General features: G+C 63.1%; 48 protein-coding genes (2 of these 48 running past the window's edge). 33 read left to right on the top strand and 15 right to left on the bottom strand.

What is annotated here, in order from left to right; all coding sequences use genetic code 11:
- Together BCAL_RS03930 and BCAL_RS03925 are read left to right on the top strand one after the other, a co-directional pair.
- Positions 1 to 347, top strand: partial view of an acid phosphatase gene (locus BCAL_RS03930; RefSeq protein WP_052119085.1) — the final stretch only. Its footprint begins 1213 nt before the window's first position; 347 of the gene's 1560 nt are visible here — the last part of the coding sequence; the start codon falls outside the window, past its left edge; it ends in the stop codon at positions 345 to 347.
- A 140-nt stretch (positions 348 to 487) separates the two neighbouring features.
- A complete protein-coding gene (locus BCAL_RS03925) occupies positions 488 to 1042 on the top strand; it encodes a hypothetical protein (protein ID WP_043165349.1) in 555 nt (184 codons plus the stop codon).
- 28 nt (positions 1043 to 1070) lie between these two features.
- Here BCAL_RS03925 and BCAL_RS13100 read toward each other — a convergent pair whose 3' ends face one another.
- Together BCAL_RS13100 and BCAL_RS03920 are read right to left on the bottom strand one after the other, a co-directional pair.
- Positions 1071 to 2180 carry a sensor histidine kinase gene (locus BCAL_RS13100; protein WP_152600329.1) on the bottom strand — a complete coding sequence of 370 codons (1110 nt, stop codon included), beginning with the start codon at positions 2178 to 2180 and terminating at the stop codon, positions 1071 to 1073.
- On the bottom strand, positions 2174 to 2818 hold the full coding sequence (locus BCAL_RS03920; protein ID WP_043165347.1) for a response regulator transcription factor: 645 nt from the start codon (positions 2816 to 2818) through the stop codon (positions 2174 to 2176). Before BCAL_RS03920 ends, BCAL_RS13100 begins: the two co-directional genes overlap by 7 nt.
- Before the next feature lie 182 nt (positions 2819 to 3000).
- On the opposite strand from BCAL_RS03920, the gene BCAL_RS03915 reads away from it, so the two are divergent.
- Positions 3001 to 4017, top strand: a complete 1017-nt coding sequence (locus BCAL_RS03915; protein WP_043165345.1) for a PPK2 family polyphosphate kinase — start codon at positions 3001 to 3003, stop codon at positions 4015 to 4017.
- Positions 4018 to 4116: 99 nt separating this feature from the next.
- Here BCAL_RS03915 and BCAL_RS12160 read toward each other — a convergent pair whose 3' ends face one another.
- Entirely contained in the window at positions 4117 to 4584 is a 468-nt protein-coding gene (locus BCAL_RS12160) for a hypothetical protein (protein ID WP_150394379.1), read from the bottom strand.
- Positions 4585 to 5871: 1287 nt separating this feature from the next.
- Here BCAL_RS12160 and BCAL_RS03900 point away from each other — a divergent pair.
- The 8 genes from BCAL_RS03900 (at position 5872) to BCAL_RS13375 (ending at position 17207) form a co-directional block, all read left to right on the top strand.
- On the top strand, positions 5872 to 6669 hold the full coding sequence (locus BCAL_RS03900; protein ID WP_043165340.1) for an ABC transporter ATP-binding protein: 798 nt from the start codon (positions 5872 to 5874) through the stop codon (positions 6667 to 6669).
- Positions 6670 to 6758: 89 nt separating this feature from the next.
- Complete coding sequence (locus tag BCAL_RS03895; RefSeq protein ID WP_152600328.1) at positions 6759 to 8036, top strand: hypothetical protein; 1278 nt, start codon at positions 6759 to 6761, stop codon at positions 8034 to 8036.
- Positions 8026 to 8664: a hypothetical protein gene (locus BCAL_RS03890; protein WP_043165337.1), complete on the top strand. Its 639-nt coding sequence runs from the start codon at positions 8026 to 8028 to the stop codon at positions 8662 to 8664. The genes BCAL_RS03895 and BCAL_RS03890 overlap by 11 nt, the downstream gene beginning before the upstream one ends.
- 48 nt (positions 8665 to 8712) lie before the next feature.
- A complete protein-coding gene (locus BCAL_RS03885; protein ID WP_043165335.1) occupies positions 8713 to 11298 on the top strand; it encodes a DEAD/DEAH box helicase in 2586 nt (861 codons plus the stop codon).
- A 49-nt stretch (positions 11299 to 11347) separates the two neighbouring features.
- Positions 11348 to 12715 (top strand): replication-associated recombination protein A, encoded by a 1368-nt coding sequence (locus BCAL_RS03880; RefSeq protein WP_043165333.1) that lies wholly within the window; start codon positions 11348 to 11350, stop codon positions 12713 to 12715.
- A 58-nt stretch (positions 12716 to 12773) separates the two neighbouring features.
- Positions 12774 to 13580 carry an MtrAB system response regulator MtrA gene (gene mtrA, locus BCAL_RS03875; RefSeq protein WP_043165331.1) on the top strand — a complete coding sequence of 269 codons (807 nt, stop codon included), beginning with the start codon at positions 12774 to 12776 and terminating at the stop codon, positions 13578 to 13580.
- On the top strand, positions 13577 to 15331 hold the full coding sequence (gene mtrB, locus BCAL_RS03870; RefSeq protein ID WP_052119083.1) for an MtrAB system histidine kinase MtrB: 1755 nt from the start codon (positions 13577 to 13579) through the stop codon (positions 15329 to 15331). The genes mtrA and mtrB overlap by 4 nt, the downstream gene beginning before the upstream one ends.
- Entirely contained in the window at positions 15315 to 17207 is a 1893-nt protein-coding gene (locus BCAL_RS13375; protein WP_238549611.1) for an LpqB family beta-propeller domain-containing protein, read from the top strand. Before mtrB ends, BCAL_RS13375 begins: the two co-directional genes overlap by 17 nt.
- On the opposite strand, the gene BCAL_RS03860 is transcribed toward BCAL_RS13375, so the two are convergent.
- Positions 17182 to 17451 (bottom strand): hypothetical protein, encoded by a 270-nt coding sequence (locus BCAL_RS03860; RefSeq protein ID WP_043165330.1) that lies wholly within the window; start codon positions 17449 to 17451, stop codon positions 17182 to 17184. The two genes, BCAL_RS13375 and BCAL_RS03860, sit on opposite strands and share 26 nt — an antisense overlap.
- A gap of 358 nt (positions 17452 to 17809) precedes the next feature.
- Here BCAL_RS03860 and fruE point away from each other — a divergent pair, with 358 nt between their 5' ends.
- From fruE to BCAL_RS13700, 5 genes are all read left to right on the top strand, one after another.
- On the top strand, positions 17810 to 18793 hold the full coding sequence (gene fruE / locus BCAL_RS03855) for a fructose ABC transporter ATP-binding protein FruE (protein ID WP_043165328.1): 984 nt from the start codon (positions 17810 to 17812) through the stop codon (positions 18791 to 18793).
- Between the two features lie 162 nt (positions 18794 to 18955).
- Complete coding sequence (gene fruK / locus BCAL_RS03850; protein WP_043165326.1) at positions 18956 to 20485, top strand: fructose ABC transporter ATP-binding protein FruK; 1530 nt, start codon at positions 18956 to 18958, stop codon at positions 20483 to 20485.
- A gap of 11 nt (positions 20486 to 20496) precedes the next feature.
- A complete protein-coding gene (fruF, locus tag BCAL_RS03845; RefSeq protein WP_043165323.1) occupies positions 20497 to 21567 on the top strand; it encodes a fructose ABC transporter permease FruF in 1071 nt (356 codons plus the stop codon).
- Positions 21564 to 22586, top strand: coding sequence for a fructose ABC transporter permease FruG (gene fruG, locus BCAL_RS03840; protein WP_043165321.1), 1023 nt, complete (start codon positions 21564 to 21566; stop codon positions 22584 to 22586). The genes fruF and fruG overlap by 4 nt, the downstream gene beginning before the upstream one ends.
- Positions 22587 to 23270: 684 nt before the next feature.
- Entirely contained in the window at positions 23271 to 23852 is a 582-nt protein-coding gene (locus BCAL_RS13700) for a TM2 domain-containing protein (protein ID WP_081887227.1), read from the top strand.
- A 99-nt stretch (positions 23853 to 23951) separates the two neighbouring features.
- Here the strand turns inward: BCAL_RS13700 and BCAL_RS03830 are convergent, their stop codons facing one another.
- The 4 genes from BCAL_RS03830 to BCAL_RS03815 form a co-directional block, all read right to left on the bottom strand.
- On the bottom strand, positions 23952 to 25415 hold the full coding sequence (locus tag BCAL_RS03830; RefSeq protein ID WP_043165482.1) for an MFS transporter: 1464 nt from the start codon (positions 25413 to 25415) through the stop codon (positions 23952 to 23954).
- A gap of 11 nt (positions 25416 to 25426) precedes the next feature.
- Complete coding sequence (locus BCAL_RS03825; protein WP_043165319.1) at positions 25427 to 25732, bottom strand: YhbY family RNA-binding protein; 306 nt, start codon at positions 25730 to 25732, stop codon at positions 25427 to 25429.
- Between the two features lie 103 nt (positions 25733 to 25835).
- Positions 25836 to 29975: a DUF3418 domain-containing protein gene (locus tag BCAL_RS03820; RefSeq protein WP_043165317.1), complete on the bottom strand. Its 4140-nt coding sequence runs from the start codon at positions 29973 to 29975 to the stop codon at positions 25836 to 25838.
- A gap of 57 nt (positions 29976 to 30032) precedes the next feature.
- Complete coding sequence (locus BCAL_RS03815) at positions 30033 to 30698, bottom strand: class I SAM-dependent methyltransferase (protein WP_052119101.1); 666 nt, start codon at positions 30696 to 30698, stop codon at positions 30033 to 30035.
- 154 nt (positions 30699 to 30852) lie between these two features.
- Here BCAL_RS03815 and hflX point away from each other — a divergent pair, with 154 nt between their 5' ends.
- A complete protein-coding gene (hflX, locus tag BCAL_RS03810) occupies positions 30853 to 32340 on the top strand; it encodes a GTPase HflX (RefSeq protein ID WP_052119100.1) in 1488 nt (495 codons plus the stop codon).
- Between the two features lie 262 nt (positions 32341 to 32602).
- Entirely contained in the window at positions 32603 to 33568 is a 966-nt protein-coding gene (locus tag BCAL_RS03805) for an L-lactate dehydrogenase (protein WP_043165480.1), read from the top strand.
- Between the two features lie 70 nt (positions 33569 to 33638).
- Here the strand turns inward: BCAL_RS03805 and BCAL_RS03800 are convergent, their stop codons facing one another.
- From BCAL_RS03800 to BCAL_RS13085, 4 genes are all read right to left on the bottom strand, one after another.
- Positions 33639 to 33863, bottom strand: coding sequence for a hypothetical protein (locus tag BCAL_RS03800; RefSeq protein WP_043165311.1), 225 nt, complete (start codon positions 33861 to 33863; stop codon positions 33639 to 33641).
- Positions 33864 to 34541: 678 nt separating this feature from the next.
- Complete coding sequence (locus BCAL_RS03795) at positions 34542 to 35492, bottom strand: cation diffusion facilitator family transporter (RefSeq protein ID WP_043165309.1); 951 nt, start codon at positions 35490 to 35492, stop codon at positions 34542 to 34544.
- Positions 35493 to 35722: 230 nt separating this feature from the next.
- Complete coding sequence (locus tag BCAL_RS03790) at positions 35723 to 36121, bottom strand: hypothetical protein (RefSeq protein WP_043165307.1); 399 nt, start codon at positions 36119 to 36121, stop codon at positions 35723 to 35725.
- Positions 36122 to 36138: 17 nt separating this feature from the next.
- A complete protein-coding gene (locus BCAL_RS13085) occupies positions 36139 to 36756 on the bottom strand; it encodes a hypothetical protein (protein WP_152600327.1) in 618 nt (205 codons plus the stop codon).
- Positions 36757 to 36904: 148 nt separating this feature from the next.
- On the opposite strand from BCAL_RS13085, the gene BCAL_RS03785 reads away from it, so the two are divergent.
- A complete protein-coding gene (locus BCAL_RS03785) occupies positions 36905 to 37606 on the top strand; it encodes a response regulator transcription factor (RefSeq protein ID WP_081887226.1) in 702 nt (233 codons plus the stop codon).
- 132 nt (positions 37607 to 37738) lie between these two features.
- On the top strand, positions 37739 to 38818 hold the full coding sequence (locus tag BCAL_RS03780) for a sensor histidine kinase (RefSeq protein WP_152600326.1): 1080 nt from the start codon (positions 37739 to 37741) through the stop codon (positions 38816 to 38818).
- Positions 38819 to 38886: 68 nt separating this feature from the next.
- Here BCAL_RS03780 and lexA read toward each other — a convergent pair whose 3' ends face one another.
- On the bottom strand, positions 38887 to 39690 hold the full coding sequence (gene lexA, locus BCAL_RS03775) for a transcriptional repressor LexA (RefSeq protein ID WP_043165300.1): 804 nt from the start codon (positions 39688 to 39690) through the stop codon (positions 38887 to 38889).
- Between the two features lie 175 nt (positions 39691 to 39865).
- On the opposite strand from lexA, the gene BCAL_RS03770 reads away from it, so the two are divergent.
- Positions 39866 to 40135, top strand: coding sequence for a LysM peptidoglycan-binding domain-containing protein (locus BCAL_RS03770; protein ID WP_052119082.1), 270 nt, complete (start codon positions 39866 to 39868; stop codon positions 40133 to 40135).
- Positions 40136 to 40241: 106 nt separating this feature from the next.
- Positions 40242 to 40685 (top strand): transcriptional regulator NrdR, encoded by a 444-nt coding sequence (gene nrdR, locus BCAL_RS03765; protein ID WP_043165476.1) that lies wholly within the window; start codon positions 40242 to 40244, stop codon positions 40683 to 40685.
- 100 nt (positions 40686 to 40785) lie between these two features.
- On the opposite strand, the gene serA is transcribed toward nrdR, so the two are convergent.
- Positions 40786 to 41985, bottom strand: a complete 1200-nt coding sequence (serA, locus tag BCAL_RS03760; protein WP_043165299.1) for a phosphoglycerate dehydrogenase — start codon at positions 41983 to 41985, stop codon at positions 40786 to 40788.
- A gap of 10 nt (positions 41986 to 41995) precedes the next feature.
- Positions 41996 to 44275 (bottom strand): HelD family protein, encoded by a 2280-nt coding sequence (locus tag BCAL_RS03755; protein ID WP_043165298.1) that lies wholly within the window; start codon positions 44273 to 44275, stop codon positions 41996 to 41998.
- 338 nt (positions 44276 to 44613) lie between these two features.
- Here BCAL_RS03755 and mraZ point away from each other — a divergent pair, with 338 nt between their 5' ends.
- The 11 genes from mraZ to murC all read left to right on the top strand — a co-directional run.
- The gene (mraZ, locus tag BCAL_RS03750; protein WP_181162446.1) at positions 44614 to 45099 is read left to right on the top strand and encodes a division/cell wall cluster transcriptional repressor MraZ; all 486 of its coding nucleotides are present in this window, start codon (positions 44614 to 44616) and stop codon (positions 45097 to 45099) included.
- A 95-nt stretch (positions 45100 to 45194) separates the two neighbouring features.
- Entirely contained in the window at positions 45195 to 46259 is a 1065-nt protein-coding gene (gene rsmH / locus BCAL_RS03745; protein ID WP_043165472.1) for a 16S rRNA (cytosine(1402)-N(4))-methyltransferase RsmH, read from the top strand.
- Between the two features lie 3 nt (positions 46260 to 46262).
- Positions 46263 to 46715: a cell division protein FtsL gene (gene ftsL / locus BCAL_RS03740; RefSeq protein ID WP_043165297.1), complete on the top strand. Its 453-nt coding sequence runs from the start codon at positions 46263 to 46265 to the stop codon at positions 46713 to 46715.
- Positions 46716 to 48539, top strand: a complete 1824-nt coding sequence (locus BCAL_RS03735) for a peptidoglycan D,D-transpeptidase FtsI family protein (RefSeq protein ID WP_081887224.1) — start codon at positions 46716 to 46718, stop codon at positions 48537 to 48539. It abuts the gene before it with no gap.
- A 28-nt stretch (positions 48540 to 48567) separates the two neighbouring features.
- On the top strand, positions 48568 to 49455 hold the full coding sequence (locus tag BCAL_RS03730) for a hypothetical protein (protein WP_043165296.1): 888 nt from the start codon (positions 48568 to 48570) through the stop codon (positions 49453 to 49455).
- Between the two features lie 61 nt (positions 49456 to 49516).
- Positions 49517 to 51031, top strand: a complete 1515-nt coding sequence (locus BCAL_RS03725) for a UDP-N-acetylmuramoyl-tripeptide--D-alanyl-D-alanine ligase (protein WP_043165294.1) — start codon at positions 49517 to 49519, stop codon at positions 51029 to 51031.
- A gap of 102 nt (positions 51032 to 51133) precedes the next feature.
- A complete protein-coding gene (gene mraY / locus BCAL_RS03720) occupies positions 51134 to 52240 on the top strand; it encodes a phospho-N-acetylmuramoyl-pentapeptide-transferase (protein ID WP_043165292.1) in 1107 nt (368 codons plus the stop codon).
- Between the two features lie 109 nt (positions 52241 to 52349).
- Positions 52350 to 53831: a UDP-N-acetylmuramoyl-L-alanine--D-glutamate ligase gene (gene murD / locus BCAL_RS03715; RefSeq protein WP_140444374.1), complete on the top strand. Its 1482-nt coding sequence runs from the start codon at positions 52350 to 52352 to the stop codon at positions 53829 to 53831.
- A complete protein-coding gene (locus BCAL_RS03710; RefSeq protein ID WP_081887223.1) occupies positions 53818 to 55026 on the top strand; it encodes a peptidoglycan glycosyltransferase FtsW in 1209 nt (402 codons plus the stop codon). The genes murD and BCAL_RS03710 overlap by 14 nt, the downstream gene beginning before the upstream one ends.
- Positions 55027 to 55070: 44 nt before the next feature.
- Positions 55071 to 56228, top strand: coding sequence for a UDP-N-acetylglucosamine--N-acetylmuramyl-(pentapeptide) pyrophosphoryl-undecaprenol N-acetylglucosamine transferase (locus BCAL_RS03705; protein ID WP_043165288.1), 1158 nt, complete (start codon positions 55071 to 55073; stop codon positions 56226 to 56228).
- A 95-nt stretch (positions 56229 to 56323) separates the two neighbouring features.
- Positions 56324 to 57671, top strand: partial view of a UDP-N-acetylmuramate--L-alanine ligase gene (gene murC, locus BCAL_RS03700; RefSeq protein WP_043165286.1) — the 5' portion only. 191 nt of this gene lie beyond the right edge of the window; the window shows 1348 of its 1539 coding nt (coding positions 1-1348); its start codon is at positions 56324 to 56326; the stop codon falls past the right edge of the window.

The raw sequence follows: 57671 nt of genomic DNA, 5'->3' as shown, positions 1-57671 counted from the left end.
GGAAGTCGAGCGACGGCTGGCAGCGCATCAACTGGGCCAAGGCCCTGTGCGCCCGCGTCACGCTCGACGAGAACGGCGACGTCGTCAAGGTCGAGACCGCCGAGTCCGCCGACAAGGCGTCGGGTCCGATCAATGGGCCCAGTGTCGTCAACGCGCAGTACGCCGATAGGGGAGGGCACCCCGCCTCCGACGCGGCCGCCGGCGAGAACGCGCTCAAGCCCTCCGGTCCGGGTCTCGCGATCGTCGACGTGCGTCGCCGTGCCCTGATCGCCGTCGCGATCGGCACCGTCGCCGCGCTCATCGCCGGATATGCGATGAACCTGCGCGGCCGGCGCGAGGGGCGATGATAATCATCGCGGAGGTCCGTGTCTGGTCAATCGCGCTGTCTTTCTGAGGAGGACAGCGCATTCGGTGATCCTGTACGTGATCTGTACCATCAGAAGTATCGGAAGTGATGAGGCTTCCAACTTCAAGGAAAGGACATCCGATGGTTGATCAGAGGATTATCAACGGGGATCAACAACCTGATGGCCAATCGATTCCCGTGGTGAGACGGAAGGTCGATCTTGTCGATGACGCAGTGCTTGATGCTCCGATTCGTCATGTGAAGATGCGACTAGCGATCAAGACGATACTCGCGCTCGTTGGCAATGGCATATTCTGGTCCACCGTTTTCGCCTCGGAATGGATGAATCGGTTGACCGGCGGCGAAATGCGGTCCACTGTCATGATGCTAATCGGGGCAGTGGTGATCGGATTGTCGAGTGTGATTCGTCCGCATCCCATCCGTGATGCGATCGATGACATTTCCTCGCCGATGAGGCGGAAATTGACTCGTAGGACAAGAACGACGGGGAAACGGGTCGTCGATGGCATCACGGTGATCTGCGGATGTGTCTTGTTGACGTCAATCGTTGCGAACTCGGCTGAATTAGCTACCACGTGGTATCTCAACATTGCGCTCGCAGTATATTACGCGTGGATCGTTGTAGCAATAGTTATCAAAAGACTCGTCTTCAATGAAAGGAGAATTGCTAAATAGAGTTCATCGTATATATAAATTATTGTTGTTACTCAGGAATGATTGCTAGTAGCTGCCATTCTCTTGAGATGCTGTCTACTGGCCCGTATTGCAGTAAGCCTCCGGATTTGGTTATTTGAGATTGTAATTGTTGTAGTCCAAAGTGTCCCGATAGATCTTTAGCGTGATCTTGAATGACATTTGTCTCAGTGATATATATTTGACCTGCTTGGGTGGACATTGAGATAATGTAACCTTTGCTGCGATCGGCGTACTTTCCGATGTTGGTGTACGCTTCATATAGAATTTGTGTTAATAGATGTTTGGTGTTGCTATTTATAGAATCTTCATCTAGCTGAATAACTGTTCTACCTCTGAGTCCTAAGGAGTGAAGTAGCGTATCTTGTTGAATGCATAATTGTTTGATTTCCTGTCGTTCGTCTTTAGTGTAAATGCCTTGAATGATGTTGCTTGGGTCTCTTGGTTGCTCTAACACATGGATTACGTTATGAATTTTAGACAATACTGTTTTTAATTCTTTGCTTATTTCTTTGGTTGAATAGTTGTCAGTTTCTAGTTGAAGTATAGCTACACTAATTCCATTAGCAATTTCGTTATGGATTGTTGCTGCAATCATTCGCTGTTCTATTTCTTTTTCCTGTTGTAGTCGATTGGCTAACGTCTTGTTATGCCAAAGCACCATTCTTCCTAGCAGTATGGCTGAAAGATATAATGTAAGGAAATTAAATAATGTCGACCAAGGCAAAATACTATTATTATAGATAAAGATAGCCAAGGAGGTTGTGTTGATGCTAGCTAGTACAATAGCTTGAATGAGATGTAGGTTGGATAGTATGACTAAAGCGCATAGGGTTGAGAGCAATCCTGAATTCAAAACTGGTTGCGGGGATAAAGTACCTGCGGCCATAATAATGCCGACTATCCAAGCGCCGTTTTTGTGCCATTTTGCCATTACGAGTGTCGCGCTAATCTGTGCGATAGACCATATGATCATCGGAAAGTCGGCCAATCCGCCTATGGCATAGAATGTTATTTCTATTATTCCGAGTCCTGCGGCTGTCAATGCGCAGATCGTCATCCAATGGTCTGTTAGCAATTGAATGAATTGCTTGTATTGTTGAAGTAGATCTTTCAGCATGTCATTCCCGTCGTCAGTAGGCGGACGTATTTTGCGACGGCCTGTGCGCGGGTTGCGGCGCCCAGTTTGGCGCAGGCGCGTCTCTCGTAGGTGGCTACGGTGCCCTTGCTTACGGACAGCTTTCGCATGATGTCGTCGGTGGTGAAGCCGTCGGCGTACATGGCGATCACCGTACGTTCGCGTTCGGAAAGCTCGCTTTTCGATGAGACGTTTCGCAGGAGGGCGTTGCGTGCCTCGACGCAGTTCAAGAAGCCAGAATCGGATTGTGCGGTGTCTCCCGTTGCCGCCGCTCGGACCCCTGTACGGATGCCGGCCACATCCGTTTTGAGATAGAGCCCCTGTGCACCGGCTCTGACTGCCTGTTCGAGATAACGTTTCGGCGGATACGCGGTGATCATGATGATGCCCGGCGTGGTTTTGCGCTGACGGATCTGGCGGCATAGCTCCATGCCGTTCATGTCGTCCATCTGCACGTCGGAAACAAGCACCTGCGGTGTTGCCGATTCGAACAGGCAACGGCGAAGGGCCGCCGAGGCGGAGGTGGTTCCCCATTGGACGTCCATGCCGGACTCCCTGAGCAGTTTCGAGAGCACGGACACCGCATACGGGTCGTTATCCACGATGCCGACAGTGATCATCTCATCCTCGCATAATGTCACGCGTGATCATTTTCGTTCACGATCAATCGTATCACTGTGGGTCGTGTATGTACCTGATGATCACATTGGTCATGCATGGTGCCATGAAGAGACGATGCGAAGGTCGTCGCCCGACGTGTGTGCTCGTGCGCAAGACGGTTCCCGGGGCGTAGAATCGGCTCATGGGCAAGGATGACAAAGTCAAAGTGGACAGGACCGCCAAACGGCGCATCGACCGGGCGATGGATCTCGCCGAGGAGCGCATCGGACTGATCGAGGAGAGCGCGACCGTCGCCGAACGGCTCGCCAACGCGGCGAAATCAAGCGAACTGCTGAGCGCCGTATGGTCGATGCCGCCGGCGCAACGGCTCATGTTTCACCACGGAGTCGATCTCGCCGAGGTGGCCGACGCGCAATCCGGCGCGACGCCCGGTTTCGACGGCGACAAGTACGACGCCGAACGGTTCATCTCACTGAGTTCCTCGGAGATCGCCCGATACCAGCGGCTGCTCTACGCCAACGGAGTCAAAGGCTCCAACCGGCGGCTGCTCATCGTGCTGCAGGGTATGGACGCCTCCGGCAAGGGCGGGATCGTACGCCACGTCTTCCGTCAGGGCGATCCGATGGGCATCCACTACCATGGCTTCGGCAAGCCGACCGATGAGGAGACGAGCCACGGGTTCCTGTGGAGGGTCGAACGCGAACTGCCTGACCCGGGGTGGATCGCCGTGTTCGACCGATCCCACTACGAGGATATCGTCATGCCGCACGTGTACGGCACTCTCCCCGAGGACGTGTGGCGTGCCCGCTATGACCTCGTCAACGAGTTCGAGCGCAGTCTCGTCGCTGACGGGTGCGCGGTCATCAAGATCTTCCTCGTCGTCGGCCGCGAGGAGCAGCGCCGCCACTTCCTCGGGCGGCTCAACGACCCGACCAAATACTGGAAGTTCGATGCATCCGATCTGGACGCCCGTGACCGCTGGAACGACTACATGGCTGCATGGCAGGAGGTGTTCGAGCGGACGAGCACATCCGCCGCGCCGTGGTATCTGGTCCCCGCCGACAACCGCTGGTATTCGCGCGCCGTCGTCTCCGAGCTGTTGCGCACCACCCTCAAGAACATGAACATGACCTGGCCTCCGCTCGCGCCGGACATCGACAAGGCCGAGGCCCGACGTCGACTGGCGGCCGACGATTGATGATATGGATGGTTCCCGCTGTCGTCGGCGATGTTGCGGTCTGACGGCGACAATGGGAGCCATTATGCACGTCAACCGACTGTGGTGATCAGGCTGTCGTCATGCAGTCATGCGACGACGTTTCTCCTTGAGCCCGAGGTCCAGCAGTTCGCGCAGCATCGTGGCGCGACTCACGTTGTCGTGGTTTGCCAGCTGCTCGGCCTCATGGAGCGTGTCGGCGGTAACGCGCAATGTCACGGTATCCATAGGTTCGGCATAGGTGCGCGGCCTGCCGAAACGTCGACGGGTGACAACCTTCCCGGGGGAGCCGTGATAGACACCGTGCTCGACATCAGCGGGCCACTGGTCGAGCATCTTTTCCGTGACGACCGTGCCGTCTGCCGTGGTGATCGGATCCATAATGTCATCTCCTCCGATGAGCCTGCGGATGTCGCGTTCACTCAGACCCAGTTCCCGAAGGAACTTCTTCTGCGCGTTGTTCGCGTGGTACATGATCATGCTGCCGTTGCCGGCATCGAATGCGATCATCTCGACCAGACGTACTTTCGGATCGTAGTCGATGGCCATGGTTTCCATCGGATCGGTGCCCAGCCTCGTCATGTACTTCCAAGCGTGGGCCCATGTCGAACGCAGTGCATCGACGCTGGACTGGGGGTGCCGTGCGGTGACTCGGCCCAGGATTATGATGTCGTACGAGCCGGCGCGTTCCAAGGCCCGCACCCTTTTCGTGCACATAAGTCTACCTATTTCGTGCACGAAATTCAAGATCTAGGTGCGTGCAAAGAATCGTAGTAGGGTCATCACGCCCCCTTGTCGTGTCCGATGGGCGTCGCTGTGACGTCCATCGAATCAGTGAGCGTCCAGTCCGACCCCATCGCGTCCGATCCCCTAGGATCCACCACGAGAGCCCCCATTTCTCGCCTCATCGCGTCCGATCCCGTAGGATCCGACGTTATGGGGGCGGGGGAAGCGGCGAAAACGTCCGATCCCATAGGATCCGATACGGCGATCGGGGCGGATCGGGGACAGATACGTGAGGAGTCTGCCACTCAGCGCAGGTCAATCGGTTGATGTTCGTCGGGTGGCAGAAAATCGTGCCACTCAACACGATTTCGGCGATTTTCCGCGCTGAGTGGCAGACACATCGGCGGCATGGACAGTCCTTGCGATATTGGCTATTGCGGAATCGTTGGAAAATGGCCCTTTTGACAACATGCCAACAAGGCGGTGAGGCGGCAATGACGCATCGTCGTGCCACTCAACGCCAAAACCGGTGAAAATTGCGTTGAATGGCACGGATAGGGGCGGGCATGGCCAAGGACGCGTCCGGACGACATGGCTGAAATGGCGCGGCCGGGCGGCGCAATTGAGTCGGTCTGTGGTGGCGCGGCCGAATGTCCAGTATCTCGCGCCGGAAAATCGTTGATCCCATTCCCGGCTCCTCTTGTCAGGACGTTGCTGCGAAGCAAACAGCGGAACTGTTTGCAGGCGACATGTAAACCGACAGGCGAGCCGGCATGACGCACGCGTAGCGCGTCCGTAATTGCAGGACGAGCCGGCCCGTGAAGCGGGTCTGAGAGTCAGTCAATTCAACAACGAATTTACGACGCAGGATACTAGGCAACGACGATAATCGCTTGTATTCGCGCGCCGTCGTCTCCGAGCTGTTGTGCACCACCCTCAAGAACATGAACATGACCTGACCTCCGCTTGCGCCGGACGTCGACAAGGCCGAGGTGAGGCGTCGACTGGTGGCCGACGATTGATGATATGCGATGGCTCGCATTGTCATCCGCGGGCTGCGGTCCGACGGCGAAGATGGGCTGGCCATATCGCTGATTATCATGGGGCGGTATGAACGAGGCGGTTGGGATCGACTGCGAGTCGTTGTCGGTCAGGCACGGGGCTGTGTGGGCGCTGCGCGACGTGACGATGCGCATCGGCACCGGTGTGACCGCGGTCCTCGGACCCAACGGGGCCGGCAAGAGCACGCTGCTGCGACTGCTCGCCACGCAGTGTGCTCCGAGTCGGGGATCCTTCAGCGTCGGCGGACTCGACCCGCGGCGGCAATCCGATCTCAATCGCCTGCGACTTGACATGGGCTTCCTGCCACAACAGTTCGAATGCATGGAATGGTCCAGCGCATTGCGCAACGTGGAGTACAGCGCGTGGGCGCACGGCGTCGCGGTTCCGGACTGCAATGCGGCGGCGTACGACGCGCTGTCTCTGGTCGGGCTGTCGCATGTGGCCGGCATGCAGGTGCGCAAACTCTCCGGCGGCATGCGCCAGAGGCTCGGCCTCGCCTGCGCGGTGGCCCACCGGCCGCACGTGCTGATCCTCGATGAGCCGACCGTGGGCATCGACCCCCGTCAGCGTATGGACATTCGTCGCTTTCTCAAGGATTATGCGGCGCAGGGCGATGTGATCGTGGTCATGAGCACGCATATCGTCGACGAGATCCAGACGCTCGCCTCCGATGTGCTGGTGCTCGATCGGGGGAGCGTCGCGTTCCATGGGAGTCTCGAACGGTTCCGATCGTTCGGCGGGGAGCGCGACGGTCTGGGATCGGTCTGGGAACTGGCCTATGCGGCGGTTCTCGACCGTTCGGAACATACGGGTGCGCGTGGTTCGGACCCTGTCGGGAGCGCATGATGGCATCTGCGTCGGCAACACCATCGGCAACGCCAGCATCGTCATCGTCATTCCGTCGTCTCGCCGGACGTATCGTGTTCCCCTTCCCGTTGGGCGGCATGGGGTATGCGGCCATGTGCCTGCTCATCATGCTGCTGTCGCTGCTGCAATCCAAATGGTGGCTGTCATGGCCTCCCGCCGTCTGGAACGACGTGGAGATAAGGATGCGTGAATCCCAGTTGGCGGGGTCGCTCGTGGCGGGCGCATACGCCGCCATGCAGGCCCGGGCGTTCGGCGTGAATTCGGTGCTTTCGCCTCCCTCGGCGGGCCGTGGCGTTGCGCGTCGGGTATGCCGCGTGTGCGCCTTGTCATGGCTGGGCTGCGTTGTTTCATATGCGGTGGGATTCGTGCCGTTGATCGTCGTGACGGCGAAGGCCCAAGGCACGGACCGTTGTGATGTCCTTGCATTGGCGTCCATACTGCTTGGCGTCGGCATGTGGCCGGTCATCGCGTTTCTTGTCGGAGTGCTGACGAGCCGGCTGGCGTCGTATCTGTCGTTGTCCGTGGCGCTGGTCGTCATCACGGTCGTCTCCACCGCTCCCATGGCGCTCAGTGTGAACTCGACGGGTCGTTCGTATCTGGCCCTCTCTGCCCGTTGGGGATTGGATTTCCCTCGGGTTGGGGATGTCACGGCTCCCGTCATCACCTGGGCCAGGATGGTGTTCTTCGCGGTGGTGACGATCTGCATGGTCATGATCGCGATCGGCGTGCTGTCCGCCTTCCGGCTGCCGGAACGATTGGGAACCGCCTGCTGGCTCGTGCCTCCCGCGGCGATGGTGGCGTTGGTGATCGCGATGCAGCCGAACATCGTCGCCCCCGATCCCCGTTCGTCCGCGGTATGCGAGACCCGCGGCGACATCACGATATGCGTCGAATGGTATTACCGTCGGCAGCTTCCTGTCATGATGGACGTCGACTACAACGCGTATCGCCTGTTCGACCCTGGCGAACGTCATATGCTGATCGGTCCGGGGCTTCTGGGGGCGTATTCGCGAACCATACCCGGCATGCCGCAGCCGGTCGACAGGAACCGTTGGCGTCTGAACAATGCAAGCATCGGTATCACCCTCTCCGAACGGGAGTTTCGCTCGCAGCTCGTCGCGGATGTGGCGGGCGACCTGTCGGGAGGCGGCCCCCAATGCTCGGCCGGCGTCGACATCGGCAAATCCGCCGCCCGGCATCGGCTCTATGAGCTGATGAGGAGGAAGATAGGCGGGGATTCGGTGGATGTGGATTTCGTGGCGTGGTATCGGCGTCATGACAAGCAGATTCGCGCCTGCGAGTGGACGGCCGACATGCTCGAGGAGATGGAGTCCTATGAACGGTGAGGGTGAAGGCGATCCGCGCATGTGGCTGTCCGCACGCTATCCGAAGACGGCCTTTGCGGTCGGGGTGATCGGCGTCGTATGCGGCGTCATACCCGCGTTTGACATGCCGGCCGTTCCCTACGCGGGGTTCGGGCCGATGCCGAGGATCGGCGTCGACACCGTGATGCTGTCGTTGTGCGGCATCCTGATGTGCCGGTGCCTGATGTCCCGGATGCCGATCGTCGATGCGGTGTCGGGCAGGGATCTGGGAGGCTACTGCGCCCTGAGCGCGATGGTCATGCTGTGCTACGCCGCGCTCGCTCCGACCGCGTGGCTGATCGGACGCGACATCTGGATCGCGTTTCCGGTGGTGGTGCTCAACATCGTGTTCTCGCTGACCGTGACGACCATGGCGATGATCGCGGTCGCCCTGTTCGGGCGCGTGGGATGCGTGATCGCGATGTGCGCGGCCGGATGCGCGCTGTTCACGCTGCCATGGCAGCCGCGGTGGCTCGGATTCTCCCTGCTGCCGATGGATCTCGGCGATCACGTGCTGATACGGTTGGCGGTGTGCGCCCTTCTGGGTCTGTGCGCCGTGCTGGGATGGCATCGCAGCCGTCTCGGGGCGGCACCGCTGCTGCTCGGGTGATCGCGGGCGTCGCGCCCCGGAACGGGTCGTCGACTAAGCTAGTGAGACATGACTGACGAGAAGGACAACGCATACGGGTCGCTGGGGCGGCTCGCCCCCGCGTGGGATGGCACCGAACGGGAACGCAACCTGACCGACGACGACATCTACGAACGATTCTTCGGCTGGGTGTCGGACGTCAAGGGCATCGAGCCGTGGCCGCATCAGGAGGAGGCCATCATGGACCTCCTTGCAGGCGACCACGTGATCCTCAACACGCCCACGGGCTCCGGCAAGTCGCTGGTCGCCCTCGGCATGCACTTCGCCGCCTTGTGCACCGGCCGGCGCTCCTACTACACGGCCCCCATCAAGGCGCTCGTCTCCGAGAAGTTCTTCGACCTCGTCGAGGTGTTCGGCCGCGACAACGTCGGCATGATCACCGGCGACAGCCACATCAACGCCGACGCGCCGATCATCTGCTGCACAGCGGAGATCCTCGCCAACCAGGCGCTGCGCGAGGGCGAGCACGCCGACGTCGGGCTCGTCGCGATGGACGAGTTCCACTACTACGGCGACCCGGAGCGCGGCTGGGCGTGGCAGGTGCCGCTGCTCACCCTGCCGCAGACCCAGTTCCTCCTCATGAGCGCCACGCTCGGCAACGTCGACGCCATCGCCGACAAACTCGAGGACCTGAACGACACACCCGACGTGGACGTGATCGCCGACGCGCCCCGCCCGGTGCCGCTGAGCTACGAGTACACGCTCGACCCGTTGGAGAAAACCGTCGAACTCGCGTTCAGGAACGGCGAGACTCCGATCTACGTCGTCCATTTCTCGCAGGACGCGGCCCTCGACACCGCTCAGGCGCTCGCCTCCACCGGCGTCTCCTCGAAGGAGCAGCGCGCCGCCATCGCCGAGGCCATCAAGGGCGTCAAGTTCACCACCGCGTTCGGCAAGATCCTCCAGCGTCTGCTACGCACCGGCGTCGGCATCCACCACGCCGGCATGCTGCCGCGCTACCGCAGACTCGTCGAACAGCTCGCCCAGCAGGGTCTGTTGCCCGTGATCTGTGGCACCGACACGCTCGGCGTCGGCATCAACGTGCCGATCCACTCGGTGGTCCTGACGGCCCTGACCAAGTTCGACGGTACCAAGATGCGCCGCCTCAAGGCCCGCGAGTTCCATCAGATCGCAGGGCGCGCCGGGCGCATGGGATTCGACACCGAGGGTTTGGTCGTCGCGGAGGCCCCCGAATACGAGATCGAGAACCAGAAGGCCGTCGCCAAGGCCGGGGGAGACCCGAAGAAGCTCAAGAAGGTCAAGCGCAAGAAGGCACCCGAGGGCTTCGTCACATGGAACCAGAACACGTTCGACAAGCTCATCGACATGGAGCCCGAAACGCTCATCCCGCACTTGAAGATCACCCATTCGATGGTGCTCAACGAGGTCGCGCAGGGCGGCGACGCGCGCGAGCGCATCGACGACCTCATCGACGACTCGGCGCAGACCCCCGAGCAGAAGGAGCAGCTGCACCAGCGCGCCGACGAGATCTTCCAGACCCTGTTCGACACCGACGTGATCGAGATCCTCAAGACCCGCGACGGCAGTGACGACTACGTGATGACCCTCGACATGCCCGACGACTTCGTGCTCGACCAGCCGCTCAGCCCGTTCCTGCTCGCCGCGCTGGAACTGCTTGACCCCGAGTCCGACACGTACGCGCTCGACGTGATCTCGATGGTGGAGGCCACGCTCGACGACCCCAAGCAGGTGCTGCGCGCCCAAGAGCGTGCCGCACGCGACAAGGCCATGGCCGACATGAAGGCCGACGGCCTCGACTACGACGAGCGCATGGACCGTCTGCAGGAGATCACCTACCCCAAGCCCTTGGAGGACATGCTCCAAGCAGCGTTCGACCAGTACCGCCACGACGTGCCGTGGGCCAACGACTACTGGCTGAGTCCCAAGTCGGTGGTGCGCGACATGGTCGAGACCGCCTCCGACTTCACCGGGTACATCGCCCGTTACAACATCGCCCGCTCCGAGGGCACGCTCCTGCGCTACCTGTCCGACGCATACCGTGCGCTCGCCCGCACCGTGCCGCCGGAGAAGCGCGACGAGCAGCTCAAGGACATTATCGCCTGGCTGCGCGTGCTCGTGCGCTCGATCGACTCGAGCCTCGTCGATGAGTGGGAGAACGCCGGCGACTCGGCCGACGCCTCCGAGGCGGCCGTCTCGCTCGCCGCACCCGGCGTGAAGGACGCCGTCGTCGAGGACCGTCGGGGCCTGACCGTGCTCGTGCGCAACGCCCTGTTCCGTCGCGTCACGCTCATGGACCTGGACGATCCGGACACGCTGGGCGCGCTCGACAAGGACTGGGGCTACGGCGTGCACGAATGGGAGGACGCGCTCGACGACTACTACGACGAGCACGAGTACGTCAACACCGACGCCAAGGCCCGCTCCGGCGAACTGTTCATCCTCGACGAACGCCACGAGAAGGACGAACACACGTGGAAGGTGCGCCAGATCATCGACGACTCCGACGGCGACCACGACTGGGCCATCACCGGCGTCGTCGACCTTGACTCGACGCAGGAGAGCGGTGAGGTGGTCTTCGTCGACTACCGCGTCGGCACGATCGACGGCGAGTGAGCGCGGGGTGCATAGAACGTCTGTTCGAATCGTGAGGTAGTGTGGAGGCATGACCGATAACGACCTGTTCGCCGCATCCGACGCGCCCGACGACGTGACGCGCCCGCTCGCGGTGCGCATGCGCCCGCGCACGCTCGACGAGGTGATCGGGCAGTCCCACGTGCTGGGGGAGGGCTCGCCCCTGCGCCGCCTCGCCAACCCGGCCAGCCGTGGGAGCCTGACCGCGCCGAGCTCGATCATCCTGTTCGGCCCTCCCGGCGTCGGCAAGACCACGCTCGCCACGATCGTCGCCCGCCAGTCAGGACGCGTGTTCGAAGAGCTGTCCGCCGTGACCAGCGGCGTCAAGGACGTGCGTGCCGTGCTCGAGCGCGCGCACGAACGGCTCGTCGCACGCGGACAGGAGACCGTCCTGTTCATCGACGAGGTGCACCGCTTCTCCAAATCCCAGCAGGACGCGCTCCTGCCGGCCGTCGAGAACCGGGACGTCACGTTCATCGGCGCCACCACCGAGAACCCCAGCTTCTCCGTGATCAAACCGCTGCTGAGCCGATCCGTCGTCGTCAAACTCGAATCGCTCGAACCCGAACAGCTCACCGAACTGGTCCGACGCGCCCTCGACTCCGAGCACGGACTCAAAGGCGAGGTCAAGGCCAGCGACGAGGCCATCGCCGAAATCGTGCGCATGGCCGGCGGCGACGCGCGCAAGTCCCTGACCATCCTCGAGGCGGCCGCCGGCGCCGTCACCGGCGACAAGACACGCGAGAAGGGCAGGCGCCGCCCGACCATCACCCCCGAGATCGTCTCGAGCGTGATGGACACCGCCACCGTGCGCTACGACAAGGACGGCGACGACCACTACGACGTGATCTCCGCGTTCATCAAATCGATGCGAGGGTCCGACCCGGACGCCGCAATCCACTACCTCGCGCGCATGATCCGGGCCGGCGAGGACCCGCGGTTCATCGCCCGACGCATCATGATCGCCGCCGCCGAGGAGGTCGGCATGGCCGCCCCGCAGATCCTCCAGGTCACCGTCGCCGCCGCGCAGGCCGTGGCGTTGGTCGGCATGCCCGAGGCACGCATCATCCTCGCCGAGGCGACAATCGCCGTGGCCACCGCCCCCAAGTCGAACGCCAGCTACAACGCGATCAACGCGGCGCTCGCCGACGTCGACGCGGGACGCATCGGCGCCGTGCCGCTGTACCTGAGGAACGCGCCCACCAAGCTCATGAAGGAGTGGGGCAACCACGAGGGCTACAAATACGCGCACGACTGGCCGGGCGCGGTCGCCCCGCAGGAGTACATGCCCGAGGAACTGCGCGGGCGCGAATACTACCATCCGAACGACCGCGGGTACGAGCGGGAGGTCGCCGCGAACCTCAAACGCATCAGGCCGATCCTGCACGGCGGCGAATAGCGGACTACAATGATCGCGAAGTGAGGAATTCAAGGAAGATGGCAGAAAGAGGCCGGCGATGACGCAGGACGAGCTTGAAGGCAGGACGATCATGATCGTCGACGACGATCAGGCGCTGGGGGAGATGCTCTCGATCGTGCTGGAAAACGAGGGATTCCGCACCGTCACCTGTCTCGACGGGCTGCGCGCCGTGGAGATGTTCCCCACCGTCGAACCGGACCTCATCCTGCTCGACGTGATGCTGCCCGGCATCGACGGCACCGAGGTGGCGCGCCGCATCCGTGCGACCTCCTCGAACGTGCCGATCATCATGCTCACCGCGAAATCCGACACCGTCGACGTGGTCGCCGGTCTCGAGGCCGGAGCCGACGACTACGTGTCGAAGCCCTTCAAGGTCGTCGAACTGCTGGCGCGCATCCGCGCCCGCTTCCGCATCCAGCCCAAGGCCGCCGGTGTCGTCGGCTCCTCCGCAGGAGCCCGCGGTCTCGTCCCGAACGGAGACGCCGGCCCGTCCGGGATGGCGCAGGGCGGCAACGGCGATCCGAACCGCATCGAACGCGGCTCGATCGTCATCGACCGTCTCGCCCACACCGCCACCAGGGACGGCCGTGACCTCTCCCTGACGCCGATGGAGTTCGAACTGCTCGCCGTGCTCGCCGCCTCGGCCGGCGACGCGATCAGCCGCTCCAGCCTCCTCAAGCGCGTCTGGGGGTACGAGTCCTCCGGAGACACGCGTCTGGTCAACGTGCACGTGCAGCGTCTGCGCGCCAAGGTCGAGGACGATCCCGAACATCCGAGCGTCATCGTCACCGTGCGCGGCATCGGCTACAAGTTCGTGCCGCCCGAGCCCCGCGCCGACGCATGAGCGAGAAGTCGCGCAGCGTCGAGCGTCTCGCCGGCAGGCTGCGTCGCGGGCCGCATCTCCGGCGAAGGTTCAGCTGGCGCAGGCTGATCAGAAGCGGCCGCGCCGAGGTCAGACGATCGCTTCAGGCACGCACCGTGGCTCTCGTCGTCCTGATCGCACTGGCGGTCGCGGTCGTCTTCTCGATCATGTCGATGCTCTCCGTGCGCTCCTCGATGATCGACCAGGTCACCAATCAGGCGCACTCCGACTTCTCCGACATGGTCTCGCAGGCGCAGACCGCGCTCGACTCCGCCGACGTGTCCGATTCGGTGCAGTACCAGCAGCTGGTCAACGACATCGCCTCATCACTGCAGAACGAGGGTGCGGCCAATCTGATCGGCGTCTACCTGTGGAGCCGTGATATGTCGAACCGGCTCATCGTGCCGGTCTCCACGGACCCCACGTACGAGTCCGACATCTCCGACGACATCCGCGTCGCCGTCTCCTCTGACACTTCGGACCGCGTGTTCTATCAGCCCGTCTCCATCGCCGGCTCCGACGGCGACAGGGTACCGGCCGCGGTGCTAGGCACCTCCCTCGACTTCGGCGCGACCGACGGGCTCGCCCTCTTTGCCCTGTTCTCCTACGAGACGCAGCAGACGTCGCTGCTGCAGATCCAGCTCAACCTGCTTGTCGTCTGTCTCGCGTTAAGCGTGCTCATGGGCCTGCTCGTGTGGTTCACGCTGCGCGGCATCGTCCGTCCCGTCTCCGAGGTGGCTGCCGCCGCCGAAACGTTCGCGTTCGGCGATCTCGACGCGCGTGTTCCGGAGAACCGCAACGACGAGATCGGTTCGCTGCAGCGCTCGTTCAACTCGATGGCCGGCGCGTTGAACCAGAAGATCGACGAACTGGAGGAGGCCGGCGCGATGCAGCGGCGATTCGTCTCCGACGTGAGCCACGAGCTGAGGACCCCCGTCACGACGATGCGCATGGCCTCCGATCTGCTCGAAAGCCGCAAGGACGAGTACGATCCGATGACCCGTCGCACCGTCGAACTGCTCGGCGGGCAGATCAACCGATTCCAGGACATGCTCGCCGACCTGCTGGAGATCTCCCGCTACGACGCCGGATACGCGGCCGTCGACCTCGTCGAGACCGACGTGCGCGACCCCATCGACGAGGCTGTCGACCAGGTGAGCGAACTCGCCGCGGCCAAACGCGTGCCCATTCACGTGTACCTGCCCAACATCCAGGTGCTCGCGCGCATCGACGCGCGCCGCATCATCCGCATCGTCAGGAACCTCCTCGCCAACGCCATCGACTTCGCCGAGGGCAATCCGATCGAGGTGCAGCTCGCCGCCAACCGCCGCGCCGTCGTCATATCCGTCAGGGACCGGGGCATCGGCATGTCACCGGATCAGGTCACGCACGTCTTCGACCGGTTCTGGCGCGGCGACCCCTCGCGCGCCCGCACCACCGGCGGTACCGGACTTGGCCTGTCGATCGCGATGACCGACGCCAGACTGCATAAGGGCACGATCCGCGTGCGCTCCAAACTCGACGAGGGCACATGGTTTCTCGTCATCCTGCCGCGCGACCCGGGCAAGGGTCCGGTCGCCGACGCGGAACTGCCGATCGACTTTAGGCATGACACCGACCGGATGGTCGTCACCGGCGGATTCGGCGTCGCCGACAACCGCAGCGTCGACTATCTCGAAGGGCAGCCCGAAGAGCAGGGGGAACAGGAGGGGCATCATGCGCAGGAACCATGACATGCATGGCGTGCATTGCGTGCGGCATTGCATACTAAGAGCGTTCGCGGCGGCGTTCGCCGTCCTCGCGCTCGGGGCGACGACCGCCTGCTCAAGCCCCATCGGACTGCCCACATCCGGCGCGATCCGCGCCACGGCACCGGTGGAGAAGCAGACGAGACGCGTCTACACCAGCCCCGAAGGGCCCGCCCAGAACGACCAGCCCGAAGGCATCGTCGAGGGGTTCTTCAGCGCCATGCCGGCAGGCGTACAGGCCGATGGCTACCGGGTGGCCCGTGAATACCTCTCCGAATCGGCGTCGGACACGTGGAACGGAGACGCGTCCGCCATCATCTACGACGGCACGCCCACCTACAGCAGAAAGGCGATCCCGCGTGCCAGCTCCGTGGAGACGGGGGCTCTTGAAATCGATGTCGAGATGAACGTCATCGGACGGCTCGACGGACAAGGCCTGTTCACCCCCACCGTCCAAGGCGATCCCACGGTCCTGTCGTTCACGATGAGCAAGGAGTCGGGACAGTGGCGCATCTCGGGGCTCGACGACGGCGTCGTCGTCTCGTCCGCCGACTTCGAGCAGGTGTTCCGTCAGGTCTCCGTCTATCGGGTCGACGCCGCCGGCAGGCATCTCGTCCCCGACGTCAGATGGTTCAGTTGGCGCAACTGGCGTACGCAGGCAGTCAGAGCCGTGCTCTCCGACGGACCGGCATGGCTCGGCGAGGCCATCAGGAGCCTTGATGCGGACAAGGTCATGCTCGCCGTCGATTCCGTGCCGATGGAGAACAACAAGCCGCAGGTGCAGCTGACGGACGGGTTCCTCGCACTGTCGTCGGGGGAGCGCGCTCTTCTCGCCCATCTGATCCGGTTGACCCTGGGCGATGGGGTCGTGAGCGCGCCGCTCAAGCTGCTGGTCGACGGCGCCGATTATTCGGACATCGACGGCGGCGTCAATCTGGATGCGCAGCAGCCCAGTGTCGGCATCTACACGCTCACCGACGGCCGCGTGGTCTCGCTCGATTCATCGAGCCCGCTGCGCGTGGGTGAGACCAAGGGATTCGATGACGCGAGGGGATTCGCGTTCTCCTCATCCGGCGGGGCCGTATTGCGTTCGGATGGCGTCGTCGAATGCCTCAAGGCGGACGCCTCGTCATGCGGCGTCATGTTCTCGGGGCACGCCATGACCTCGATCTCCTCCGGTCTCGACGGCGAGATCTGGGCCGTGTCCCGTGACGGTCGCAGCCTGTACGTGTCGAGGGACGGCGTCAGCCGTGAGATCAAGCCCCTCTGGCTGGGTGATGAGGTGATCCATTCGGTCGCGGTGTCACCGGAGGGGGCGCGTCTGGCACTGGCCGCGGACGACGGGGTGAGATTGACGGGAATCGGTCGTGATGACAGCCAGACGCCGTCCAAACTGTCCTCGCAGGCGACGAAGGTGAGCGAGCGCGGTGATGTGACGATGGTGACGTTCTATAACGATCTGAATCTGGTGTACGTCACTTCGGCGATGCCGACCGGTGCGGCCGGGAAGGAGGGCGACCGTGGTTCCGCGCAGGTCGCGCAGCAGGCGTTCCGTCAGATCACGCCCGGTCCCGATGCGCAGCAGCGTCTGCCCGATTCGACGGTCATCGCATTGGCCTCCGGGCAGATTGCCCTCTATCGCAGGCTGGCCGTGCTCGACGATCTGGGCATCGTGCGTTCCGTTTCTGGTTCGCTTGACGGATCATGGTCGATCGCCGAATCCCAGGTCACCGCGCTGGGGCGCAATAACGCAGGTGACGTAACGAATTGCGCCCCGTCCGGATGGAACGGGGCGCAATTCGCATGCGTATGGAGCGTGGGGCGGACGGGCCGGATCAGATGCCGCCGTACTCGCTCTTGAAGAGCTCCTGCGGCACTTCGGAGTTCAGCGGCACCTCGTAGATGAGGTACTGCATGTTGAATGGGATGTTAAAGAGGTGTCGCTTGACGCCGTACACCTCCTCGGTGCCCAGGAAGTTGAAGTTGTCCGGGCACTCCGGCTCCCACTTGGCCAGCAGGTCGGCCGCGTCGCCGATGGTGGCGGCCACGCCGGCCAGATGCTTGACGCCGTCGATCTGCTTGAGGATGAGGAAAACGGTATCCATGAAGGGTTCCTTTCATGTTGCGTCATGTTGCGTTGTTCGGTGTGAGGCGACGGTGCTCGTCGCCCGTGTTACCTAGCTATCCGACGTAGCGCCATCGCCACTATGTAGTAGGGGCTTCGGCGCCTCGTTACGGCATCCCTATTATCGCTCGAAAACGGCGAAACCGCGCCGATATCTCGGCTTCGGAGGGCAATGTTATCAATTTGTTATGAAGCTGTTATCGAATCGTTATCGCCTCAGATTGAACGGTCGCGATGTTTGATTCATACTTGGGATTGTCGATGACGGAGCGTCATCAAGGAAAACAGCCAAGGGGATGAGCCCTTGGGAGTCTCGATAACTCGAGGAGGAGTACACCATGAAGAATTGGAAGAAGGCCATCGCGCTCGTTGCGTCCGCCGCGGCTCTGGTCAGCGTCGCCGCCTGTGGTTCCGCGTCCAGCTCCAGCAGCGGCGATTCCGGTAAGAAGGTCGTCGGCTTCGTCGCCGTCGGCCCGGAGGGCGGCTTCCGTACCGCCAACGAGAAGGACATTCAGGCGGCGTTCAAGGCGGCCGGATTCGACCTTCGTTACTCGCCGACCCAGAACAACGACCAGCAGAAGCAGATTCAGGCCTTCAACAAGTTCGTCAACGACGAGGTCGACGCCATCATCCTGTCCTCCACCGAGGATTCCGGCTGGGATGAGTCCCTGAAGAAGGCCGCCGAGGCCGAGATCCCGGTCTTCACCGTCGACCGCAACGTGGACGTCAAGGACGCCGACGCCAAGAAGGCCATCGTCTCCCACATCGGACCGTCCAACGAGTGGGCCGGTGAGCAGGCCGCCGAGTTCATCAACAAGAGCTTCCCGGACGGCGCCAACGGCTTCATCCTCGAGGGCCCCGCCGGCCTGTCCGTGGTCAAGGACCGCGGCACCGGCTGGAACAACAAGGTCGCCTCCAACATCAAGGTCCTCGAATCCCAGTCCGCCAACTGGTCCACCGATGAGGCCAAGACCGTGACCGCCGGCCTGCTGGACAACCACAAGTCCGAAAACCCGCAGTTCGTCTTCGCGCAGAACGATGAGATGGGTCTCGGCGCCGCTCAGGCCATTGACGCGGCCGGTCTCAAGGGCAAGGTCAAGGTCGTCACCATCGACGGCACCAAGAACGCGCTGCAGGCCCTCGTCGACGGCGACCTCTCCTTCGTGATCGAGTACAACCCGATCTTCGGCAAGGAGACCGCTCAGGCCGTCAAGGACTATCTGGACGGCAAGAAGGTCGAGGCCGACATCCAGATCGAGTCCAAGACGTTCGACGCCGCCTCCGCCAAGGAAGCTCTGGATTCCGGCTCCCGCGCCTACTGATCGACACTGATCGACATCCGGCCCTGGCCGGATCCGTGATGGACCGAAACCGCACATGAAAACGCATGATGGTGCATGAAGTACTGCTTCGTGCACCATCATGCATGTCGGGTCGAAATATCACAAAACGGTAACAATCTCCCTTCTCCCAAAGGCAAAGATATGACAGACAAAACCCCTATCGTCGTGATGAAGGGCATCACGATCGAGTTCCCGGGCGTCAAGGCCCTGGATGGTGTCGATCTGACGCTCTACCCGGGCGAGGTCCACGCGCTCATGGGTGAGAACGGCGCCGGCAAGTCGACGATGATCAAGGCGCTCACCGGTGTGTACAAGATCGACGCCGGATCCATCGTCGTCGACGGAAAGCCGCAGCAGTTCAACGGCACGCTCGACGCGCAGAACGCCGGCATCGCCACCGTGTATCAGGAAGTCAACCTGTGCACCAACCTCTCCGTCGGCGAGAACGTGATGCTCGGTCACGAGAAGCGCGGTCCCTTCGGCATCGACTGGAAGAAGACCCACGAGGCCGCCAAGCAGTACCTAGCGCAGATGGGCCTCGAACACATCGACCCGCACACCCCGCTGTCCTCGATCTCCATCGCCATGCAGCAGCTGGTCGCCATCGCACGAGCCATGGTCATCAACGCCAAGGTGCTCATCCTCGATGAGCCGACCTCCTCCCTTGACGCCAACGAGGTGCAGGACCTGTTCGCCATCATGCGCAAGGTGCGCGACTCGGGCGTCGCCATCCTGTTCGTCTCCCACTTCCTCGATCAGATCTACGAGATCACCGACCGACTGACCATCCTGCGCAACGGCCGCTTCATCAAGGAGGTCATGACCAAGGACACCCCGCGTGACGAGCTCATCGGCATGATGATCGGCAAGTCCGCCGAGGAGCTCTCGCAGATCGGCGCCAAGAAGGCGCGTCGCGAGATCACCCCGGGCGAGAAGCCGATCGTCGACGTCAAGGGCCTTGGCAAGAAGGGCACCATCAACCCGGTCGACCTCGACATCTACAAGGGCGAGGTCGTCGGCTTCGCCGGCCTGCTGGGCTCCGGCCGCACCGAGCTTGGCCGTCTGCTTTACGGCGCGGACAAGCCGGATTCGGGCACCTACGAGCTCAACGGCCAGCAGGTAAGCATCAGCGATCCGTACACCGCGCTGAAGCACAAGATCGCGTACTCCACCGAGAACCGCCGCGACGAGGGCATCATCGGCGACCTGACCGTCCGTCAGAACATCCTCATCGCCCTGCAGGCCACGCGAGGCATGTTCAAGCCGATCCCGAAGAAGGAGGCGGACGAGATCGTCGACAAGTACATGAAGGAGATGAACGTCCGACCGGCCGATCCCGATCGTCCGATCAAGAACCTCTCCGGCGGCAACCAGCAGAAGGTCCTCATCGGCCGTTGGCTGGCCACGCACCCCGAACTGCTCATCCTCGACGAGCCGACCCGAGGCATCGACATCGGCGCCAAGGCCGAGATCCAGCAGGTCGTCCTCGACCTGGCCTCGAAGGGCATGGGTGTCGTCTTCATCTCCTCGGAGCTCGAGGAGGTCGTCCGTCTGTCCGACGACATCGAGGTCCTCAAGGACCGTCACAAGATCGCCGAAATCGAAAACGACGATACCGTCTCGCAGTCCACCATCGTCGAGACGATCGCCAACACGAACGTGAATAACTGAAAGGAGGGATGATGGCTGATAAGAAGCAAGAAGACAAGAACAACGTCTTCAAGAAGCTGCTGTCCTCGAACCTGACCGTCGAGGTCATCGCACTCGTCCTGCTGATCCTGCTGTGCACCCTGTTCGATCACGCGTTCCTGGCACTGTCCTGGAACAGCAACACCGGCGGTCTCGCCGGCCCGCTGATCACGATGCTCCAGGAATCCGCCCGATACCTGATGATCGCCACCGGCATGACCCTGGTCATCTCCACTGCGGGCATCGACCTTTCGGTCGGTTCCGTCATGGCGGTCGCCGGCGCCGCGGCCATGCAGGCCCTCAACGGCGGCATGAACGTCTGGGTCGCCATCCTGCTGGCTCTCGTCATCGGCATGGTCGTCGGATGCGTCAACGGCTCCCTCATCGCGTTCCTCGGCCTCCAGCCGTTCATCACCACGCTGATCATGATGCTCGCCGGCCGAGGCCTGGCGAAGGTCATCACCTCCGGCGAGAACACCGACGCCTCCGCGGTCGCCGGCAGCGAACCGCTCAGGTGGATGGCCAACGGCTTCATCCTTGGCATTCCGGCCAACTTCGTGATCGCCGTCATCATCGTGGCTCTCGTCGGCCTGCTGTGCCGCAAGACCGCCATGGGCATGTTCATCGAGTCCGTCGGCATCAACCCCGAGGCCTCCCGCATGACCGGCATCAAGCCCAAGAAGATCCTCTTCCTCGTCTACGCGATCTCCGGCCTTCTCGCCGCGGTCGCCGGCCTGTTCGCCACCGCATCCGTGATGCGCGTCGACGTGGTCAAGACCGGTCAGGATCTCGAGATGTACGCGATCCTCGCGGTCGTCATCGGTGGCACCTCGCTGCTCGGCGGCAAGTTCTCCCTCTCTGGCAGCGCCGTCGGCGCCGTCATCATCGCCATGATCCGCAAGACCATCATCACCCTCGGCATCGATTCCGCCGCAACGCCGGCCTTCTTCGCCGTCGTCGTGATCGTGATCTGCGTGATGCAGGCTCCCAAGGTTCGTAACCTGAGCGCGGAACTCAAGCGCAAGCGCGCGCTCAAGGCCCAAGCAAAGGCGGTGGCAGCATGACAACAGCTACGGCAACCCCGGCCAAGAAGGCCGCTAAGAAGACGCGTCGCATGGACGCGCAGATGATTCCGACCATTGCGGCAGTCGTGATCTTCATCCTGATGATCATCATGGGACAGGCCCTCTTCGGCACCTATCTGCGACTGGGCTTCATCTCCTCCCTGTTCATCGACCACGCCTATCTGATCATCCTGGCGGTCGCGATGACCCTGCCGATCCTGACCGGCGGCATCGATCTGTCCGTCGGCGCCATCGTCGCCATCACCGCCGTCATCGGCATCAAGCTGACCATCGCGGGCGTCCCCGCCTTCCTGGTCATGATCATCATGTTGCTGATCGGCGCAGCGTTCGGCCTGCTGGCCGCGACCCTGATCGAGGAATTCAACATGCAGCCGTTCATCGCGACGCTGTCCACGATGTTCCTCGCTCGAGGCATCGCCTCCATCATCTCGACCGATTCGCTGACCTTCCCGGACAACAACAACTTCGATGTGATCTCCAACGAGATCAAGATCATCGACAACCCGAAGATCTCCAACGATCTGTCCATCAACCTCGGCGTGATCATCGCCATCATCGTCCTGATCGGCGGCTACGTCCTCCTGCACCACACGCGCACCGGACGTACGATCTACGCCATCGGCGGCTCCCGTTCCTCCGCGGAGCTCATGGGTCTGCCGGTCCGTCGAGCCCAGTTCACGATCTACATCACCTCCGCGACCCTCGCTGCGCTGGCCTCGATCGTGTACATCGCCAACATCGGCTCCGCCAAGAACACGGTGGGCGTCGGCTGGGAGCTTGACGCGGTCGCCTCCGTCGTCATCGGCGGCACGATCATCACCGGCGGCTTCGGCTACGTCCTCGGCTCCGCACTTGGTGCTCTGGTCCGTTCGATCATCGACCCGCTGACCACCGATTTCGGTGTCCCGGCCGAGTGGACGACCATCGTCGTCGGCCTCATGATCCTCGTCTTCGTGGTCCTGCAGCGTGTGGTGACCGCCGTCGGCGACAAGAAATAGGCAAGCCCGGTAAGTGTCCCCTAAGGCCCGGTTCCGATCATACGGAACGGGCCTCGGACACCCCGGGTGATCACCGTGAATATCAATAACTGAAATAGCCGTTTCGGGTCGATCGTCTTCGGTCCGTGATGTCCTGGATTTTATTTCTTCCTACCACTCTCCGGGTAGTCCGGAGGAGACGGAAGGAACAAGATCGGGCGGACACATGGATGGTACGCCAATCTCGATCGCCGTTGGAAGGCAACCATCTCTTTATCCTTTCCTCCTTCATCCGGCGTGTGGGGGTGTGGTTCCTGTACGTGGGCCACACCCCCACACGTTTTTGTCTGTTCTCCGCACCCCGACCCCCCATTCCGCGTACGCTGAGTCCCCATCAGCGTACGTTCCTCGTGGCCATCCCCTCGTTATCACCCGCATTCGTACGCTGAGTATGGGGCAGCGTACGAAAACGGGTGATGGAGCGGGAAAGACCACGTTCCGCGTACGCTGACGACAACTCAGCGTACGTTCGTCGGGAGTCAACCCTTTTTAGCCACCGTAAGGGGACGGCAGTCAAGAACCGACACAGACCCAAGGGGTCTCGACAACGGGGACCGGAATCCATAGTCTGTTCGTCGGATATGTGAGAAGATATATGCAACAATGCATGGTCGGTTGATCCGGCTGGAAAGGGAGGACGTCACGATGAGTGATCCGAATCAGTTCAATCAGATCAATCAGACCCCGAATCAGACGGATGGATCAGGACAGGTGGGGTACAACGGGAACACCAGTCAGGAAGCCGGCAACGGGTACCCCGGTCAGGGATATCCGGCGTACGACGGACAGTCGGCAGGATCGGCGCAGTATGGCCAACAGGCGGGATACGCCGGCCAGCAGGCACCGGGGGGATATGGTGCACCCGGATACACCCAGGGATATACCCAGTATGGTTCACAGTACAGTGCGCCATACGGTGCCGGACAATACCAGTATGGACCGGGCGCCCCATACTACGGTCCATACGAGGCGAGGAGCACGAAGTCGAAGATCGCGGCGGGACTGCTCGGCATCTTCCTCGGCGGGTTCGGCGCGCACAACTTCTATCTGGGTAACACGAGCAAGGCGGTAGCGCAGCTCCTGCTCACATTGGTCGGCTGGATCGCATTCGGATTGGGACCGATCGCCGCGGCGATCTGGGGATTCGTCGAAGGCATCCTCATCCTGTGCAGCAGTACGGGAAGCCCCTGGCATCGGGATGCGCAGGGACTTGAGCTGAACGATTGACGATTCCCGTCGACGGGAATACGAAGAAGTCCCCGGGCCATGACGGCTCGGGGACTTCTTCGGTTGATTGGTTATCGGTTTTGGTTGATCGTCCGTATATCACCGGTGCCGTGCCGCACGGATACGGAAGGCCACGGCCAGCGAGAGCCATCCGAGGATGCAGATGACGGTCATCGTGGCGAACACCCACGAGCCGCCGACCGCGGTCGCGTGCATGAACTCGGGGGAGCCCTCCGAGCCATGACCGGCCTGCGCGACCGCAAGGATCGTCGAGAACAGTGCCGTTCCCGCGGCGCCTCCGAACTGGAGGGCCGTGTTGAAGATCGCGTTGCCGTCGGGCGCGAACTCGTGGGGGATCGAACTCAGAGCGCTGGTCATCACGTTCGAATTGCCGAGCGCGAAGAAGAACCCGAAGATGAAGTAGAAGCCGGCGAGCAGAGCCGGGGTCAGGTGCATCGAGAACGCGAACAGCAACGCCGGGCCGAGGATCGCGATGCCGAACGGCACGAGCACCGGACGGACCGCGCCGAACCGGTCGTAGAGCCATCCGCCGAGCGGCGCGCACACGGCGCCGATCAGAGCGCCGGGCAGCACCAGAGCGCCAGCGAGGAACGCGTTCGTGCCAAGGGAAAGCTGCGCCACGTTGGTGATCACATAGCCGAATCCGATCGAGACGATCGGCATGATCAGGTACGCCACCAGATGCAGCAGCACCACACGGTCCTTGAGGATCCCGAGACGCAGCAGCGGCGAGAACGCACGATGGGACAGCCAACCGAACGCGATCAGCGAGGCGAGGCCGATCACGAAGCTCGCCACGGCGATCACGCCCGAGGTACCGACCGGCTGTCCGGACACGGCGGCACTCACAGCCACGCCGGCCTGATTGAGCCCCAGCACCATGCCGACCAGCGCGACGACGATCGCGGTGAGCTGCAGCGGATCAAGATACGCCGCCTCGGTGGGGGACTTCTGCTCGATGCACATGAGGCCCACGAATGCGGCGATGAGCATCAGCGGTATCGCGATGACGAAGATAGCGCGCCACGGCAGCACGGTCGTCACGGCGCCGCCCACGGTCGGGCCGATGGCGGGGGCGACCGTGATGACGAGGGATCCGACGCCCATGAGTCGGCCGATCTTGGAACGCGGCGACTGCTCGAGGATGATGTTCATCATCAGCGGGGTGGCGACGCCCGAGCCCACGCCCTGGATGATGCGGGCGATGATGAGCATCGGGAACGCGCTCGCGAAGATCATGATGATGGAGCCGGTCAGCGCGAGCATGACCGCGGCGATGAAGATCGTCCTCAGACGGAACCGGCGCTTGAGGAACGAGGAGACCGGCATCGTGGCGGCCACCGTCAGCAGGTAGATCGTCGTGATCCACTGCACGGTGGCGGTGTCCACATGGAACTCGCGCATGAGCTGCGGAAAGAGCACCGTCATCACCGTTTCGGTGAGGATGCCGATGAAGGCCAGCGATCCGGTCGCGACGATCGCGCCGATCAGCCTGCCGGGGATGCGCTCGTCGGGAATACGGGAATCAGTCTGCGAAGCCATGCCGCCCCGCGTCACTCACGCACGAGGGCGATGTGCTCGATGTCGTCGCGCTTCGAGCGGCGGAACAGCACGAAACGGTTGCCGATGGTCTGCACCACCTCGGCGCCGAGTTGTCCGGCGAGCTTGTCGGCCGCCTCCTTGGCGTCGAGGCCGGAACCGTCCTGCACGCTGATCTTCACCAGCTCGCGCTTGGCGAGGGTTTCGCTGGTCTGCTTGACCAGCGAGTCGCTGATGTCGTTCTTGCCGATGTTGATGAGCGGCTTGAGGCTGTTCGCCATGCCGCGCAGCTGCTTGATCTGCTTCTTGGTCAGTGCCATGATGAATGTTTCTCCTTATCCGTTTTCGTGCTGTCGTATTGTATCGGAGCAGGCCAACCTAGGGGCATCCTAGGGGTAGCCTAAAACCACTCCTAGGGCGCTCCTAGGCGGCCAGCGCCTTTTTGATGCGGTTGAGGCTGGCGGGCTTCGGTGTGCCGAGCTCCTGCGCCCACAGGCTCACGTAGAACTCCTCGAGCATCCACCGGGCCTCGGTCGCGCGCTTCATCATCCTCTCGTGCGAGGGGCCCGCCGGCTCGCGCTTCGCGGCGGCTGTGGCCTTGTCGACCAGCTGGCGCGCCTCGTCGGCCTCCCACGCCCAGCGCACGTCGCGGTTCTTGTCCTGCTTCGCCTTGTTCAGGCGCATGAGGTCCGCGTTGAGATAGCGTTCGATCGACTTCAGGGCCGTCGGGGGAGCGGCGCCGATGAAACCGGGGAACACGAGCGTCGCGATATGCTCGCGGATCGACTGCAGCACCGAGAGCATCGGCAGATCCGCCTTGCCCGATACGGCCTTGTCGACCTCGGCGTAGCGTCTGAGGATCGTGATCACGTCATGAGCGACCGCGTAGACCGTGTCCTCGTACACCTCGCGCACGTCGAGCACCGCGTTCGCCAGCGCCTCGTCGTCCGGCAGACGGTCCACATCCGGCAGGAGTCGTTTGACGGCGGCGAGCTGCAGATCCTCGACCAGTTCCTTCGTCGACTTGTACGGGGCCGAGGCGAGCATCAGCGCCTCCGTGCCCAGCCATCGCGAGGAGATGCGGTCGGAGGGCAGGCGCAAGGCGTCCAGCGCGCCGTGCCAGAGCATCGAGGCGCGCGATTCGGTGGTCGCTCCCGCCTTGTGCAGCAGGTCCGCGCGTTCGACGAGACGACCCGCGTCGCCGGCCTTGTCGGCCTGCTTGCGCACCATGTTGCGCGCCGACTCCTTGGCTTCGGCGGCGAATTTCACCTGCAGCGCCTTCAGGTCCTTGGATCTGCCGAGCGTTTTGACCTGCGTGCGGCCGCGTCCGGGACGCCCGGAGGATCGCCCGCCGGCTCGTTCCTCGACGACGAACGTCATCTTCAGGTACGGCTGGAGGCGCGCGATCAGATCCGGTCCCAGCACCTCCGGGTGGATCTGCGCGCCCATCACGGCGATCGCAGCGCGGGTGAACACGTGCGCCAGATCCGGCCAGACGGTCTCGTCGTCCGGGGGCGTGTTCGGCTTGCGCATGTCGCCCGAACCCGGCAGACACGGGTAGTGCTCGTCGATCCACGAGCGGATCTTCCTCGCGGCGTCCGGCGCGGGCACGAACTGCACGCGCAGCTGCTTGGGCAGCGCCTTGATCATCGCGAGGATCAGCTCGTCCAGAAGGCCGGGCACGTTCCATGTGAACTGATCGGGCAGGAGGCGCGAGAGGGCCTTCAACGGCACGTGTACGGTCACGCCGTCGTTCTCGTCGCTCGGATCGTAGATGTAGCTGAGTCTCAGGTCGATCGGCTGGCCGTCCGTGCCGAGCGTATGCCAGTGGTCCGGATAGTCGGCCAGACTCACCGAATCCGCCGTCTGCAGACGTTCGACCTTCTCTGGGTCGAAGTCCAGCAGCTTCGGGTTCTCGTCGTGCACGCCCTTCCACCATTTCGCCAGCGCGGCCACGGAGGTCACGTCATTGGGGATGACGGCGTTGTAGAAGTCGAACAGGTCCTCGTCGGACACGGTCTCGGCGACCTGACGCGTACGGTTCGCGTCGTCCGCGGCCTCCTCGAGAAGCTTCACATTCCTCGCGACGAACTCGTCATAGCTGAACCGCTGCTGGATGTCGCCCTCCACGAGCCCCTGACGGATCAGGAAGTCACGCGCCTCCGGCGGGTTGATGCGACCCCACTGCACGGTGCGATCCTGCACGATCGGCAGACCATACAGCAGCACCTTCGCGTTCGCCACCGCCGAGCCGCGCGAACCGGACCAGTGCGGCTCGGCGTACGTGGTGCGCGTGAGACTGCCGGCCAGCGGTTCGGCCCACGCGGGATCGATCGCCGCCGAATAACGGGCCCACAGACGCGAGGTCTCCACCAGTTCGGTCGACATCACCCAGCTCGGCGTGGCCTTGGAGACCGCCGAGGCGGGGAAGAGCGCGAAATGCGTGCCGCGCGCGCCCAGATAGTCGTTCTTCGACATCTTCTGCGCACGCTTCAAGGCACGGGCCCTCGCCGCACCCTTGAGGTTCGCGTAGTCGGACGCCTTCGGCTCGCGGATCACCTGCATGCCCATCATCGACAGCAGGCCCGCGAGCATCGACTTGTGGATGCCGTCCGCATCCCATGCGCAGCACAGCGAATGCGCCGCCTGCTGGTTGATCGGCAACTGGCGGATCTCCAGTCCGGCGCGTGTGGAGGGCAGGGGATCGCCCACCTTGAACTTCATCTCACGGCACATCTGCCTGAGCTGGGAGACCAGATCCCTCCACTGGCGCATTCTCAGCCAGCTGAAGTACTCGGTCTTGCAGATGCGGCGCAGCGCGTTGTTGCTCGGCTCGCCATCCGCCTGGAACACACGGTCCCAGATGTTCAACGCCGTCAGATAGTCGCTCGTGGCGTCCGCATACCGGTTGTGGATGCGGTCCGCCTCCTCGCGCTTGTCATCCGGACGCTCGCGCGGATCCTGCAGACTCAGGAACGCGACGACCACCAGCACGGCGGCCAGCGTGTTCGGGGATGCGGTCCTCGCCGCCTCGATGATCATGCGGCCCAATCGCACGTCGATCGGGATGCGCGCCAGCTGGCGTCCGATATGCGTGAGCGTCACCTCGCCGCGATGGCGGGCCACGGCCTTGAGCTCGGTCAGCTCGTTGAAGCCGTCCGACACGGCCTTCATGTCCGGCGGATCGATGAAGCCGAACCGCGTCACGTCCTCGGCGGTGCGCGCCACGCCCACCGACAGCATGTGCAGCACCACCGCGCCCAGAGAGGTCCTCAGGATCTCCGGCTCGGTGAACCGCGGACGAGTCTCGTAGTCCTCGCGCGAATACAGGCGGATCGCGATGCCGTCCGCCACACGGCCGCATCGGCCGCTCCTCTGGTCGGCGCTCGCCTGACTGATCGGCTCGATCGGGAGCCTCTGCACCTTCGCGGTCTTCGAATACCGGGAGATGCGCGCGTTGCCCGGATCCACCACGTAGCGGATGCCCGGCACCGTCAGCGACGTCTCGGCCACGTTCGTGGCGATGACGATGCGCTGATGCGTATGCGATTCGAACACCCTGTGCTGGTCCGCGGCCGAAAGCCTCGCGAACAGCGGCATGATCTCGATCGCATCCGGACGGCGCATGTCGTCGGCGCGCGGGCCGTAGTGATGCCGCAGCGCCGCCTCGAACTCGTGGATGTCTCGCTCGCCCGAGGCGAACACGAGGATGTCGCGCGGCCCGCGCTCATGCGAGGAGTGGATGACCAGCTCGGCGCAGGCGCGCGCCACGGCCGTGGGCATGTCCGTGATCGCGTCGTCGGCGAACCGCGAATTGGCGTTGCCGCCCGACCTACCGGCGCGGGGGGAGTCGGAGCCGTCGTCGGCGATCGCGTTGGCCAGCTCCTCGTAGTCGGCGTCGCCGGGGCGGGCGCCGGTGGCGAACCCCGGCACCTCGCGCATCAGCGCGGGCGCGGTGCCGAGCGGCTCGTAGACCACCTGCACCGGGTAGGTGCGGCCCGACACCTCGATGACCGGCACCTTCTCGTGCAGCGCCTCCTCGAAGTGGCGCTGGAACTTCTCCGAATCGATGGTCGCGGAGGTGATGACGAGCTTCAAATCTCGCCTCTTCGGCAGCAGGGCCGTGAGATACCCCAGTAGGAAGTCGATGTTGAGACTGCGCTCATGCGCCTCGTCGATGATGATCGTGTCGTAGCGGCTCAGCTGCGGATCCCTCTGGATCTGCGCGAGCAGGATACCGTCGGTGACGACCCTCAGACGCGTGCTCGGCGAGCTCTCGTCGGTGAAGCGCACCTGATAGCCGATCTCGTCGCCGAGGCGCACTCCCATCTCCGAGGCGATGCGCTCGGCCACGGTGCGGGCCGCGATACGCCTCGGCTGCGTGTGCACGATCTGCCTGCCGTGCGAACCCCTGCCGAGCTCGAGGAGGATCTTCGGCAGCTGCGTGGTCTTTCCAGAACCGGTCTGGCCGGAGACGATGACCACCTGGGATGAACGAACGGCCTTCGCGATCTCATCGCGCGCGGCCGAAACCGGCAGTTCGGACGGATATTCGAAACGCATTCCCTTATGACTTCCCGCTGACTTTCCGCATCACTAGCGTCACTATGTCACTAGTTATTAGTTATTTCGCAAAACCTCAATGATACGGAAGCCCTTGGAGCTTGCGTACTTGGACACGGAGAAATCCTCTCCGAGCGCATCGTCCAGCCATGGGATCAGCGAATCGGAGCCGAGATTCCTCTGCACCACCAGATAGGCGGCGCCGTTCGGCTTCAGCCTCGGCAGCCAGGCCATCAGCAGCGTGTGCAGCGCCTCCTTGCCGATACGGATCGGCGGATTCGACCAGATCGCGTCGAAGGTCTCGTCCGCGTCGATCGGCTCGCAGAACGCGGGCTGGCGATCGGCCGGCAGGGGAGTGCCGGACTCGTCGACCTGCGTGACGTGCACGTTCGCGCAGCCGTTGGACACGGCGTTGGCGTGAGCGAGATCCAACGCGCGCTCGTTGACGTCCACCGCCATGACCTGCGCCTTGGGAGACTCGAACGCCATCGCGAGGGCGATCGGACCCCACCCGCAGCCCAGATCGAGCAGTCGACCGGTCTCGGGCGCCTCAGGGGCGTGCCTGAGCAGCACCGACGTGCCGAGATCAACGCGCGAGGAGGAGAACACGCCGTTGGAGACCTGGACCGTCGCCTCACGCCCGCGCAATGTCACGTGGAGCGTGCGCCGCACGTCCTTCGAGGATGGCTCGGCCGAGAAATACTGTTCCGTCTGTTGCGTCATGATCATTCCACTTCCGTGTTCGTTCGTTTACTTGTTCGTTTGAATGATTGTTCGATTGTCCGTTGGTCGGTCCGTATAATAAGGAACCATAGTTCAATCGTGATACCACGCAACGCGTGAAAAAGAGGTGGCATTGACCCGCGACGCCGAATCCATGGGGAAGTACGAAGACCGGACCGAGGGGGACGAGCATGGCGATGTGCTCGCCGAGGCGTCCGAGGTCCTGATCGACGAGGGCGGCGGATCCGCACCATGGGCCGAAAGCCACGATGAGGCGTGGGAGGAGCGCGAATCCCGCAATCAGCTCAAGCACGTCGCCGGTCTCGGCGAGCTGCAGGACGTCACCGAGGTCGAATACCGCAAGGTGCGTCTGGAGCGCGTCGTGCTCGTCGGCGTGTGGTCGTCCGCGCTCACCACACAGGCCAAGGCCGAGGAGTCGCTGCGAGAACTCGCCGCGCTCGCCGAGACCGCGGGCGCGGTCGTGTGCGACGGCCTCCTGCAGCATCGCATCAAGCCCGACGCCGCCACCTACGTAGGATCCGGCAAGGCGAAGGAGATCGCCGACATCGTCGCGCGAGAGGAGGCGGACACCATCGTCGTGGACGACGATCTGCCGCCGAGCCAGCGTCGAGGACTGGAGGATGCGGCCAAGGTGAAGGTCGTCGACCGCACCGCGGTGATCCTAGACATCTTCGCCCAGCATGCCACCAGCCGTGAGGGCAAGGCGCAGGTGGAGCTCGCGCAGCTCGAGTACATGCTGCCGCGACTGCGCGGCTGGGGCGGTTCGCTGTCCCGTCAGGCCGGCGGTCGAGCGGCGGGCGCCGACGCGGGCATCGGCTCGCGAGGCCCGGGCGAGACGAAGATCGAGATGGATCGTCGCGTCATCCGCACCCGCATCGCCAGGCTTCGCAGGCAGATCCGCGAGATGGCGCCGGCCCGCGAGGTCAAGCGCGGATCCCGACGCCGCTATGGTCTGCCCACCATCGCCGTGGTCGGCTACACCAACGCCGGCAAGTCGTCGCTCACCAACCGTCTGACCGGTTCGAGCGAGCTCGTCGAGAACGCGCTGTTCGCGACGCTCGACACCGCCGTGCGCCGCGCCAAGGCGCGGGACGGGCGACTGTACGCCTACGTAGACACCGTCGGATTCGTCCGCAGACTGCCCACGCAGCTGGTCGAGGCGTTCAAGTCGACGCTGGAGGAGGTCGGCGAGGCCGACGTGATCCTGCACGTCGTCGACGGCTCCCACCCCGATCCGTTCTCGCAGATCGACGCGGTCAACGAGGTGCTCGCCGACATCGAGGGCGCCGAATCGATCCCACGGCTGCTCGTGTTCAACAAGGCCGACCGATGCGACGAGGCGACGCTGGAGCGGCTCGCCGCGCTGGAGCCGGACGCCCACATCGTCTCCGCGTATTCCGGTCGCGGGCTCGACGAGCTGCGTGACGCGGTCGAGGCGCTGCTGCCCACCCCGGGCGTGCATGTCGAGGCCCTGCTGCCGTATTCGGCCGGCTCGCTGCTCTCGCAGGTGCGCGAGTACGGGCATGTCGACAGCATCGAATGGCTCGCCGAGGGGGTGAAGGTGGTCGCGGATGTCGACAGCCGTCTGGCCGCGCGTCTGGTGGAGCGTTCCGTCGGGTGACTCTCGGGTGGCTCTCGGGTGCGTATGGACCGGCTCTGTCGGCGTGTCCGACCGGGTGTTGACGAATGTTCACGCACTGTCAATGTGACCTTTACCACATTGTTCCCTGCATGATGTTGTGAGCGATAACAATCCAGTATTTCCAACGATTCATGACGTGTGTCGGTGTATGCGAAGTCAGGTAATGGGAGTACATTGAGAGCCGTTGGTTGAATGATGTCCGCCCGCAAGCGGACGTCCACTCTAAGAGAGGTTCATGAACATGGCAGAAACCCTGGTTACCAAGCCCACGAAGCTTGCCGTCATCGGCGCCGGCGCAGTCGGCTCCACCCTCGCCTTCGCAGCCGCCCAGCGCGGCGTCGCCCGTGAGATCGTCCTCGAGGACATCGCCAAGGAGCGCGTCGAGGCCGAGGTGCTCGACATGCAGCACGGCTCCAGCTTCTACCCGACCGTCTCCATCGACGGTTCGGACGATCCTGAGATCTGCCGCGACGCCGACATGGTCGTCATCACCGCCGGCCCGCGTCAGAAGCCGGGCCAGTCCCGTCTGGAGCTTGTCGGCGCCACCGTCAAGATCCTGCAGGCCATCATCCCGAACCTGGTCAAGGTCGCCCCGAACGCCATCTACATGCTGATCACCAACCCGGTCGACATCGCCACCCACGTCGCCCAGAAGCTCTCCGGCCTGCCGGAGAACCAGGTCTTCGGTTCCGGCACCAACCTCGACTCCGCCCGTCTGCGCTTCCTGATCGCGCAGCAGACCGGCGTCAACGTCAAGAACGTCCACGCCTACATCGCCGGCGAGCACGGCGACTCCGAGGTCCCGCTGTGGACCTCCGCCACCATCGGTGGTGTTCCGATGCTCGACTGGACGCCGCTGCCGGGCCACGAGCCGCTCGACGCCACCGTCCGCGAGCAGATCCACCAGGACGTCAAGAACGCCGCCTACAAGATCATCAACGGCAAGGGCGCCACCAACTACGCCATCGGCATGTCCGGCGTCGACATCATCGAGGCCGTCCTCAAGGATTCCAACCGCATCCTGCCGGTGTCCTCCATGCTCAAGGACTTCCACGGCATCTCCGATGTGTGCATGTCCGTTCCGACCCTGCTCAACCGCAACGGCGTCAACACCGCCATCAACACCCCGGTCTCCGACAACGAGCTCGCCGCCCTCAAGCGCTCCGCCGAGACGCTGAAGGAAACCGCCGCCCAGTTCGGCTTCTGATCGGCTTCTGACTGAACCGGCATCACCGGCGCGCGTGGTTATTCACACGTGCGCCGGTGATGGGCTGTGATTACGGTGGCCTCCAACCTTGCCCTGCTTGGTTGGAGGCCACCGCTTTTTTCTTCTTTCCCCTCTTCCTTTCCCCCTTCTTCCTTCCCTTCCTTTCCTTCCTTACTTCCTTCCTCCTCTTCTCTTCTCTCTTCTCTTCTTCCCCTTTCCCTTCTTCTTTCCTTTTGCTCTTCCTCTTCCTTTTCTTTGCTTCTTGGTCTGTTCCTTTCTCCCTTTTCCTCTTCATCTTCCTTATAATCGGATGTCGGTGTGGGGGTCTGTGTCGGTAGTGCGTAGCTGGTCTTGGTCGCCTAGCCGTGAATAGGCGGGAAGGGGCTTTGCGATGAACTTGCCGACCGGGATAATCATCCCAGCCGGACGGCTTGGAGCTGGACGCTCGGACTAGAAAGCTTGATTGGCGTATCGATCGGCGCCTGCGTCTCGTACCTGTTGTCACAACGCGATCATTTCGACCGAATCGGCGCGATATGGCGGAATCCGCTGTCACAAGTGTTTGAAAACGGAATTCCGGGCACGTTGTGGCAATGCGCGTTCGAGGTGTCTGTGATGCGATTTGCAAGGAATGGCGGAATTTCAAGGATTCTGCAATTAAGAGGCTCGTCACAACGTCTGTATTGCGTGGATTTTGCCGTGTTGTGGCAGTGCCCGTTGCCACAAGTGTTCGAAAGAACAAAATCGCCTGTGATGTGACAGGAATCGCTGCCACAGGATCGCGAAAGTGCGGTTCCGGTTGTGTTGTGGAAGAGCAGAGGGGCACAACAGCGTGGAATCGGCTCGTCATGCGAATCGTGGCAGAAACACCACGGCATCGACCAGACAGACACCTAGGCATCGGGCTGAAGTGGCCTGATTTTTATCTGTACCCTCCCTCGATCTTTCGCATGTACTCTTGCTTGCGTGTCTGTCACTTCTCCGATGGGTGCATCTGATCGTCGGAGGGGGAGCGGTAGCCCTCCGGCTCCAACTGGAACGTGGTATGGGGCACCGATACGGGGAAGTGCTCGCGCAGGCAGTCCTGCAACTGCTCGAGGATATCCGCGGCCTGCTCCATCGTCAGGCCCTTCTCGACGACGATATGCGCCATGAGGATCGGCATGCCGGTCGAAACCGTGCTCGCATGCAGATCATGCACGGCCACTACATGGGGCACATGCTCCAGATGCTCGCGCACTGCGTCCAGATCCAATCCCTCCGGGGTCTCCTCGAGCAGCACGCGCACCGCATTGCGCAGCAGCGCGATCGCGCGCGGGATCATCATCAGGGCGATCACGCCGCCTGCCACCGCGTCGAACCCATCCCAGCCCGTCGACATCATCACCAATGCGGACAACACCACCGCCACCGAGCCGAGGGCGTCGTTCATCACCTCCAGAAACGCGGCACGCATGTTCATGTTGTCGCCGCGCTGCGAGGCGAGGATGAAGATCGACGCCACGTTCGCCGCCAGACCGAGGATGCCGACGAACAGCAGCAGATCGATGTCCTCGATGCCGGCCTCGGAGCCGCCGAACAGGCGCATGCCCGCTTCCACGAGAGCGTAGATGCCAACGATCAACAGTACGATCGCACCGGCTGCGGCCGTCAGCACCTCGAGGCGCGCCCAGCCCCACGTACGGTGATTGTTGGGCTTGCGGCGCATCAGAATTGCCGTCACCGTAGAGGCGATGAGCACCGACATGTCGGTGAGCATGTGACCGGCGTCCACCAGCAGCGCCAGCGATCCGGTCAGCAGTGAGCTGACCACTTCGATGACGAACACCGAGGCGGTGACGGCCAGCGTCGCCGTCAGCCGATGCTGATGCTCCTTGGATCCGTTCGATCCCCTCTCCGCGAGCGGTGCGTGCGTATGTGCCATGGTCGTAATCCTCGTTTCCTTCGTGCCTTCTCGGTATTCGCGGAATGAGACCGCTTCTCAATACCATTCCCGTTTTGCTTGAGAAACGCGGAAACCCCGGCTGTTGCCGGGGTCTCCTGTTGCTGGGCGTTCAGTGTATCACAGCTTGCGCAGAACCGTCACGACCCTGCCCATGATCGTGGCCGGGATCGGCTAAAGGTGAAGACAGGTTCTGTGACTGACGATGTCCGTTAACGGGAATCGTCGCCGGAGCTCCGCCATGCCGCCATACCTAATGCCACTATTGAAGCAAGGTTCAATCCATCGCTGATCCAATCGATGATTGTTTCATTGAGAGGGCCGATCTGAATGATGGGGGCATACCGCATGCCCATGGACAGCCATGCGAGTGTGCAGATCGCAGTGGTAAGTGCGACGAATGATTTCGGGTACCCATGTGACAGTCGGATGAATGCTGGAATGGCAAGCCCGAGCGTGCACCACAGCGCAAACCAGGTATGCGTTCCCAATGGTAATGCCATTTGATCCGCGATGCTCATTTGCCCGGTTGTGTGCACACCAAGATTCAGTACGACGACATAGGCGATATAACCAACCCAAACAAATAACCAACGGATCATATCCATCATCTCCAACTATCGTCTTGTCACTGTGAATGATGCCATATACTGGCTACAGAAGTAATACCCGTGCCACTGAACTGGCTGTGCATAATGATTCCGCGTCCAGGACGAGCTGCCATTTTGGCGTCGGCTATTGTGGCTGAGCTATACAGTTTAGCAACGGTGCCAAGCCAACCTGGTATATAATTCCCAACATTTCCTTTCTCTAGTCCTGAGATATACTGCTTTGTTTTCTCGCTATCCATCCAGAATTCATGTAATCCGTACCAATGGTGTACTTCCTTATTAATCCATTTTGCTTTCGAGAGAACATAAGTAGTCAGCGAAGTTGAAGTTACTGAATAATCATAAGTATTTAGTATTGATCCTGTTTTGATTGCGGTATTCATGTAATTAATTTGGTTTGAAACAAACTCTACAGCAGAATTGGAATAACCGTTCGAGAGAGCAGAGTTGGAATCAAAGCACAGCTTGTTATTGGAAATAGAAATGTAATAATCGAGTCCGTACATTTCTTTCGGAATCTGCTCAGATGAATTTGATTCATTTGCATGCGATTGTTGCAATACAGAAATAGGCAAAAGCAGAGTGGATATACTAGTAAATACTATGCACATAATATTCCATCGCTTGATATTCATAATGTACTCTTTTCTTAAGAATTATAAGATGTATTCGCATCTATGCGAATAATTGACATTATGTCATGGTATGTATGCCGATGCAACTAGGATTCAAGAAAAACTGGAACGAACGTGATGTTGTCAGTTTTAGGTGTAATATAGTATTATGAAAGTAGCTATGGCGGAAGACCGGGGATCGCGGCGATTGCGTATCGGCATATTGGACAATGATGTCTGCGCATTAATGATGATAGATATGCTCATCCGGCATCGTAAGCCGGATATGGAGGTGATCTGGAAGGAGACCAAGCCTCAGCGGCTTATGGAACACATCACATATGATGCTCTGCAGCCCGACGTGGTGATACTCGATCTTGTGCTTAACGGCATATCCGGTGTGGACGTATGTAGAGAGCTACGCAGACGATCGTCGACCATTCGCCTCATCGGCGTCACCGCCTATCCACTCGAACAGTATCGTGCGCGCCTTGTTGATGCGGGTGCGCAGGCTCTGGTAAGTAAGGACTCCGTTGGCTCGGCCATGTTCGTTGATGTATTGCGTGGATCGAATCAACATGGCTTTCGAGATGAGGTTGCGGACATTGTTCAGGATGGAAGTCAGGAGTTCATGACGCCTCGTGATGCGTACGAGCATGTGCGCGGCGAAGTAGATGTCCGGGGCATTTCACAACGCGAGATCGGTATATTGTCGATGTACGCCCGCGGTATGACCACGAAGGAGATAGCAAAGTCTCTGCATATCTCCGTTGGAACAGTGCAGTCGCATACAAGTCATGCAGCACGCAAGCTCGGCGTTCGGCAACGTTTCGAAGCGATACGTATCTGCCAACAACAGCACCTTATCTGAAATGGCGGTTCCATGTTTGGCATTATCAAAGATGATGTAGCAAATCTGTTGTCTCGCTATCATCGTGGATATCCATGGACGTATATGCCATCCGCGATCTGTATTCTTCTCTGTTGTATTGCACTTCCACTAATGGAAATCAACTATTCAATTGCGCAATCATCATTATTGATCGTTTCGTGTACCGCATTGTTGATCGTCAATATATATCCGTATGTAGGTAGTTGGATGATTCTGCTTTGCTGGGTCATAGGAGTATTCCCGGGGGCCGACATTATTTTACCAAACAGTTATTTCATCTCCTGTATGTTTGCAGTCGCAGTGTTGGGTTACTGTAATATCGAGCAGGGGATAGCTGGAACCATTGTCATAGGAATCATTTCATTCATGACTCGAGTAGTATCTGGATCGTTGAACACATTTGAAATGGATCTGGTTGTCGGCACGTCTCACACACTGCCGAATATGTTGTTTCTCTATCTGTTGTTTCCCGTATCGGCCTTACTGCTTTCCATGCTTGTAGGATATGTCATGCGGCAGGAACAGGACAAGGCGTTGATGCGGCAACGTTTGCGAGAATGTCGAACTAGAGATGCTGTCACCGAAAAGCTGCATGACCATATCGCCAATGACATCACGGATGCAGTACTCATTCTCAGGCATCATATGCAGATATCACCTTCCGATAATGCTGAACTCAGCAATGCGCTGCAATCAATGATGCATGCCAACATCGGCGTTCGTCAGCTCATCAACCAGCTCAATGAGGGGACTGCGGATGGGTTCGATCTGAATGATGAGAAGCGATTGCCGCAATCCGTGTTGCCTGATCGATTGCGGCAAATCGGGGATCGGCAGAGGCAACGGTTGACGGCGATGGGCTTCAATGGGAGCATACTGCTTCCCGATACGAGTGATCATGAGGATACGCCGGAGGTCGTGGCTTTACTGACTGGTCTCATGCGGGAATCATTGGGTAACATAGCTAGTCACGCAGATCCGAGGTTCGATTATGTGTTCAGCATCGAGACCTTGCCACGTCAGTACATCATGAGAGTCACCGACGTCCCGTTGAAACGGATGAGTGATGATATGCATCATATGCATTCCGGTTTGGGGCGATATGGGGAGAGGCTCCATCGGTATGGCGGTTCAATGCGGGTATCACAGGATGCTGGACGCTGGTCTATGGAAGCTGTCATTAAGCGATAAGTTGGCGTGCTGCCCTACAGAAAACCCCGGCCAGTGCCGGGGTTTTCTGCTGCGGGGCGTCTGCTATATCACAGCTTGCGCAGAACCGTCACGACCCTGCCCATGATCGTGGCCTGCGTGCCGTCGATGGGGGCGTAAGCGGGATTGTGCGGCATCAGCCACAGATGGCCATGCTCCTTGCGATAGGTCTTCACCGTCGCCTCGCCGTCCAGCAGGGCGGCGACGATATCGCCGTTGACGGCGTCGTTCTGCTCGCGCACCACGACGAAATCGCCGTCGCAGATGGCGGCGTCGATCATCGAATCGCCATGCACCTCCAGCATGAACAGTCTTCCGCCCGAACCGGTCAGACGCTCGGGCAGGCGCATCACATCCTCCACATGCTGTTCGGCGGTGATTGGCACGCCCGCGGCGATGCGGCCCACAAGCGGGACGTCACGGGAATCCGACGACTCCTCGTCCGTCTCCTGCCCAAGCGTGGTGGGGAACCGGTAGACGATGGCGCTGGAACGTCGTTCCCCGCCGTCATTGGCCTCGATGTCCGCGGCCGTACGGGACGGTTGGATGGGGATATGCTGATCGGTGGATGACGCCGTCTCGGCGTCGGGCGTACGCAGGATCTCGATGGCGCGTCCCTTGTTCGCATTGAGGCGGATATAGCCCTTCTGCGCCAGCACCTGCAGCTGGTGCTTGACCGAGGAGGGGCTCTTGAGGCCGCAGGCCTCTCCGATGTCTCTGAAGGAGGGAGCGAAGCCGCACTCGTTCTGGTACGTAGTGATCGCCTCGAGGATGCGGCGCTGACGGTCGGTAAGCGGTTTTGCCGTCTCGGTCTGGCCGTCGGCGATGCCCGGGTTGAACGGGATGGTGCTCATGGGCTCTCCTTTCGAATATGTGATAAGCATAACGTGAATTGTTCATTTCATCAAACATTTGTTCGACACGGCGGGTTGCGCCGTTCGAACATTCATGCCACAATTAGTACATCCGTTCGTTAGAACAAGTGTTCGAGAGGGTGTGGTGACCATGGAACGAATCCTGTCAAGGATCATGGCGCTGCTGCTGGTTGTGCTCGTGGCAGTGGCCGCATTGAGTGCGTTCAGTCCGTCGATGGCCGATTCGGCGGCGGGGCCCATGGAGGTGGAGAGCTATACCGTGCAACCCGGTCAGACGCTGTGGACCTATGCGCAGATGGTTACGCCCGAAGGCGGTGACGTCAACCAATCGGTGGAGGAGCTGGTGGAGCTCAACCATCTGGAAGGCACGTCGCTTGAGGTGGGTCAGCGTATCCTCGTGCCTGTGGAGGAACCGGATGACTAGACGAGGGGAGTCCCTGCGGCGTCCGCCGGTGGATTTTCGAATGATTGGTCATGCGAAACCCCGTGGGAATGGCAATTTCCGTGATTGGCACGGTATGGTGGAGTTCATGCATTGCCCTTACTGTCATCATGCCGAAACCAAGGTTGTGGAAACTCGTGTCAGCGAGGACGGCTACTCCATCCGTCGTCGCCGCATGTGCCTGTACTGCAACAAGCGGTTCACCACGCTGGAAACCACTACGTTGCTGGTGGAGAAGCGCTCCGGGAGTCTGGAGCCGTTCAACCGTGACAAGGTCATCTCGGGTGTGCGTAAGGCATGCCAGGGAAGGCCGGTCAAGGAGAACGATCTGAAGATGCTCGGCCAGCGCGTCGAGGAGGATCTGCGCTCCACCGGTCAGGCTCAGGTCACCTCCGACGAGGTCGGCAAGGCGATTCTCAAGCCGCTGCGAGACCTCGACGAGGTCGCCTACCTGCGGTTCGCCAGCGTCTACCAGAATTTCGAGAACCTCGACGACTTCCAGTCGGCGATCGACGAGCTGAAGCACGCATAAGACGTAGAAAGCCATACGAAAGGGGCTGTGACTCCCAGCGGGGGAGTCACAGCCCCTTTCACGCCCTGGCGTGCAGATGCGTCAGAGCCATACACCGCCGTCAGGAGATCACGCGCATGCGGATCGTGCCCTCGATGGCGCGCAGCGCTTCAAGCGTCTTCGACGACGGCTTCTGGGAGACATCGGTCACCACATAGCCGAGTTCACCCTCGGTGCCGAGGGACTGGGCGGCGATGTTGATGTTCTCCTCGCCGAGCACGTGGTTCACGCGGGCGAGCACGCCCGGCAGGTTCGCGTGCAGGTGCGCGATGCGTGTCACGCCGCGGTTGGGACCGAGATTGATCTGCGGCAGGTTCACCGACAGCGAGGTCGAGCCCTTCTCCCAATAGTCCTCCAGACGCTGGGAGACGAAGTGGCCGATCGACTTCTGCGCCTCCAGCGTCGAACCGCCGATGTGCGGGGTGAGGATCATGTTGTCCTCGTCCGCCAGAGAGGTGATGAACGGATCGCCGTTCTTCTTCGGCTCGACGGGGAACACGTCCACGGCCGCGCCGGAGAGGTGACCGGAGTCGAGGTGCTGCTTGAGGGCGTCGAGGTCCGCGACGAAGCCACGCGAGGCGTTGATGAAGATCGCGTCCTGCTTCATATGCGCGAACTGATCCTCGCCGAAGAAACCGGTGTTCGACTTGCGGCCGTCCACGTGCAGCGTGACCGCATCGGACTGCTCCAGCAGCTCGTTGAGCGTGGCGCAGCGGCGGGCGTTGCCCATCGCCAGCTTCTCCTCGAGGTCGTAGAACAGCACGCGCATGCCCAGTGCCTCGGCCAGCACGCTCAACTGGGAGCCGATGTTGCCGTAGCCGATGATGCCGAGGGTCTTGCCGCGAACCTCATGCGAACCGGAGGCGGACTTGTCCCACAGACCGTGCTTGAGATGATGCGTGTGCGCCGGGATGCGGCGCATCAGGCAGATGATGTCGCAGATCACCAGCTCCACCACCGAACGGGTGTTGGAGTACGGCGCGTTGAACACGGCGATGCCCTGACGGCCGGCGAAGTCGAGATCCACCTGGTTCGTGCCGATGCAGAAGCATCCGACCGCGGACAGCGTCGGACGCGCTTCGAGCACGCGCCTGGTGACGCTTGTCTTCGAACGGACGCCGACGATGTCGACGCCGTCAAGTGCGTCGATGAGCTCGTCCTCGCTCAGCGCGCCCTTCGCCGTGACGACCTCGAAACCGTGGTCGCGCAGCGACTGGGCCGCGTCGGGATGAATGTTTTCCAGTAACAGTGCTTTAGGCATGTTTCCCACCTTAGAGTTCCAGGTCCTTTTCGTCCATTGAGGTCCGAACGATGGCCAGACGCTGTGTCGGTCGGGTCATCGCCACATACAGATCGGCCGCGGCGACCAGTCGGCTCGGCGACTCCTGATCGATCAGGCTTGGCTCGACGAGCACCACCGCGTCGTATTCGAGGCCCTTGACCTCCTCGGTGCCGCTCACCGTCACCTGGCGGTCCCACGGCTCCTGATCGGCGATGCGCGCGGCCTCGTCGGCGCCGAGCGCATCCGCAAGCGCGGCCGCGACGGCCGGACGCAGCGTATCCACCAGCGACTCCGGGGCGATCATCGCCACACGTCCGGATCCGTCCTTGGCGACGAACCGCCTTGCGAGATCCGCGGCCTCCCGCGCGGCCGCCGCCACCAGTTCGCCGCGATCCGGCACCACGGTGCGCGTGACCGCGTCGGCGATACGGCGCACCGCATGCACGGTGGAGATGTACAGGCCCTGCGCCTCGGCGAACCGTCCGGCCAGATCGGAGACCTCCTGCGGGTTGCGGTAGTCGATGGTCAGCTCGTTGAGATCCCAATTGCCGCGGCCGAACAGGCGGTTCATCGTCTTGGGCCAGGAGCGCGTGCCGCCGAGGGCGCTGGTCTGCGCCACATCGCCCACGATGGTGAACGAGCGCGAGGGGCAGCGCCGCATCAGCATGCGCCAGTCCATCGCGGTGAGCTCCTGCGCCTCGTCGACGACGATGTGCCCGTACACCCATTCGCGGTCGCGGCCGGCGCGCTGCGCGGTCAGCTCCACGTCGTCGCCGTTGATCTGGTCGACGAGCATCTGCGAGGTGACCAGCCCGTTGCCGATGCCGTTCTGGGCGAGCGTATCCTGCGCGAACTGCAGGGCCTCCTTCGCGCGAGCCTCGTCGCGCTTGCGACGCGCGGCCACCTTCGGGTCGTCTCCGAGCAGTTCAAGCGCCTCGTCGAGCAGCGGCACGTCGGAGCGGGTCAGCGGCGAGCCCTTCGGGCGCACCAGTTCGGCCACGTCCTCGTCGGACAGCCACGGGGCGAACCGGCGCAGCTTGTCCGGCTTGGAGAACATGTCGTCGATCAGCCACGGGCCGGTCATCGGCAGCCATGCGAGGTTCAGCGCCACACGCACCTTGTCGTTCATGCGCAGCAGGGAGACGGCGCGGTTGATCTCGTCCTGGTCGGGCGTGTAGTCGAGCTGCTCCTCGTAGCGCACGCGCATCGCGGAGATCATCGATTTGACGAAGGTCTCGCGCGCCTTGTTGTGCGGCTGGCGGGTGCGGCGTGCCTCGGCCTGCGCCTGTTCGATGTCGGCGGCCAGCATCGGCACCGGGATGCCGCTGATCTGCACGACGGGCAGGTCGGCGGGCACGCGCTCGCGGGAGGAGACGGCGTTGCGGATGGCGTTGGCCATGCGGTGGTCACCCTTGAGCTGGGCTGCGCGCGGGGTGTCGAACGTCGTGGCGTGCACGCCGGGGATGAGGTCCGCGATGGTGCGGGAGACCACGCCGGTCTCGCCCAGCGAGGGGAGCACCTGGTCGATGTAGTGTAGGAACGCCGAGCTCGGGCCGACCACGAGCACGCCGGAGCGTTCCAGCGTGCGCCGGTGCGTGTAGAGCAGATATGCGGCGCGATGCAGCGCCACGGCGGTCTTGCCGGTGCCGGGGCCTCCCTGCACCACCACGGCGCGGCCCATCTGCGAGCGGATGATGTGGTCCTGCTCGGCCTGGATTGTGGCGACGATGTCGGTCATCTTGCCGGTGCGCCTGGAGCTGAGCGAGGCCAGCAGTGCGCCCTCGCCGGTGAGCGTGCCGGATTTGGACGCCTCGCCGACCTGATCGGAGTGCACGTCGAGCACCTCGTCCTCGACGGCGACCACCTCTCGGAAGCTCAGGGTGATGTGGCGGCGCATCACGATGTCGCCGTGATGCGAGGGGGTGGCCTCGTAGAAGGGGCGGGCGGCGTCCGCCCTCCAATCGGTGAGGATGGGCTTGTGGGACTTGTCGGTCAGCCCTATGCGCCCGATGTAGCGGCGGCCTCCGGCCGAATCGTCGAGCCTGCCGAACACCAGACGATCCTCCACCGAGCGCAGCTGGGTGAGGCGGTCCTCGTACATCGTGGCGAAGGAGTCGCGCTCGGTGCGCTGCGTGGGGGAGCCGTGGGCGCCGGCGGCGCGCACGGCGTCGAGGCGTTCCCTGGCTTCGGCGCGCAATGCGTCAAGACGGTCGTATGCGCGTGTCACCGCGCGCTGTTCCTCCTCAAGTTGCGAGGCGTAACTCGACATGCTTGTACCGTTTCCCTTTTGTCTGAACGAAAAATTCAAGGTATCCCAATCTACTCCTTCCCCCGAACGATCGGACTGCATGATCCGACGTGGAAGATGAACTTCGGTTGAATTCGCCGTTCGGGTCGGGCCCCGTGAAAAAGCGCGGAAAGTGTGATCGGGTGGGGAAAAATGGGGAGTCGTGGGGTAAAGTGGGGAATCAGTGTGGCGTGGTGTGTCCGAAGTGAAACGGCAAGGAGGTGGGGCGATTGACCGGCGAAAACGCGAACGGCATGGCATTCGACCCCGCCCAAGGCGGTTCGGACCAGTCAGCACAGTCCACGCAGTCGATGGGCGGCATGCCGATGGGCGGGGTCGCCGGAGTGATGGCCGATCTGGGCATGCCCGCTCTGATGCTTGGCACCTACACACCGAAGATCGACGCCAAGGGGCGCATGGCCCTGCCCGCCAAGATGCGTGGCCAGCTCGGACAGGGACTGGTCATGGCCCGCGGTCAGGAGCGCTGCGTCTACCTGCTGCCGGTGGCCGAGTTCCGGCGCATCGCGATGCAGATCCAGCGCGTCTCGGTGGGCAACAAGGCGGCGCGCGAATACCTGCGCGTGTTCCTCTCCGGAGCGGTGGACCAGACGCCGGACAAGCAGGGGCGCGTGCTGGTGCCGCAGATGCTGCGCGACTACGCGCATCTGGGGGACGACATCGTGGTGATCGGCGTGGGCACCCGCGCCGAGATCTGGAACCGCGCCACGTGGGAGTCCTATCTGGCCGAGAAGGAGCAGGACTACGCGAACATCGCGGATGACGTGCTGCCGGAGGTGGAGTTCTGATGACCGGCATGGACGCGAACGACGCGAATGCGGAGCCGCGAGAACCGCGCGAACCGAATGGACCAACGAAGACGAACGAACGGAAAGACGACGATATGACCGAGACGCAGGAGCGAGATCTGGCGGCGATCCACCGTCCCGTGCTGCTGGAGGACTGCGTGCGACTCGTCACCGGCGGCCTGAAGGCCACTGCCGGGCGTGACGGGCGCGACGCGCATCCCACGATCGTGGACTGCACGCTGGGACTCGCCGGACACGCCACGGCATTCCTCAAGGCCGTGCCCGAGGCCCGACTGGTCGGCATCGACCGCGATGCCGAGGCGTTGGGACTGGCCGCCGAGCGCATGCGGCGAGAGGGACTGGCCGACCGGTTCATCCCCGTGCACGCCGCCTTCGACGAATTCACCGAGGCGCTCGACGAGCACGGCATCGGCCGCGTGGACGCCGCGTTCATGGATCTGGGTCTGTCGAGCCTGCAGATCGACGAGACCGATCGAGGCTTCTCCTATTCGCACGATGCGCCGCTCGACATGCGCATGGACGTCAGCCAGCCGCTGACCGCCGAACGGGTGCTCGCCGAATACGACGAACGCAGCCTGACGCGCATCTTCAGGACCTACGGCGAGGAGAAGTTCTCCCGCCAGATCGCGCACGAGATCGTCATGCGCCGTACCGAAAGCCCCCTGACCACCTCAGCCGAGCTCAACGCGCTTGTGGACGAGGTCGTCCCCAAGGCGCACCGGCCGGCGGGCAACCCCGCCAAGCGCGTGTTCCAGGCGCTGCGTATCGAGGTCAACGGCGAACTGGACAAGCTCGCCCGCACCCTGCCGCAGATCGCACTGCGACTGCGCGGCCACGGGCGCATCGTCGTCGAGTCCTACCACTCGCTGGAGGACAAGACCGTCAAGACGTTCATGAACGACGGGCTCGTCGCCGACGTGCCGCCGAACATGCCGGTGGTGCCTCCCGAGGCGCGGCCGTTCTTCAGGGAGCTCACGCGCGGGGCGATCAAGGCCGATGAGGAGGAGATCGCCTCGAACCCGCGATCGGCGTCCGTACGCCTGCGCGCGGTGGAGCTCGTCAGACCGATACCACGCCGTTTCATCGAACGGTACGAGACAACAAGCACATCCGACCGCCAGTATGGGGAGAGGAACTAGATCATGGCAGCCACAGCACGTTCCCTGCGTTCCAACGCGGTGCCGGCCTCGCGTCGGCCCGAGCCCGCGGCGAAGCCCGCATCGCGACCCGAACTGCGCGTCGTCAACGGAGGACGCACGGACAAGGACGATCTCGCCGCAGGCTTCAGCCGGTTCATGGAGTGGGTGCGCACCCGCTCCGCCCCGACCGTGCACATCATCGTGGCCGTGGTCTTCCTCGCCTCCACCCTCATCGGCGCGCTGATGCTGCGCACGCAGATGGTGCAGAACGCGTTCGAGGTGTCGGCGATCGAGACGTCGATCAGCCGTCTGACCCAGGACGTCCAGGACGATCAGGCCAAGCTTGACCAGCTGCAGGCATCCCTGCCGCAGAAGGCCAGCGACATGGGCATGGTTCCGCAGTCCAGTTCCGTATCCATCGATCTCAACGGCTACAAGTCCACGGAGGGTAAGTAAATGGCACGAAGGGAGCCCTTCTACAAGGGGTTCATGCGCAGGCATGGACTGGACTCCTTCATGTTCCGCTGCCTCGTCATCGGCATGGTGCTCGCCGTGGTGGCGGGCTCGTGCCTGCTCCAGCTCGCCCGCGTGCAGCTGCTGCAGGGGCGCGCCACCGCGCAGGCGGCCACCGATATGCGCACCAGCAGGATCACGATCCGCTCCAACCGCGGCAGGATCACCGACACCAACGGCACGGTGCTCGCCCAGAGCGTCGAGCGCTACAACATCATCGGCATCCCCGACGCCGCCACCGCGTTCACGCCGGTGGCGTGCGGATCCAAGCAGGCCAAGACGCTCGGATACTGCCATCAGGTCAACGGCAAGCCGGTCGGCGCCACGGGCGCGGCCGCCGTGGCGCGTCTGCTCGCCCCGATCCTCAAGGTCGACGCGCTCGAACTGGGGGCCAAGCTCAACGGCGACGGCAAGTACCTCATCATCAAGAAGGACGTCACCCCCGCCGTCAAGCGCAAGATCGACAAGCTGGGACTCGCCGGCATCGTCTACGGCGAGCTGAGCAGCGAACGCGTCTACGCCGAGAACACGCTGCTCGGATCCCTGCTCGGAGGCGTCAACGACGAGGGTGAGGGCGCGGCCGGACTGGAAAGCGCCCTCAACGAGACGCTCAAGGGCACCGACGGCTACACCGTGTACCAGCGCGGCCTCGGCGGCGAGGTCATCCCCGGCACCGTCACCGAATCGAAGGACGCGGTCGACGGCAAGGACGTGAGTCTGACCATCGACGCCGATGTCGACTGGTACGTCAAGAAGGTCCTGACCGAGGGGGTCGCGAGCTTCCACGCCAAGTGGGGCGTCGCCGTGGTCGAGGACTGCCGCACCGGCGAGATCATCGCCCTGGAGGACAGCGACCAGATCCAGGCTGGCTCCGACCAGGCCAAGCTCAACGCCTCCCGTGCGGTCACGCAGACCTTCGAGCCCGGATCGGTGGGCAAGGTGCCCGCGATGGCCGCGATCCTGCAGAACGGTGCGCACAAGATCGACGACAAGTTCACCGTCCCCTACGAGATCGACTGGAACGGACAGAAGTTCCACGACTCCCACGAGCACGGCAGCGAGCATTGGACGCTCGCCGGCATCCTGAGGAACTCGTCGAACGTCGGCATGGTCATGGCCGCCAAGAACGTGACGCCCCAGCAGCGCCATGAGATGCTCACCAAATTCGGCATCGGACAGCCCACCGGGCTCGATCTGCCCGGCGAGACGAACGGCATCCTCGCATCCCCCTCCGCCTGGGACGGGCGCACCAAGGACACCGTCCTGTTCGGCCAGGGATACACCGTCAACCCCCTGCAGCTGACGCGAGCCATCTCCGTCATCGCCAATGACGGCGTCATCCGCAAGCAGTCGATCATCAAGTCGATCACCGACGCGGACGGGCACGTCACCGACAAGGTGCACAACGAGGCCACGCGCGTCATCGACGAGCAGTACGCCAAACAGCTGAGGAACGCTATGGAGTCGGTCGGCGAGGAGTACAAGGCCACCGCCGGCGTCAATGGCTACCGCGTCGCCGCGAAGACCGGCACCGCCGAGGTCGCGGGAGCCGACGGACGGCTCACCTCGATCATCGCCGACTTCGTCGGCATCCTGCCCGCCGACAATCCGCGCTATGTCGTCACCGTCGTCATGCAGGATCCCGACGGCACGTACGGCGGTCTCACCTCCGGCGCATTGTTCGCCAAGATTGGTGAATTCCTTATGCAGAAGTACGAAGTGCCCACCTCGTCTCCGCGCACGGATGCTATTGCAGTGGATTGGTGAAAAGCGGCGCAATGATGAAAGGGACACTATGAGTGCAGTCAATGAGTCGATCATGCAGCGCATGACCCTCGGGCACCTCGTCGAGCATTACGGGTGGGAACTGGTGCCGCCGTTCGCCGGACACGTCACCGTCACCTCGCTCGCCGACGATCTCGACTCGATCGAGCCAGGCGCGCTCTTCCACCCCGGCCACGACATGAGCATGGACGCGCTGCGCCGGGCGCGCAGGGCAGGCGCCTACGCCGCGATCGTGCCGACATCCGAACGCGACACCCTGTCCGATCCGGACATGCCGCTGCTGTTCGCCGACCCGACGCCCGAGGAGGTGGGCACGCTCGCCTCTCAGATGGCCGGCAATCCGTCGAACACGCTCGCAATCTTCGCCGTCAGCGCCGCCAGCCCACAGGAAGGGGTGGCCACCGTCGACAAGCTCGCCCGGTTCCTGCACATGCTGGGCAATCCGGTGGGCACGATCAGCGTCGGGGGATCGTACTCCCTCGAACGTCCTCTCGAACTGGACTATCCGCTCGGCATCATCGATCTGCAGCGCGCCCTCGCCATCTGCGCGGAGGACGGCGCCGCCGCCGTGGTCATCGCGCTGAACGATCTGACCGTCCGCGCCCACGCGCTCGAAGCGGTGAACGTCGACGTGCTCGGCTCGTCGCTTCCGGCGCCAGCGAACGCGGACCGGGCGATGATCGAACGCATGCAGGGGGAGTACGGCTTCCGCGCCGACGAGCAGATGCGCGTGACCAGTCCCACCGAGGAGTCGAACACGCTCGCCCAATACGCCAGCGAAGGCGATGACGCTGCCGAGCGCTCGCGTCTGTCGCTCGCCATAGCGATGGTGCTCGCCGCGGGCGTGCGTCGCAACAACATCAGGAACGCGCTGCGCGTGGCCGGCGATCTGCAGTAGCACGACGCAGCAACAGACGGAACAACAACACACAACCGAGGAGAGGAATTTGTCCAGCACGATGATGCCGATGACCATCACGGAGATCGCCGAAGCCGTCGGAGGAACGGTCACGGCCCCGTTCGCCGGCGAGCACGCGGGCGGGGTGCCCGAAGGCGAGGTCGCCCGTTCGGCGACCAGCGATTCCCGTCTGGTGGGCGAAGGCGGTGTGTTCGTCGCCATCAAGGGCGAACGCGTGGACGGCCACGACTACGTGGCGGGACTGGGCGCCAAGGGCGCCGCCGCCGCGATCGTCGACCACGCCATGTCCGATGCGGACGTCACCCAGATCGTCGTCGACGACACCGTCGAGGCGCTCGGCGCGCTCGCCCGACACAACATCGAACGCCGTCGCGCGGACGCCGGCAAGCCCTTCACGCTCGTGGCGCTGACCGGCTCGGTCGGCAAGACCACCACCAAGGACCTCCTCAAGTCGCTGCTGTCGACGCTCGACGAGACCGTCGCCCCCGTCGGCTCGTTCAACAACGAGATCGGCCTGCCCCTGACGGCCCTGACCGTGAACGCCGACACCCGCTACTTCGTCGCCGAAATGGGCGCGAACCACGTCGGCGAGATCGCACGCCTGACCACCATCGCCCCGCCGGACATCGCCATCGTGCTCAAGGTCGGCGTGGCTCATCTGGGCGAGTTCGGCTCCGTCGAACGCATCGCGCAGGCCAAGTCCGAAATCGTGCGGGGCCTGCTGCCGTCCGGCACCGCGGTGCTCAACGCCGACGACGCGCACGTCGCCGCGATGCGATCCATCGCCCCCGCCGACGTCGTGTGGTTCGGCATCGACCCGGCGCACGCCGACGAGGACGCGCTCACCGTCCGCGAGCTGACGACCGACGACATGGATCACCCGTCGTTCACCCTCGTCGCCGCCAACGGCGATACCGCGGCCGTGCGTCTGGCCATCCCCGGCGCGCACAATGCGATGAACGCGCTCGCCGCCTCCACCGTGGCGCACATGCTCGGCATGCCGCTGGACGACATCGCCCGCGTGCTCGGCGAGCAGCGCCGCATCAGCCCGCACCGCATGGCCGTCTCCACCGTCGAGCGCGATGGCGCGGTCTTCACGCTCATCGACGACTCGTTCAACGCGAACCCCGATTCGATGCGCGCCGGCCTCGACGGGCTCGCCCGCTGGGGTGCGGGCCGAAAGACGCAGCCCTACCGCGTGGCGGTGCTCGGCGCGATGCTGGAACTCGGCGGCGACGAGCAGGGTCTTCATCGATCGATCGGCGCCTACGCGGCCGAACTCGGCCTCGACCGAATCGTCGCCGTCGGCTCCGCCACGGACGCCGAGTTCGACGCACTCGCCGGAGCGCTGGCGGAGGGAGCCCGCACGGCGATCGCCTCTAGGGAAGGGAACGCCGCGGTGGACTGGGTCCACGACGCCGATGAGGCCGATCGACTCGTCACGTCCGTCGCGTCCGAGCATCCGGGAACCGTGGCCCTGCTCAAGGGATCCCACGCCTCGGGTCTGAGCGCGCTGGCCGAACGATGGGCGCCGGCTGACCCGGCTCGCCACTAGGCTGGTATCGGATAATCGGCCGTCGGGTATCGCCGAGAAACGAACGAAGACCTTCGGGCGTGGCCCGGGAACTATAGGGAATAGGGAAGAGGAAGACCCCAAGTGATTGCGCTGATCATAGGAATGCTGGTGACGCTGGTCGTCACGCTCGTCGGAACCCCGATGCTCATCCGCCTGGTGCATCGTCTCCACTACGGCCAGTACATCCGTCAAGACGGACCGAAGTCGCATCAGGTCAAGCGAGGCACGCCGACCCTCGGCGGCGTGGTCATCAACCTCGCCATCCTTCTGGGGTGGGCGTCCTCGGCCCTCTACCGCTACCTGCACATGGGAGACGTGCCCTCGTGGTCGGCGGTGCTCGTGCTCTTCGCGATGATCTCGATGGGTCTGCTCGGCTTCATCGACGACTTCGCCAAGGTGCGCAAGAAGCAAAGCGAGGGGCTGACGGTCCGCGGCAAGTTCATCGGCCAGTTCATCTTCGCGACCATCTACGCGGTGCTCGCCCTCATCATCCCCACCAAGAGCGGCTTCCCGAGCGCGCAGGCGGGCATGAGCTTCATCGAACGCCCGTTCTTCAGCTTCGAGTTCGCGGGCCGGGTCGTCGCCATCATCCTGTTCGTCGTCTGGGTCAACTTCCTGATGACCGCGTGGACGAACGCCGTGAACCTGACCGACGGTCTGGACGGTCTCGCGGCCGGATCCTCGATGATCGCGTTCACCGGATACGGCGTCATCGCCTTCTGGGAGAGCTACCATCTCAAGGGCGCCGGCCACTCCGGCTATGCGTATGCCGTCTCCGACCCGCTCGACCTGACCATCATCGCCGTGTGCGCGGCCGTGGCCTGCATCGGCTTCCTGTGGTACAACACCAATCCGGCCACGATCTTCATGGGGGACACTGGCTCGCTCGCGCTCGGCGGTCTGTTCGCGGCGCTTTCGATCGCCACGCACACCGAGTTCCTCGCCGTCATCCTCGGCGGACTGTACGTGATCGAGGCGATGAGCGACGTCATCCAGGTCGGCTACTTCAAGGCCACGCACAAGCGCGTCTTCAAGATGGCTCCCATCCACCATCACTTCGAACTGTGCGGTTGGCAGGAGTCCAAGGTCGTGGTCCGCTTCTGGATGATCGAGCTCATGTTCGTGCTCATCGCCCTGGTGATCTTCTACGGCGACTGGGTGACCCGTTCCGGACTGCTGTTCGGCTGAGTTCGGCTAAGTCCTGCTGAATCAGGCTGAGTTCGGTTCGGCTGACGGAACGACTCGCAACAAACGAAACACACGGCTGGGATAATGCCGTGACGATCGACAACGATCAATGCAAGCACATGCAGGGGGCAAGACCATCATGGATATCAAAGGCAAGACGGTAGTCATCGCGGGACTGGGAGTGTCCGGCACGTCGCTGGCCGAAGTGCTTAAGGAGCAGGGCGCACGGGTCATCGGCGTCGACGAGCGCAAGCCCACCGCCGACCTCGACTCCTTCGACAAGGTGAACTGGGACGAGGTCGACTATGTCATGTCGTCCCCGGTGTTCAATCCGCGCACCCCGTTCATCCTCGAGGCGCAGCGGCGCGGCATCCCCGTGATGAGCGAGGTTGAGTTCGCGTGGCGTCTGCGCGTCGATTCGGTTCGCACCGGCCGTCCGGCGCCGTGGATCGGCATCACCGGCACCAACGGCAAGACCTCCACCACGGAGATGACCTCGGTCATGCTCACCGCATGCGGGTACGACGCCCCCACCGCGGGCAACATCGCCTCCGGCAACATGGCGATGTCGCTGTCTCGCTGCGCCACGAACCCGAAGCACGACGTACTGTGCGTCGAACTGAGCTCCTTCCAGCTGCACTTCACCGATTCGTTGGAGCTCGCCTGCGCCGCCATCACCAACATCGCCGACGACCACCTCGACTGGCACGGCGGCCGCGAGAACTATGCGGCGGACAAGGCCAAGGTGTTCCACGGCGTCACGCGGGCCCTTGTCTACAACGCGGACGACCCGCTCGTTACCGAGAAGGCCCATGAGGCAGAACCGGCCGAAGGCTGCCGCAGGGTCGGCTTCACGCTCCACGAGCCCGAGTCCGGCCAGATCGGCGTCGCCGACGGATGGATCGTCGACAGGAGCGGCGTGGCCGGGGGAGAGGTCGGCGAAAGCGTACGCCTCGCACAGGTCGCGGAGTTCACGCATCTGATGGAGCCGGACGGCACGATCTACCCGCACCTGCTCGCCGACGCGCTGACCGCGCTCGCACTGGTGCTCGGCTTCGGCGCGGACAGGCAGCAGGCGCTCGACGCCCTGAAGACCTTCCACCCGGGCGGCCACCGTATCGTCACCGTCGCCACGAGCACGCCGGACGTCTCCGGACGCTCCATCCGCTTCGTTGACGACTCCAAGGCCACCAACGCCCACGCCGCCAACGCCTCCCTGTCCAGCTTCGCCGACGGCTCGGTGGTGTGGATCGCCGGAGGCCTCGCCAAGGGCAGCCGGTTCGAGCATCTCGTCGCCGATCGCAAGCGCACCATCAAGGCCGCCGTGATCATCGGCCGCGATCAGCAGCCGATGATCGACGCGTTCGCCGCCTCTGCGCCGGACACGCCGCTGACGGTCATCAACCCCGATCCGAACGACGACGTGATGGCTCGTGCGGTCGAGGCCGCGGGACGTTACGCCGAACCCGGCGACGTGGTGCTCATGGCCCCTGCCTGCGCGTCGATGGACCAGTTCGTCTCCTACGCCGATCGCGGCGTCAAGTTCACCGAAGCCGCCAAGCGATGGGTGAAGACGTATGACGGACGCTGAACGTCCCGGCCGGTCCGGTCGCCGACCACCGGGATCGCAGCCGCAGAGCCTGTTCAATCCGCTGTGGTGCTACCACGGGTTCCGCATGTCGGTGCTGGGATTGAGCGTCTTCGGCGTGATCATGGTGTTCTCCAGCTCCGCCGTATCGGCCGCCTCGTCCGGTAAATCCCCCTTCCTCGGCTCGCTGAGTCAGGCGGCGTTCTGCATCGTCGGCCTGATCGTCGGGTTCATTCTCTCGTTCGTGCCGATCAGGTTCTATCGCAGGTTCGGCATCGTCGCCCTGGGCGGCGCCATGGCTCTGCAGCTGCTGACCTTCACCGGTCTCGGCGTCAGCCAGTACGGCAACACCGGATGGATCCGCGTCGGCGGCAGCTTCACCATCCAGCCGGCCGAGTTCATCAAGTTCGCCCTGTGCATATGGTTGCCCTCGGCTCTGATCGTCGCCAAGCGGCGCTACGACCGGGCGAGGACCGTCAAGGAGCAGGTCAAGGCGTACGGCGTGGTCGGTGGCGTGTACGGCCTGTCCCTGCTGCTCGTGCTCGGAGGCAAGGATCTCGGCACCGCGATGATCCTGCTGTTCATCGGCATCGTCGCCTTCCTCATCTCCGGATTCCCGGGCAAATGGATGGCGATGCTCGTCGTCGCCATGTCGGTGCTGGTGGTGGCGTTGATCGCCTCCAGCCCCAATCGCCGTCAGCGCATCCTCGCCGCCTACACGGAGTGCTCCGCGGCCGACGCGCAGCAGATCTGCTATCAGTCGATGCACGCCCGCTACGCGATCGCCTCCGGAGGATTCCTGGGACTGGGCTTGGGCAACTCGCGCGAGAAATGGAACTACCTGCCGGCCGCGCACAACGACTTCATCTTCGCGATCATCGGTGAGGAGACCGGATTCCTCGGCTGCGCGATGGTGATCCTCATCTTCGTGATCCTCGGCTGGTGCCTGCTGTTCAGTGCCCTGCAGCTCAAGGACCGCTACAGTTCGATGGTGCTCATGTGCATCCTCGTGTGGCTCGTCGGCCAGGCGATGGTCAACATCGGCGTCGTCGTCGGCATCTTCCCGGTGTTCGGCGTGCCGATGCCGTTCATCTCCGCCGGCGGCTCGTCGATGATCATGTGTCTGGCCATCTCCGGCGTCGCCATGCGCTTCATGCGCCAGCAGCCGCAGATCAAGGCGGACATCTCCAAGCTGTGAGTCATGGCCGCGAGGACGTGGCGGGGCGACTATGCTCGTAGAGCATGAAGCACATCGTCCTCGCCGGCGGCGGTACCGCCGGCCATGTCAACCCGTTGCTGTCCGTCGCCGCCGCGATCGGCCGACTCGAACCGGACGCCAAGGTCAGCGTCATCGGCACTGCGGTCGGACTCGAGAAGGATCTGGTCCCCGCCGCGGGATTCGAGCTCGACACCATCGAGAAGGTGCCCTTCCCGAGACGCCCCAACCTGTACATGCTCAAGTTCCCGGGCAAGTGGGCGGCCGAGACCCGCAAGGTCCGCACCATCCTCGAGGAGCGCGAGGCCGACGTCGTCGCCGGATTCGGCGGCTACGCCTCCGCGCCCGTGTACGCCACGGCCCACAGGATGGGTCTGCCGATCGTCATCCACGAGCAGAACGCGCGGGCCGGCATGGCCAACAAGCTGGGCAGCCGCTGGGCCGAGTTCATCGGCACCGTCTACGACGGCACCGGTTTGAAGCCCGCCTCGGACGGTTCGATCGAACGCGTCGGACTGCCGCTGCGCCCCGCCATCGCCGATCTGGTGACGAAGCTCGAAACCGACCGCGCCGCCGCGCGCGCCGAGGCCGCCGCCGAACTCGGCGTCGACCCGAACCGTCCGCTCGTGCTCGTCACCGGCGGATCGCTGGGCGCGGTCAGCCTCAACCGGGCCGTGGCCGCGGCCTCCGCCGATCTGCTCAAGGTCGCGCAGGTCGTGCACCTGACCGGCAGGGGCAAGTCGGACGAGGTCCGCAGCCTCGTCGACGTCAATGCCGGCGCCGAACATCTGACGGGTCTTGGCGCGGACGATGCCGGCAGAGGCGACTACCACGTCGCCGAATATCTTGAACGCATCGATCTGGCCTTCGCCTGCGCCGATCTGGTCGTATGCCGCTCCGGCGCCGGAACCGTGGCCGAACTGACAGCGCTCGGCCTGCCCGCGGTCTACGTGCCGCTGCCCATTGGCAACGGCGAACAGCGGTTCAACGCCCAGCCGGTCGTCGAGGCGCACGGCGGCATCATGGTCGCCGACAAGGATCTGACGCCCACATGGGTGCGTGAGGAGGTCACCACACTGCTCGACGATCCGGAGCAGCTGCACGACATGGGCGCGCACGCCTGGCAGTACGGCATCCGCGACGCGGCCGAGACGATGGCCAGGCGCATCCTCGACTTCGCCTGAGCCGGCTGGCGTCGCCCGCCGGCGCATTCGTCGTCTGTCATCGCATACGACATAATGATTGAAGATCTGACTTGTACCACAAGGAGTACGTTTCCGTGACCGCAGACACCACTTCGTCCATCATCCTCGATCCAGAGCACGCCGCATTCGCCGCCGACGAAACCACCGATGCGCTTGGATCCACCCATTTCATCGGCATCGGAGGGGCCGGCATGTCGGTGCTCGCCGAGATGCTGCACGAACGTGGCGTCGTCGTGACCGGCTCCGACCGGGAGCGCAGCGCCAAGACGGACCGTCTCGAGGAGCTGGGCATCAGCGTCGCCTTCGGACAGCGCGCGCAGAACGTGGAGGGTGCGGATACCATCGTCTATTCGAGCGCCATCAAGCCCGACAATCCAGAGATCGTCGCCGCGCACGAGGCCGGCAAGCGCATCGTGCACCGCAGCGACATCCTCGCGCTGCTCATGCACGGTCGCCGCGCGGTCACCGTGGCCGGAGCGCACGGCAAGACCACCACCAGCTCGATGATCGCCCACATGCTCGAACGCTGCGGCGCCGACCCCAGCTATGCGATCGGCGGATCCATCCAGGGCGAGGACGGGTCGGTCATCGACGGCGGACACGTCGGCGGGGGAGCGGCGCTCATCGCCGAGGCCGACGAATCCGACGGCAGCTTCGAGAAGTACCGTCCCGAGATCGCCGTCATCACCAACTGCGAGGCCGATCACCTCGACCACTACGGCGACGAGGCGCACTACCGCGCCGCGTTCGTCGAACACGCCGGCCATGCCACCGGACATGTGATCATCTGCGCCGACGATCCGAACGCGCTCGCCGTGCTGCTCGCGCTCGACCCGTCCGTCGCCTCCCACGCCATCGCCTATGGCACGACGGCACCCGATGCGGCCGAACTCAAGGGGCTGAACGGTGCGGCGTACGTGCATGTCGAATCGGAGAGCGAATCCGCCGGCTCCGGCGCCGAACGCTTCACCCTGCATCTTCCCGCGTCCGTCACCGGCGGCGGCGACGTCGAGCAGCCTGTCTCGCTCGAAGTACCGGGACTGCATAACGCGCGCAACGCGGCGGCCGCGATCAGCGCCGCTGTGCTGCTGGGCGTCGCCCCGGCGGATGCCGCCGCCGCCATCGCGTCGTTCCGCGGGGCCGTGCGTCGCTTCCAGGTCAAGGGCGTGGTCAAGCAGGTCACGGTCGTCGACGACTACGCGCACCATCCCACCGAGATCGCCGCGCTGCTCGACGCCGCACGCCGCCGCTACCCGCACAGCGTGATCCGCGTGCTGTTCCAGCCGCACCTGTTCAGCCGTACGAAGTTCTTCGCCCGCGAGTTCGCCGAGGCCCTTGCCAAGGCCGACGACGTGATCGTCACCGGCATCTTCCCGGCCCGCGAGAAGCAGGCCGATTTCCCGGGAGTCGGGCCGGTGACCA

The organism is Bifidobacterium callitrichos DSM 23973 (genome assembly GCF_000741175.1).
GTDB classification, from domain to species: Bacteria; Actinomycetota; Actinomycetes; order Actinomycetales; family Bifidobacteriaceae; genus Bifidobacterium; species Bifidobacterium callitrichos.
The sequence above is the reverse complement of the archived record's forward strand: the minus strand, read 5'-3'. Positions and strand labels throughout refer to the sequence as shown.

Bases quoted from the DNA above. Each gene is read 5' to 3' on its own strand.
- BCAL_RS13100 (WP_152600329.1), bottom strand. From the start codon at position 2,180: ATGCTGAAAGATCTACTTCAACAATACAAGCAATTCATTCAATTGCTA.
- BCAL_RS13085 (WP_152600327.1), bottom strand. From the start codon at position 36,756: ATGAATATCAAGCGATGGAATATTATGTGCATAGTATTTACTAGTATA.
- mtrA (WP_043165331.1), top strand. From the start codon at position 12,774: ATGACGCAGGACGAGCTTGAAGGCAGGACGATCATGATCGTCGACGAC.
- ftsL (WP_043165297.1), top strand. From the start codon at position 46,263: ATGGCAGCCACAGCACGTTCCCTGCGTTCCAACGCGGTGCCGGCCTCG.
- BCAL_RS03725 (WP_043165294.1), top strand. From the start codon at position 49,517: ATGATGCCGATGACCATCACGGAGATCGCCGAAGCCGTCGGAGGAACG.
- BCAL_RS03815 (WP_052119101.1), bottom strand. From the start codon at position 30,698: ATGACGCAACAGACGGAACAGTATTTCTCGGCCGAGCCATCCTCGAAG.
- BCAL_RS13375 (WP_238549611.1), top strand. From the start codon at position 15,315: ATGCGCAGGAACCATGACATGCATGGCGTGCATTGCGTGCGGCATTGC.
- BCAL_RS03780 (WP_152600326.1), top strand. From the start codon at position 37,739: ATGGAAATCAACTATTCAATTGCGCAATCATCATTATTGATCGTTTCG.
- lexA (WP_043165300.1), bottom strand. From the start codon at position 39,690: ATGAGCACCATCCCGTTCAACCCGGGCATCGCCGACGGCCAGACCGAG.
- BCAL_RS03705 (WP_043165288.1), top strand. From the start codon at position 55,071: ATGAAGCACATCGTCCTCGCCGGCGGCGGTACCGCCGGCCATGTCAAC.
- BCAL_RS12160 (WP_150394379.1), bottom strand. From the start codon at position 4,584: ATGGCCATCGACTACGATCCGAAAGTACGTCTGGTCGAGATGATCGCA.
- BCAL_RS03770 (WP_052119082.1), top strand. From the start codon at position 39,866: ATGGCGCTGCTGCTGGTTGTGCTCGTGGCAGTGGCCGCATTGAGTGCG.
- BCAL_RS03880 (WP_043165333.1), top strand. From the start codon at position 11,348: ATGACCGATAACGACCTGTTCGCCGCATCCGACGCGCCCGACGACGTG.
- fruE (WP_043165328.1), top strand. From the start codon at position 17,810: ATGAAGAATTGGAAGAAGGCCATCGCGCTCGTTGCGTCCGCCGCGGCT.
- fruK (WP_043165326.1), top strand. From the start codon at position 18,956: ATGACAGACAAAACCCCTATCGTCGTGATGAAGGGCATCACGATCGAG.
- rsmH (WP_043165472.1), top strand. From the start codon at position 45,195: ATGACCGAGACGCAGGAGCGAGATCTGGCGGCGATCCACCGTCCCGTG.
- BCAL_RS03755 (WP_043165298.1), bottom strand. From the start codon at position 44,275: ATGTCGAGTTACGCCTCGCAACTTGAGGAGGAACAGCGCGCGGTGACA.
- nrdR (WP_043165476.1), top strand. From the start codon at position 40,242: ATGCATTGCCCTTACTGTCATCATGCCGAAACCAAGGTTGTGGAAACT.
- fruG (WP_043165321.1), top strand. From the start codon at position 21,564: ATGACAACAGCTACGGCAACCCCGGCCAAGAAGGCCGCTAAGAAGACG.
- serA (WP_043165299.1), bottom strand. From the start codon at position 41,985: ATGCCTAAAGCACTGTTACTGGAAAACATTCATCCCGACGCGGCCCAG.
- BCAL_RS03730 (WP_043165296.1), top strand. From the start codon at position 48,568: ATGAGTGCAGTCAATGAGTCGATCATGCAGCGCATGACCCTCGGGCAC.
- BCAL_RS03805 (WP_043165480.1), top strand. From the start codon at position 32,603: ATGGCAGAAACCCTGGTTACCAAGCCCACGAAGCTTGCCGTCATCGGC.
- BCAL_RS03820 (WP_043165317.1), bottom strand. From the start codon at position 29,975: ATGCGTTTCGAATATCCGTCCGAACTGCCGGTTTCGGCCGCGCGCGAT.
- mraZ (WP_181162446.1), top strand. From the start codon at position 44,614: ATGCCGATGGGCGGGGTCGCCGGAGTGATGGCCGATCTGGGCATGCCC.
- BCAL_RS03710 (WP_081887223.1), top strand. From the start codon at position 53,818: ATGACGGACGCTGAACGTCCCGGCCGGTCCGGTCGCCGACCACCGGGA.
- fruF (WP_043165323.1), top strand. From the start codon at position 20,497: ATGGCTGATAAGAAGCAAGAAGACAAGAACAACGTCTTCAAGAAGCTG.
- murD (WP_140444374.1), top strand. From the start codon at position 52,350: ATGCAAGCACATGCAGGGGGCAAGACCATCATGGATATCAAAGGCAAG.
- BCAL_RS03830 (WP_043165482.1), bottom strand. From the start codon at position 25,415: ATGGCTTCGCAGACTGATTCCCGTATTCCCGACGAGCGCATCCCCGGC.
- BCAL_RS03920 (WP_043165347.1), bottom strand. From the start codon at position 2,818: ATGATCACTGTCGGCATCGTGGATAACGACCCGTATGCGGTGTCCGTG.
- BCAL_RS03915 (WP_043165345.1), top strand. From the start codon at position 3,001: ATGGGCAAGGATGACAAAGTCAAAGTGGACAGGACCGCCAAACGGCGC.
- BCAL_RS03795 (WP_043165309.1), bottom strand. From the start codon at position 35,492: ATGGCACATACGCACGCACCGCTCGCGGAGAGGGGATCGAACGGATCC.
- mtrB (WP_052119083.1), top strand. From the start codon at position 13,577: ATGAGCGAGAAGTCGCGCAGCGTCGAGCGTCTCGCCGGCAGGCTGCGT.
- BCAL_RS03890 (WP_043165337.1), top strand. From the start codon at position 8,026: ATGAACGGTGAGGGTGAAGGCGATCCGCGCATGTGGCTGTCCGCACGC.
- BCAL_RS03925 (WP_043165349.1), top strand. From the start codon at position 488: ATGGTTGATCAGAGGATTATCAACGGGGATCAACAACCTGATGGCCAA.
- BCAL_RS13700 (WP_081887227.1), top strand. From the start codon at position 23,271: ATGAGTGATCCGAATCAGTTCAATCAGATCAATCAGACCCCGAATCAG.
- BCAL_RS03790 (WP_043165307.1), bottom strand. From the start codon at position 36,121: ATGATGGATATGATCCGTTGGTTATTTGTTTGGGTTGGTTATATCGCC.
- BCAL_RS03785 (WP_081887226.1), top strand. From the start codon at position 36,905: ATGAAAGTAGCTATGGCGGAAGACCGGGGATCGCGGCGATTGCGTATC.
- BCAL_RS03860 (WP_043165330.1), bottom strand. From the start codon at position 17,451: ATGGATACCGTTTTCCTCATCCTCAAGCAGATCGACGGCGTCAAGCAT.
- BCAL_RS03800 (WP_043165311.1), bottom strand. From the start codon at position 33,863: ATGAAGAGGAAAAGGGAGAAAGGAACAGACCAAGAAGCAAAGAAAAGG.
- BCAL_RS03735 (WP_081887224.1), top strand. From the start codon at position 46,716: ATGGCACGAAGGGAGCCCTTCTACAAGGGGTTCATGCGCAGGCATGGA.
- BCAL_RS03885 (WP_043165335.1), top strand. From the start codon at position 8,713: ATGACTGACGAGAAGGACAACGCATACGGGTCGCTGGGGCGGCTCGCC.
- BCAL_RS03900 (WP_043165340.1), top strand. From the start codon at position 5,872: ATGAACGAGGCGGTTGGGATCGACTGCGAGTCGTTGTCGGTCAGGCAC.
- BCAL_RS03825 (WP_043165319.1), bottom strand. From the start codon at position 25,732: ATGGCACTGACCAAGAAGCAGATCAAGCAGCTGCGCGGCATGGCGAAC.
- hflX (WP_052119100.1), top strand. From the start codon at position 30,853: ATGGGGAAGTACGAAGACCGGACCGAGGGGGACGAGCATGGCGATGTG.